Annotated in this window: 37 protein-coding genes and 1 pseudogene (1 of these 38 cut by a window edge); 11 read left to right on the forward strand and 27 right to left on the reverse strand. The window is 70.6% G+C overall.

Translation table 11 applies throughout. The annotated features are described in order from the left end of the window. Positions 1-673: the 3' portion of a nucleotide disphospho-sugar-binding domain-containing protein gene (locus L942_RS09965; RefSeq protein ID WP_200862765.1), read on the forward strand. Its footprint begins 524 nt before the window's first position; 673 of the gene's 1,197 nt are visible here — the last part of the coding sequence; its start codon lies beyond the left edge, outside the window; the stop codon is at positions 671-673. Positions 674-691: 18 nt separating this feature from the next. On the opposite strand, the gene glgC is transcribed toward L942_RS09965, so the two are convergent. The 4 genes from glgC to L942_RS09985 all read right to left on the reverse strand — a co-directional run bounded on the left by glgC (position 692) and on the right by L942_RS09985 (position 4,376). Next, complete coding sequence (gene glgC / locus L942_RS09970; RefSeq protein ID WP_037357880.1) at positions 692-1,909, reverse strand: glucose-1-phosphate adenylyltransferase; 1,218 nt, start codon at positions 1,907-1,909, stop codon at positions 692-694. Further along, positions 1,906-3,063, reverse strand: coding sequence for a glycogen synthase (glgA, locus tag L942_RS09975; protein ID WP_037357883.1), 1,158 nt, complete (start codon positions 3,061-3,063; stop codon positions 1,906-1,908). The genes glgC and glgA overlap by 4 nt, the downstream gene beginning before the upstream one ends. A gap of 66 nt (positions 3,064-3,129) precedes the next feature. Further along, on the reverse strand, positions 3,130-3,894 hold the full coding sequence (locus L942_RS09980) for a putative protein N(5)-glutamine methyltransferase (protein ID WP_037357885.1): 765 nt from the start codon (positions 3,892-3,894) through the stop codon (positions 3,130-3,132). Beyond that, positions 3,891-4,376, reverse strand: a complete 486-nt coding sequence (locus L942_RS09985; RefSeq protein ID WP_200862766.1) for a universal stress protein — start codon at positions 4,374-4,376, stop codon at positions 3,891-3,893. The genes L942_RS09980 and L942_RS09985 overlap by 4 nt, the downstream gene beginning before the upstream one ends. Positions 4,377-4,583: 207 nt before the next feature. Here L942_RS09985 and L942_RS09990 point away from each other — a divergent pair, with 207 nt between their 5' ends. Beyond that, on the forward strand, positions 4,584-6,656 hold the full coding sequence (locus L942_RS09990; protein ID WP_037357891.1) for an AMP-binding protein: 2,073 nt from the start codon (positions 4,584-4,586) through the stop codon (positions 6,654-6,656). 5 nt (positions 6,657-6,661) lie between these two features. On the opposite strand, the gene L942_RS09995 is transcribed toward L942_RS09990, so the two are convergent. Beyond that, positions 6,662-7,546 carry a LysR family transcriptional regulator ArgP gene (locus tag L942_RS09995; protein WP_200862767.1) on the reverse strand — a complete coding sequence of 295 codons (885 nt, stop codon included), beginning with the start codon at positions 7,544-7,546 and terminating at the stop codon, positions 6,662-6,664. Positions 7,547-7,586: 40 nt separating this feature from the next. On the opposite strand from L942_RS09995, the gene L942_RS10000 reads away from it, so the two are divergent. The 7 genes from L942_RS10000 to L942_RS10030 all read left to right on the forward strand — a co-directional run bounded on the left by L942_RS10000 (position 7,587) and on the right by L942_RS10030 (position 15,279). Beyond that, a complete protein-coding gene (locus L942_RS10000; protein WP_051165850.1) occupies positions 7,587-8,222 on the forward strand; it encodes a LysE/ArgO family amino acid transporter in 636 nt (211 codons plus the stop codon). A 70-nt stretch (positions 8,223-8,292) separates the two neighbouring features. After that, positions 8,293-8,745, forward strand: coding sequence for a MarR family winged helix-turn-helix transcriptional regulator (locus L942_RS10005; protein ID WP_037357897.1), 453 nt, complete (start codon positions 8,293-8,295; stop codon positions 8,743-8,745). After that, positions 8,742-9,539 carry an ABC transporter ATP-binding protein gene (locus tag L942_RS10010; RefSeq protein WP_037357900.1) on the forward strand — a complete coding sequence of 266 codons (798 nt, stop codon included), beginning with the start codon at positions 8,742-8,744 and terminating at the stop codon, positions 9,537-9,539. The genes L942_RS10005 and L942_RS10010 overlap by 4 nt, the downstream gene beginning before the upstream one ends. A 424-nt stretch (positions 9,540-9,963) precedes the next feature. Then, positions 9,964-10,785 carry an ABC transporter permease gene (locus L942_RS10015; RefSeq protein ID WP_037357902.1) on the forward strand — a complete coding sequence of 274 codons (822 nt, stop codon included), beginning with the start codon at positions 9,964-9,966 and terminating at the stop codon, positions 10,783-10,785. Between the two features lie 45 nt (positions 10,786-10,830). Beyond that, positions 10,831-12,960, forward strand: coding sequence for a transglycosylase domain-containing protein (locus tag L942_RS10020; RefSeq protein WP_200862768.1), 2,130 nt, complete (start codon positions 10,831-10,833; stop codon positions 12,958-12,960). Between the two features lie 53 nt (positions 12,961-13,013). Continuing rightward, positions 13,014-13,433 (forward strand): contact-dependent growth inhibition system immunity protein, encoded by a 420-nt coding sequence (locus L942_RS10025; RefSeq protein ID WP_037357906.1) that lies wholly within the window; start codon positions 13,014-13,016, stop codon positions 13,431-13,433. Positions 13,434-13,665: 232 nt separating this feature from the next. Beyond that, positions 13,666-15,279: an AMP-binding protein gene (locus L942_RS10030; RefSeq protein WP_037357987.1), complete on the forward strand. Its 1,614-nt coding sequence runs from the start codon at positions 13,666-13,668 to the stop codon at positions 15,277-15,279. Between the two features lie 328 nt (positions 15,280-15,607). Here the strand turns inward: L942_RS10030 and L942_RS10035 are convergent, their stop codons facing one another. From L942_RS10035 to L942_RS10110, 16 genes and pseudogenes are all read right to left on the reverse strand, one after another. Further along, positions 15,608-16,015, reverse strand: coding sequence for an ATP-binding protein (locus L942_RS10035; RefSeq protein ID WP_037357909.1), 408 nt, complete (start codon positions 16,013-16,015; stop codon positions 15,608-15,610). Between the two features lie 2 nt (positions 16,016-16,017). Further along, on the reverse strand, positions 16,018-16,392 hold the full coding sequence (locus L942_RS10040) for an STAS domain-containing protein (RefSeq protein WP_051165854.1): 375 nt from the start codon (positions 16,390-16,392) through the stop codon (positions 16,018-16,020). Positions 16,393-16,799: 407 nt separating this feature from the next. Beyond that, positions 16,800-18,395 (reverse strand): FMN-binding glutamate synthase family protein, encoded by a 1,596-nt coding sequence (locus L942_RS10045; protein ID WP_326929324.1) that lies wholly within the window; start codon positions 18,393-18,395, stop codon positions 16,800-16,802. 260 nt (positions 18,396-18,655) lie between these two features. Beyond that, complete coding sequence (gene metH, locus L942_RS10050; RefSeq protein WP_037357912.1) at positions 18,656-22,261, reverse strand: methionine synthase; 3,606 nt, start codon at positions 22,259-22,261, stop codon at positions 18,656-18,658. 141 nt (positions 22,262-22,402) lie between these two features. Beyond that, entirely contained in the window at positions 22,403-23,005 is a 603-nt protein-coding gene (locus tag L942_RS10055) for a maleylpyruvate isomerase N-terminal domain-containing protein (RefSeq protein WP_037357915.1), read from the reverse strand. Positions 23,006-23,009: 4 nt separating this feature from the next. Further along, complete coding sequence (locus tag L942_RS10060) at positions 23,010-24,380, reverse strand: carboxylesterase/lipase family protein (protein WP_235079018.1); 1,371 nt, start codon at positions 24,378-24,380, stop codon at positions 23,010-23,012. A 203-nt stretch (positions 24,381-24,583) separates the two neighbouring features. Further along, positions 24,584-25,393: pseudogene (locus L942_RS42790) on the reverse strand (lysylphosphatidylglycerol synthase domain-containing protein); the annotation flags it as partial. A 522-nt stretch (positions 25,394-25,915) separates the two neighbouring features. Further along, a complete protein-coding gene (locus tag L942_RS10070; RefSeq protein ID WP_037357920.1) occupies positions 25,916-26,932 on the reverse strand; it encodes a glycosyltransferase family 4 protein in 1,017 nt (338 codons plus the stop codon). Positions 26,933-26,979: 47 nt separating this feature from the next. Next, a complete protein-coding gene (locus L942_RS10075; RefSeq protein ID WP_037357923.1) occupies positions 26,980-27,819 on the reverse strand; it encodes an aldo/keto reductase in 840 nt (279 codons plus the stop codon). Between the two features lie 43 nt (positions 27,820-27,862). Beyond that, positions 27,863-28,198, reverse strand: a complete 336-nt coding sequence (locus L942_RS10080; RefSeq protein ID WP_051165851.1) for an STAS domain-containing protein — start codon at positions 28,196-28,198, stop codon at positions 27,863-27,865. 408 nt (positions 28,199-28,606) lie between these two features. After that, a complete protein-coding gene (locus L942_RS10085) occupies positions 28,607-29,020 on the reverse strand; it encodes an SsgA family sporulation/cell division regulator (RefSeq protein WP_051165852.1) in 414 nt (137 codons plus the stop codon). 376 nt (positions 29,021-29,396) lie between these two features. Beyond that, positions 29,397-29,699 (reverse strand): hypothetical protein, encoded by a 303-nt coding sequence (locus tag L942_RS10090; protein WP_037357926.1) that lies wholly within the window; start codon positions 29,697-29,699, stop codon positions 29,397-29,399. 39 nt (positions 29,700-29,738) lie between these two features. Then, a complete protein-coding gene (locus tag L942_RS10095; protein WP_037357929.1) occupies positions 29,739-31,145 on the reverse strand; it encodes an L-fucose/L-arabinose isomerase family protein in 1,407 nt (468 codons plus the stop codon). 3 nt (positions 31,146-31,148) lie between these two features. Beyond that, positions 31,149-32,159, reverse strand: coding sequence for a substrate-binding domain-containing protein (locus L942_RS10100; protein WP_037357931.1), 1,011 nt, complete (start codon positions 32,157-32,159; stop codon positions 31,149-31,151). Between the two features lie 22 nt (positions 32,160-32,181). Further along, positions 32,182-33,171 carry an ABC transporter permease gene (locus tag L942_RS10105; protein WP_037357933.1) on the reverse strand — a complete coding sequence of 330 codons (990 nt, stop codon included), beginning with the start codon at positions 33,169-33,171 and terminating at the stop codon, positions 32,182-32,184. Beyond that, complete coding sequence (locus L942_RS10110) at positions 33,168-34,706, reverse strand: sugar ABC transporter ATP-binding protein (protein WP_037357936.1); 1,539 nt, start codon at positions 34,704-34,706, stop codon at positions 33,168-33,170. Before L942_RS10110 ends, L942_RS10105 begins: the two co-directional genes overlap by 4 nt. A gap of 423 nt (positions 34,707-35,129) precedes the next feature. Between L942_RS10110 and L942_RS10115 the strand changes: the two genes are divergently transcribed. After that, positions 35,130-40,592, forward strand: a complete 5,463-nt coding sequence (locus L942_RS10115) for an ATP-binding protein (RefSeq protein WP_037357939.1) — start codon at positions 35,130-35,132, stop codon at positions 40,590-40,592. A gap of 34 nt (positions 40,593-40,626) precedes the next feature. Here the strand turns inward: L942_RS10115 and dnaE are convergent, their stop codons facing one another. From dnaE to L942_RS10145, 6 genes are all read right to left on the reverse strand, one after another. After that, positions 40,627-44,151, reverse strand: a complete 3,525-nt coding sequence (dnaE, locus tag L942_RS10120; RefSeq protein ID WP_037357942.1) for a DNA polymerase III subunit alpha — start codon at positions 44,149-44,151, stop codon at positions 40,627-40,629. Between the two features lie 127 nt (positions 44,152-44,278). Continuing rightward, entirely contained in the window at positions 44,279-44,713 is a 435-nt protein-coding gene (locus tag L942_RS43685; protein ID WP_235079020.1) for a PadR family transcriptional regulator, read from the reverse strand. 1,002 nt (positions 44,714-45,715) lie between these two features. Beyond that, positions 45,716-46,921 carry an MFS transporter gene (locus tag L942_RS10130; protein WP_326929325.1) on the reverse strand — a complete coding sequence of 402 codons (1,206 nt, stop codon included), beginning with the start codon at positions 46,919-46,921 and terminating at the stop codon, positions 45,716-45,718. 203 nt (positions 46,922-47,124) lie between these two features. Next, a complete protein-coding gene (locus tag L942_RS10135; RefSeq protein ID WP_037357950.1) occupies positions 47,125-47,631 on the reverse strand; it encodes a flavodoxin domain-containing protein in 507 nt (168 codons plus the stop codon). Between the two features lie 54 nt (positions 47,632-47,685). Beyond that, a complete protein-coding gene (locus L942_RS10140; RefSeq protein ID WP_037357953.1) occupies positions 47,686-48,873 on the reverse strand; it encodes a CynX/NimT family MFS transporter in 1,188 nt (395 codons plus the stop codon). Between the two features lie 688 nt (positions 48,874-49,561). Continuing rightward, on the reverse strand, positions 49,562-50,533 hold the full coding sequence (locus L942_RS10145; protein ID WP_037357956.1) for a nucleoside-diphosphate kinase: 972 nt from the start codon (positions 50,531-50,533) through the stop codon (positions 49,562-49,564). Positions 50,534-50,655: 122 nt separating this feature from the next. Between L942_RS10145 and L942_RS10150 the strand changes: the two genes are divergently transcribed. Then, complete coding sequence (locus L942_RS10150) at positions 50,656-51,696, forward strand: CobW family GTP-binding protein (protein ID WP_037358000.1); 1,041 nt, start codon at positions 50,656-50,658, stop codon at positions 51,694-51,696. Positions 51,697-52,179: the final 483 nt, after the last annotated feature.

Raw genomic sequence — 52,179 nt, forward strand, 5'->3', positions numbered from 1 at the left:
GCCGAACGTCCTCGCCCGGATCGACCCGCGGGCGCCGAGCATGGGCGGGCTGCGCGCGGACGAGGCGCCGCTCGACGAACGCGACGGCGCGCCGTGGTGGCCGATGCGGTTCGTGCCGTACAACGGCGGAGCCGTGCTGCCGGAGTGGGTGCTGCGGAAGCCGGACCGGCCTCGGGTGGCGGTCACGCTGGGCACGGTGGTGCCGGCGATGTCCGGGGTCAGCAGCCTGAAGGTGGTGCTGGACGCGCTCGGCGGGATGGACGTCGAAGTCATTCTCGCGGCGGGCACTGCTGATCTGAGCGAACTGGGCGAGCTGCCGGGGAATGTCCGGTCGGTGGGGTATCTGCCGCTGTCGGTTTTCCTGCCGGGGTGTGCGGCGATCGTGCACCACGGGGGTTCCGGAACGACTGCCGCGCCGTTGTTCTACGGCGTGCCGCAGCTGGTTCTGCCCAGTTTCGCGGACAATCCGATGTCGGCCGAGCGGGTGGTCGAGCGGGGCGTCGGGCTGAGCCATGATCCGGCCACTGCGGACGTTCCCGCGGTGCGGAAGCTGGTCTCGCAGCTGCTCGAGGACGAGACGTTCCGCAAGGCGGCTGCGGAGGTGCGGACGGAGATGAGCGAGCAGCCCACTCCGGCCGACGTCCTCGCGCGCGCGGTCGCGGCTCTCCGCTGAACCGCGGGACCGCGGCGGCTAGATCGCCGTTTCCCCCTTGCCCAGCACGACAATCCCGAAGTCGCTCACGTGGTAGTGGCCACGATCCCTCGCCAGATCGACCCCGATGTGCGCGCCGGGCGGGACGACGACGTTCTTGTCCAGGATCGCCCGCCGCACCACCGCGCCGCGCCCGACGCGGGCCCCGTCCAGCAGCACGGAGCCTTGCACGACCGCGCCGTTCTCCACGAAAACGTCCGGCGACAGCACCGAATCGACCACCTGCGCCCCGGAAATGATGCAGCCGTTGCTGACGATCGACTGGGTCGCCGTGCCGCCTTCCACGAATTTCGCCGCCGCGCGCTGGCCGGGATGGGCCAGGATCGGCCATTTCCGGTTGTACAGGTTGAAAATCGGCTGCGTCGAAATCAGGTCCGTGTGCGCGTCGTAATAGCTGTCGATCGTTCCGACGTCGCGCCAGTAGCCGTGGTCCCGGTCGGTTTCGCCGGGAACCACGTTGCCGTTGAAGTCGTAGACCGCCGCCTCGGATTTTTCCACCAGAGCCGGGATGATGTCGCGGCCCATGTCGTGTTTGGACGCCGGGTTCTTGGCGTCCGCGTGCAGCGCGTCGAGCATCACCTGCGTCGTGAAGACGTAGTTGCCCATCGAAACGTACGACTCGTCCGGCGAATCCGGCAGGCCCGGCGGGTCCTCGGGCTTCTCCAGGAACGCGTCGATCTTGGTGCCGTCCTCGGTGCTGATCACGCCGAACGAGCGGGCTTCCGAACGCGGCACGCGGATGCCGGCGACCGTCACGCCCGCGCCGGACGCGATGTGCGCGTCGATCATCTGGCGCGGGTCCATCCGGTAGATGTTGTCCGCGCCGAACACCGCGATGTACGCGGGCGATTCGTCGTGCACGAGGTTGAGGCTCTGGTGGATCGCGTCCGCGCTGCCCTGGAACCAGCGCGGGCCCAGCCGCTGCTGCGCGGGCACCGGCGTGACGTACTCGCCGGTCAGCGACGACAGCCGCCACGTCGTCGAGATGTGCCGGTCCAGCGAATGCGATTTGTACTGCGTCAGCACGCAGATCCGGCGGATCCCGCCGTGCACGAGGTTGGAGAGCACGAAGTCGACCAGCCGGTGCACGCCCCCGAACGGGACCGCGGGTTTCGCGCGGTCGGTGGTCAGCGGCATCAGCCGTTTGCCCTCGCCGCCGGCGAGGACGATTCCCAGCACATCGGATCCGTCGATCACGAAACCCTCCCGCACGCCTCGTACACCCCGACCGTCGCGGCGGCGATCGCCGGCCAGCCGAACTCTCCCACCGCGCGGTCCCGTCCGGCGAGGCCCAGCCGGGTGGCCCGGGCGCGGTCGGCGGCCAGGTCGTTGATCCCGCGCGCGAGCCCGGCCTCGAAAGCGCCGGGCTCGTTCTCGTCGTAATGCACCAGCACCCCGGTCTCGCCGTCGGCGACCACCTCCGGGATTCCGCCGACGTCGCTGGCCACCACCGCGGTGCCGCAGGCCATCGCTTCCAGGTTCACGATGCCGAGCGGTTCGTACACCGACGGGCAGACGAACACCAGCGCGTGCGTCAGCAGCTGGACGACTTCGCGGCGCGGCAGCATTTCCGGGATCCAGTGCACGCCGGACCGCTTTTCCTGCAGTTCCGCGACCAGTCCGCGGAACTCCGCGTCCAGCTCCGGCGTGTCCGCGCCGCCCGCGCACAGGACGAGCTGCACGTCTTCCTCGAGTGCGGCCCCGGCGCGCACGAGGTGCGGCACGCCTTTCTGCCGCGTGATCCGGCCGACGAACAGCGCGTACGGCCGGTTCGGATCGATGCCGTGCTTCTCCAGTACGTCGGTGCCTGGATCGGGTTGGTACAGCTCGGTGTCGATGCCGTTGCGCACCACGTGCACCCGCGCCGGGTCGACGTTCGGGTACGCGGCGAGCACGTCGCGCCGCATGCCGGAACTGACCGCGATGATCGCGTCCGCCGCCTCGTAGGCGTCGCGCTCGATCCACGACGACACCCGGTAGCCGCCGCCGAGCTGCTCGGCCTTCCACGGCCGCAGCGGTTCGAGCGAGTGCGCGGTGACGACGTGCGGGATGCCGTGCGCGAGCTTCGCGAGATGGCCGCCGAGGTTCGCGTACCAGGTATGACTGTGCGCGAGATCGTGTCCGGCGAGCGCGTCCGCCATCGAAACCGCGATGTCCATGGTGGCGAACGCGGGCTGGGCGTACCCGTGCGCGTCGCGGTGCCCGTGTGCGCCGTCCGGGCGGTCGGGACCCCAGCAGTGCACGTCCAGGTCGACCAGCGACCGCAGTTCCCGCGCGAGGAACTCGACATGCACCCCCGCTCCCCCGTACACGTCCGGCGGGTACTCCCGGGTGAGCAGGCCGACCTTCATGCGTTGACCCTAGACGTCCCCACCGGAGCAACGCAGTACGGAATGCGGGCGAATCCGGTTCGCCGCTCAGTGTTCGCGCTGTCCTACCACGACTGTTGCGCCGAGTTCTTCGTCTTCCTCGACGGACGCGGCCAGTCCTGCCCGGCGCACCTCGGCCGTCGCGGCCGCCGCTTGGCGTTCGCTGGCTTCGAAAAGCACGTGGCCGCCGGGCGCGAGCCACTCCGGAGCCTCCGCGACGACGCGCCGGAGCACGTCGAGACCGTCAGCTCCTCCGTCGAGCGCGACGCGGGGTTCGTGATCGCGCGCTTCGGGCGGCATCAACGCGACGTCGTCGGTGGGGACGTACGGAACATTCGCGATCAGCACGTCGACGCGGCCGCGCAACCGCCGCGGAAGCGGAGCGTAGAGGTCGCCTTGGTAGACCTCGCCCGGCACGTTCTGCCGCGCGCACTCGACGGCGGCCGGTTCGACGTCCGCCGCGTGGAGCTCTGTCCCGGGCACCTCCGCCGCGACCGTCGCGCCCAGCGCACCGGAACCGCAGCACAGATCGACCACCACCGACTGCGCGTGCGCGAACCCGGCGGCCAGCCGCACCAGCAGCTCAGTGCGGCGCCGGGGCACGAAAACACCCGGTGCGACGGCGAACCGGCGGCCGGCGAACTCCGCCCAGCCGAGGACGTGCTCCAGCGGTTCCCCGGCGACCCGGCGCTCGACCATCGCGGCCAGGTCGCCCGATTGGCCCAGCAGGAGCCGGGCCTCGTCCTCGGCGAACACGCATCCGGCGGCGCGCAGCCGAGCGACGGTGTCCTCGAAGCCGGCGAACTCGCTCACGGAACCACGACGACCGGCCAGGTCGCGGCGCGCACCAGCCGGTTGCCGACCGAGCCGACGAGCCGGTGCCCGCCCTGCTCGGACGCGCCGACCACGACCATGTCGGCGTTGACCTCCTGCGCGGCCTGGCGCAGTTCGGGGAAGGTCTCGCCGCGGCGGACCACGAACGTGACCGGCACCTGCAGGTCGGCCGCCCGGTCGCGCAGTTCCGCCCGCAGCTGCTCGATTTCCTCTTCGAAGGTCTGCTGCTGCACGTCGACGACGGCGGCCGCGGCGAGCCCGGTCCACACCGTCGGCGCGGCCACGTAGACCACGACCAGCCGCGCCCGCTGCCGCCGGGCGAGTCCGCCGGCGTAGGCCGTCGCGCGCAGCCCGGTCGGCGAGGTGTCCGCGCCGACGAGGATCACGCGAGGCCCGTCGGTGCCCCGTTCGTACGGGCCCGGGTCCCAGCTGGGCCCGTATTCCTCGACCAGTTGCTCCACCCGGCCCATTATGTCCGGGACGCCGGACCCCGCCGGGTCGCGTCCGTCACCCCGGAGCACGCCCGGGAAGAAAATTCCCACCCAGGTGGATTTGCCCTCCGTTCGGAGTACCCCAGGCGCGCTTCGGCTGGTAGCGTCCCCGCAACCTGAACACGCGTCCGGGAAGGACCGGGGAGCCCAACGCGTGCGGCGGCGAGGCGGATCGCGATGCGAGACGATGTGGTCGAGGCGAGTGCGGTGGTCGGGCACCCGCCCGAACAGGTGTGGCAGATCGTCGGCAGCCCCGAGCTGTACCCGAGGTTCGTCCCGGCGATCAGCTGGTGCGAGGTCACCGTGCCGGCCGAACGCGGCCGCGGGCCGCACTGCCTGATCCGGCTGGCCCCGGACCGGCGCCCGGTCGCCGAGGGCGTCATCCACGCGGCGGTCTACCGGCCGGGCGAGCACGTCGTCTGGTGCGGGCTGCCGGACGAGCGGACCTGGGTGTCGGTCGAACTGCGGCCGGTCCCGCGCGGCGGCACCGAGATCGTGCTGCGGATGATGCTGCCGGCGCTGCCCCCGGAACACTCCGACCTGCTCGCCCGCGGCACGGTGAAAGGCCTGCTCAGGCAGCTGGCCAGGCGGATCGGGCAGCAGCTGTCCGGGCTGCCCGGCGATCCGCCGGAGCAGGAGCCGGCCACTGCCCTGCGCACGGCGAACACGCTGGTCCGCGCGGGCGTGCTGGCCGCGGGACGGCCGGACCGGATGGTCAAGCAGCTCAATTCCCTCGCCCGCTGGGGCGCGACGCTGGCCGGCGGCTACCTCGCCGCGACCGCTCGCGGGGCCGACGACATCGCGGTGCACGACGAGCGCAACACCCGCACGTTCGGCGAGATCGACGAACGCAGCAACCAGCTGGCCAACGCGCTCGCCGCGCTCGACGTGGCGGCCGGGTCCCGGGTCGCGCTGATGTGCCGCAACCACGCGGCGATGGTCGAGGCGTTCGTCGGGTGCAGCAAGCTCGGCGCCGACGTCGTCCTGCTCAACACCGGCCTCTCCCCCGCCGCCGTCGAGGAGGTGCTCACCCAGCATCCGCCCGCGGCGGTACTGGCCGACGACGAGTTCGCGCCGATCATCGCGTCGGTGCCCGGCGAGTTCCCGCGCGTGAGCACGTGGGACGACGCCGAACAGGGCTACCGCACGCTCGACGAGCTGCTCCAGGACGCGCCGGCGACCCGGCCGAAGCCGAGCGAACGCGAGGGCCGGATCGTCGTGCTGACCTCAGGCACCACCGGCGCGCCGAAGGGCGCCCGCCGTCCGACGCCGAAGGGCGTGAGCACGTCGGCGACCGTTTTGTCGCGAATCCCCTTGCGCGCCCGGGACAAGATCGCGGTGGCCGCCCCGCTGTTCCACAGCTGGGGGCTGGCGGCGATGCAGCTCGGGATGGCGCTGCGGGCGGAGCTGTCGCTGATCCGCCGGTTCGACGCGGAGCAGACGCTGCGCACGATCGCCGAACACCGCTGCGACGCGCTGTTCGCGGTCCCGATCATGCTGCAGCGGATCCTCGACCTGCCCGAACGCGTGCGCAACCGGTACGACCTGTCGTCGCTGCGGATCGTGGCGAGCAGCGGATCGGCGATGCCGGGCGCGTTCGTGACGTCGTTCATGGACACCTTCGGCGACATCCTCTACAACTTCTACGGCTCCACCGAGGTCTCCTGGGCGAGCATCGCCGACCCGGCGGACCTGCGCGCCGCCCCGACGTCCGCGGGCCGCTGCCCGCCGGGCACCCGGGTCGCGATCCTGGACGACGACCGCCGCCCGGTCCCGCCCGGCGACGAGGGCCAGATCTTCGTCGGCAACGACATGCTGTTCGACGGCTACACCAACGGTTCGAGCGTCCCGCGCGCACACGACCTGATGGCGACCGGCGACGTCGGCTACCAGGACGCGTCCGGGCGGCTGTTCGTCACCGGCCGCGCCGACGAGATGATCGTGTCCGGCGGCGAGAACGTGTTCCCGCGCCCGGTCGAGGAAGCCCTGGCCGCGCTGCCGGGCGTCTCGGACGCGGCCGTGGTCGGCGTCCCGGACGACGAGTTCGGCCAGCGCCTCGCCGCCTACGTCGTGCTCCGCCGAGGCGCCCGCATGCACGCCGACGACGTCCGGCACTACATCCACCAGAGACTCGCCCGGTTCGCGGTGCCGCGCGACGTGTACTTCGTGCCGGAGCTTCCGCGGAACGCGACCGGAAAGATCGTGAAACGGCTCCTGAACGACGATCTCTGGCCGATCGCGCAAGGCTGATCCGGCTACGGCCCCAGCGCGCGCCCAGCCGCCCGCCCCACCGCCTCCGCCACCACAGCCAGCGAAGGCGAGTCGAGCTTCCACTGCTGCCAATACAGCGCCACATCCACCGCCCGCTCCGGCGCCAGATCGACCAGCTCCCTACCGGACAGCTGCAGTTCCGGCACCATCCCCCAGCCCAGCCCGGCGGCCACCGCGTCCACAAAGGACACCGACGCCGGGACGTAGTGCCGGACGCGGCTCGGCAGCTTGCGCCGGGTCAGCCGGCGCAGGAAACGGTCCTGCAGGTCGTCTTTCCGGTCGAACAGCACCGCGGGCGCGGCGGGCAGCCGCTCCGCCAGTGAGCCGCCGTCCAGCCAGCGCCGCGCGAACTCCGCCGACGCCACCGCCCGGTAGCGCATCGTGCCGAGGCGGCTGACCGTGCAGCCCTGCACCGGCTGCGGCGTCGCCGTGATCGCGGCCATCACCAGTCCCTCGCGCAGCAGCGCGGCCGTGTGGTCCTGGTCGTCGCTGCGCAGGTCGAACGAGACCGGCGGCTCGGCGGGGACCTCTTCGAGCGCGGACAGGAACCAGGTGGCCAGCGAGTCCGCGTTGACCGCGATCGGCAGCGTCGCCGGGCGGCCGGGACCGCCGAGGCCCAGTTCCGCGCGCGTGTCCGCTTCGAGCCGGGTCAGCTGCCGCGCGAACCGCACCAGCACCTCGCCGGATTCGGTGAGCCGCACGGGTTTCGACCGCAGCACCAGCACCCGGCCGATCCGCTGCTCCAGCGCCTTCACCCGCTGGCTCACCGCGGGCGGCGTCACGTGCAGCACCGCCGCGGCCCGGTCGAACGACTGCTCGTCCACGACCGCGAGCAAGGTCCGGACTTGGTCGAGCGGAAGATCGGACATCACGATCGCTTATCTTAGTTCAGAATCTTTACCTGGATTAATGCTGCCGAACGCTTCTAGCGTCGGCGGGGTGATCGCTGCGCTCAGCGCCGGTTTCGGCACCGGCATGTCCCTCATCGTCGCCATCGGCGCACAGAACGCTTTCGTGCTCCGCCAAGGACTGCGCGGCGGTCTCGTCGTGCCGGTGATCCTCGTCTGCACGCTGTCCGACGCGGTCCTCATCGCCGCCGGGGTGAGCGGGATCGGGGCGGTGCTGCGCCGGTGGCCGTCGGCGCTCACGGCGATCGCGATCGTCGGCGGGCTCTTCCTCATCGGATACGGGCTCCTCGCCGCCCGCCGCGCCTTCCGGCCGGGCACGCTGACCGTCTCGCCCGCCGACCTGACGTCGCCGAAGCGCACCCTGCTCACCTGCCTCGCGCTCACCTGGCTCAACCCCCACGTCTATCTCGACACGGTTCTCCTCGTCGGTTCCGTCGCGGCCGGACACGGCGACGGCCGCTGGCTCTTCGGCCTCGGCGCGGTGGCCGCGAGCGCGGTCTGGTTCAGCGCGCTCGGTCTGGGCGCGCGGAAGCTGTCCGACGTGTTCGCGCGTCCGGCGGCCTGGCGGATCCTGGACGGCGTGATCGCCACGACCATGATCGCGCTGGGCGTCGCACTGCTGCTCCAACGGGGATGAATCGGCCGCCTTCCGGCGAACAAGACATTTAGTGTTGCTAATAACTCTGAGTCAGAGCTAACTTGGCGGCATGCCCGCGCCCCGGATCGACCTCGCCGAACGCATTCTCACCGCCGTACTGGGCGTACGCCGGGTCGTGCGCCGCCGGGCGCGGGCCGAACTGCCGGGGCCGCATCTCCCGGGTTCCCAGGTGGAACTGCTGCGCGTGGTGCACCGGAACCCGGGCATCGGGGTCGCCGCGGCGGCCCGGGAGCTGAGCCTGGCCGGGAATTCGGTGAGCACGCTCGTGAACACGCTCACCGAAGCCGGCCTGCTCCGGCGCGAAGTCGATCCGGCCGACCGGCGGGCCGCGCGGCTGCAGCTCACCGACGCGGCCCGGGACCGGATGGCGACCTGGCGGCGCACCCGCATCGGGCTGGTGTCCGCCGCCCTCGCCCGACTGTCCGAAGAGGACACTTCGGCGATCGTCGCCGCGCTGCCCGCCCTCGAACGGCTCACCGAACTGCTCAAGGAGGACACATGAGCGAACCCGCGGTCCGCTGCACCGGCTTGCGGCACTCCTTCGGAGCCACGGTCGCGGTCGACGGCGTGGACCTCGCCATCGAACCCGGCGAGGTCTTCGGCCTCCTCGGCCCGAACGGAGCCGGGAAAACCACCACGATCCGGATGATCACCACGCTGCTGCCGGTCGCGGCGGACCGCATCGCCGTGTTCGGGCTCGACGTCGCCCGCCGACGGATGGCCGTGCGCCGGCTGATCGGCTATGTCCCGCAACAGCTTTCCGCCGACGGCGCGCTCACCGGGCGCGAGAACGTCTCCCTGTTCGCCCGGCTCTTCGACGTTCCCCGCGCGCAACGCGCCGCACAGGTGCGCGAGGCGCTGGAACTCGTCGGCCTGGAGAACGACGCGGACCGCCCGGCCGGACGCTACTCCGGCGGCATGATCCGCCGGCTGGAACTGGCGCAGGCACTGGTCAGCTCGCCCCGGCTGCTGATCCTCGACGAACCGACCATCGGCCTCGACCCGGTAGCGCGCTCGGCGGTCTGGGAACGGATCTCGGAGATCCGCGCCAAAACCGGCATGACCGTGCTCGTCACGACTCATTACATGGACGAGGCCGAGCAGTACTGCGACCGCGTCGCGCTGATGCACGCCGGCAAGATCCGCGCACTCGGCACCCCCGCCGACCTCGAAGCCGGACTCGGCCCGGAGTCCACTTTGGACGACGTGTTCCGGACCGTCACCGGGAACGCGCTCGACGCCGGAGGGATCCGCGATGTCCGGGCCGCCCGCCGCACCGCCCGCCGGCTCGGCTGACCTCCGCCCTGCTCGCCACCGAAACGCGCCGCGGACAGAGACAGCCGCGACACCCGCACCACTCGCCGCGTCGGCTAACCGCTGCAGCGCGGCCCACGTCATCCACCGGTGATGCGCCCCAGGCAGAAGGGAACCGCGATGTCCCCACCACACACCGCCTCGGCCGACCACAGCCCGCACCACGACTCAACCCACAGCCCCCACCGGTGACGGGCCCCGCGCCGAGGCACACCGCGACACCCGCACCACACACCGCCTCCGCCAACTGCAGCCCGCATCACAGCGCGGCCCACGTCTCCCACCGACGACGCGCGGAGGAAACCGCGATGCCCGCACCACACATCGCCTCGGCCGACCCCAGCCCGCACCACGACTCAACCCACAACCCCCACCGGTGACCCGCCCCGCGCAGAAGGGAACCGCGATGTCCGCACCACTCGCCGCCTCGCCCGCCGTGTCGGCCGACCCCGGCCCGCTCGGCCAGTTGCGCGTGCTGTTCTCCCGGATCGGCGCGATGTGCCTGGTGGAACTGCAAAAACTCCGCCGGGACCAGACCGAGCTGCTCACCCGGGCCATCCAGCCCGCGCTGTGGCTGCTCATCTTCGGCGAAACGTTCACCCGGCTGCGCGCGATCCCGACCGGGTCGGTCCCGTACCTCGACTATCTCGCGCCCGGCATCCTCGCCCAGTCCGCGCTGTTCATCTCCATCTTCTACGGCATCCAGATCATCTGGGAGCGCGACGCGGGCGTCCTCGCGAAGCTGCTTGTCACGCCCACCCCGCGCGCCGCGCTGGTGACCGGCAAGGCTTTCGCCGCCGGAGTGCGCGCTTTCGTGCAGGCGTGCATCGTGGTGCTCCTCGCCGCAGTGCTCGGCGTCGGGCTGACCGCGAATCCGTTGCGGCTGCTGGGAGCGGCGGCGGCCGTGGTGCTGGGTTCGGCCTTTTTCTGCTGTCTTTCGATCGTTATCGCCGGTTTGGTGCTTTCCCGCGAACGGCTGATGGGCATTGGCCAGGCGATCACGATGCCGCTGTTTTTCGGGTCCAACGCGCTCTATCCGGTGAACCTGATGCCGTCCTGGCTCAAGGTGCTGAGCCACGCGAACCCGCTCAGTTACCAAGTCGATGCCTTGCGGGGACTCTTGATCGGCACCCCCGCGAACCTCGGGGCCGACTTCGGCGTCTTAGTGGGTGCGACCGCGCTGGCGATCGCGGTCGCTTCGGCTCTGCTGGGAAGGCTGGCTCGATGAAACACCCCCGTCCGCACACAGTTTTCTCACCGGGACAGGCATAACGTGGGAACCGTGTCTCGTCGCAGGGGGATAGCCCCGTTCCTCGGATTGTGCGTGCTGGCCGGGATTCTCGTCGCGGGCACGCTGGCCCCGGTCGCGATCGGGGCCGGAGTGCTGTCCAACCAGGTCAGCGATTCGGTCGATGCCATTTCCGCCGATCTGGTGCACGCGGAGCCGCCGCTCGTCACCACGGTCACCGATCGCAACGGCGGGACGATCGCGACGTTGTACTCGCAGTACCGCATTCCGGTCACCGCGGCACAGATCTCCCCGGCGATGAAAGCCGCGATCGTCGACATCGAGGACCGCCGGTTCTACAGCGAGGGCGGCGTCGACCCGCAGGGCATGCTGCGCGCCGCGGTGCACAACAGTTCCGGCGGGAACCTGCAGGGCGCGTCCACGCTCACGCAGCAATACGTGAAGAACTACCTCGTGAACGTCGTGGATCGCAACGACAAGGCAGCGCAGCAACGGGATCAGGAGGATTCGCTGGCGCGCAAGCTGCGCGAGGCGAAGATGGCCGTGCAGCTGAGCCAGACCGTGTCCAAAGACGACATCCTGGCCGACTACCTGAACGTGGTCGAATACACCGGCACGGTCTACGGCGTCGGAGCCGCCGCGCAGGCGTATTTCGGGACGACCGCGGACAAGCTGACCGTGCCGCAGGCCGCGCTGCTCGCCGGGATGGTGAACAACCCCAACGTCTACAACCCGTACACGCATCCGGACAAGGCGCTCCAACGGCGCAATCTGGTGATCGATTCGATGGTGTCCGCGCGGTCGATCCCGGCGTCCTACGGCGAAGCCGCGAAGGCGACCCCGTTGGGCCTCACCGGTTCGCGGCCGCAAGCCCCGTCGAGCACGTGCCTCGGCGCGGCTCCGGACGCCGGGTTCTTCTGCGCGTACGCGGTGCACTATCTGGTGCAGTCCGGGCTCACCGCCGACCAGATCGACACCGGCGGATACACCGTGAAGACCACCATGGACCCGCACGTGAGCCAGGTGACCAAGGACGCGGTGGACGCGAACGTGCCGACCACGCAGGACGGCGTCGCCAACACGTTCGCGGTCGTGCAGCCGGGCAGCGACGGGCACCAGGTGCTCGCGATGGTCGCGAACCGCAATTACGGCACCGATCCGGACCAGGGCGAGACGTCCACGAACATCGTGGCCGACGCGAGCAACAAGTTCGGCGCGGGCTCGTCGTTCAAGATCTTCACCTCGGCCGCGGCGATGGTCGCCGGGAAGGCGGGCCTGAACACGCCGCTGCCGAACCCGTACAGCGACTGCTTCAACCCGCCCAACATGAACCGGTACACGCACTGCTATCCGGTCAGCAACGACGGCACGAACTACCCGAACCCGATCTCGCTGGCCACGGGTTTGGCGACCTCGCCGAACGTCGCGTTCGTCGGCCTGGAGGCGCAGGTGGGCATGCCCGCGGTGCTGGACATGGCGCGGAAACTGGGCCTGCGCAACACCATGGCGACCAACGACGCGGGCAGCAAGCCGATCACCGACCCGTCCGATCCCCGGTCGAAGAACCCGCAATACAACGAACCGCAGTCGCAGTACTTCCAGAACCTGCTGTCCTTCACCCTGGGCAACAGCCCGGTCAGCCCGCTGGAAATGGCGAACGTCTCGGCCACCTTGATGAGCGGCGGCATGTGGTGCCCGCCGAACCCGATCCTGTCCGTCACCGACCGCCACGGCCAGCCCGTCCCGCTGCACCAGCAGGCCTGCGAACAGGTGATCCCGCCCGGCGTCGCGAACACGCTGGAAGCGGGCCTGAGCCAGGACACCACCATCGGCACGTCCGCCGCCGCGGCCCGGTCGGCCGGCTGGACCCACCCGGACATCGGCAAGACCGGAACCACGCAGCAGAGCGAATCCGTCGCGTTCGTCGGCGGGGTCGACCACTACGCCGTGTCCTCCATGGTCTTCGCCGACGGCCCCCGTCCGCAGGAAATCTGCCCCGGCAACCCGGTCCACCTGGGCGACTGCGGCCACGGCGCCTTCGGCGGCACGGTCGCCGCGCCGCCGTACTTCGCCGCGATGAACCAGCTGCTGGCCGGAGAGCCGGATGTCCCGATCCCGCCCCCGGATCCGGCTTACCTGGACGCACACGCCTGAGCCGCCCGGACCGGTTCGGCGGAGACCTTCGCCCCGAAACGAGGTGACCACCGATGTCCCGCCGGACCGACCGGTCCGCCCCATCGCTGCAGCAGATCGAGAACTCCGACTGGGGCGACCCGCCCGCCGACACGACGCGCCTGATCAGGACCGTGCATCGGTTGCGGCGCAAGCCCCTCGGCCTGCTCACCGCCGAGGACGTCCGCCTGCTGCTGGGCCAGCACGTCGGCGTGCCGTTCCTCGTGCCGCGGGCGCTGGCGATGCTGGAAGAAGACCCGCTGTGCGAAGGCGACTTCTACCCCGGCGACCTCCTCGCGTCGACGCTGCGCGTCCCGCTCTCGCACTGGCGCACCAACCCGGACCACCTCGACCGGCTCGAACGCGTCCTCGCCTCGATCGACCCGGACGCCGAGGATTTCGACACCCTGCTCCGCGGGCCGATCGCCGCCTTCCGCGCCCAGTTCGACGGCTGACCCTCACCGCAGCCCGCCAAGGACTCCACCCCGCCGACGCGACTCTTTCCCTGTCGCCCCCGGAAGCGCGCCGACCGCGCCCCACAGCGTCCCGCGTCCCCTCCCCAGGCCGGTCCCGACTGCGCTCCGTGCCCCCGCGACCGCCGTCCGATGTTGCGTCTTCCTGACGGTCGTAAAACGTATTACAGTAGCTGGACGCGTGAATGGCCGTCGTCTGAATTGGGGGCACGTGGTGCAGCTCCAGCCGAGTGCGCATGTCGACACGTTCTGCCGGGACCACCTCCCGCCGTTCGAGCAGTGGCCTCAGTTGTGGTTCGACCTGCCCGAACTGCAGTACCCCGACCGGCTCAACGCGGCCACCCGGCTGCTCGACGACACGATCGCGCGCTGGGGAGCCGACCGTCCCGCGCTGCTCTCGCCCGCCGAATCCTGGTCCTACCGCGACCTGCTGACCCGCGCCAACCAGATCGCGCACGAACTCACCGCCCAAGGCGTCGTGCCCGGGAACCGCGTGCTGCTGCGCGGGCCGAACACCCCGTGGCTCGCCGCGTGCTGGCTCGGCGTGCTGAAGGCGGGCGCGGTCGCCGTCGCCACCATGCCGATGCTGCGCGCGCACGAGCTGTCGAAAATCATCGAAGCGAGCACGCCGGTCCTCGCGCTCTGCGACCACCGCTACCCCGAGGAACTGCAGCCCTTCGACCTCCCCCTGATTCCGTACGGCGGCGACAGCCCCGACGATCTCGCCGCCCGCTGCGCCACCCGTCCCGAAACCTTCCAGGACGTCGACACCGCCGCGGACGACGTTGCGCTCCTCGCCTTCACCTCCGGCACCACCGGCCGCCCCAAGGCGACCATGCATTTCCACCGCGACCTGCTCGCCATCGCCGACACGTTCTCCCGGCATCTGGTCAAACCCCGGGAAACCGACCTGTTCTGCGGCACTCCTCCGCTGGCGTTCACCTTCGGCCTCGGCGGCCTGCTGGTGTTCCCGCTGCACGCCGGCGCCGCGTCGCTGCTCGTCGAACGCGCCACGCCGACCGAACTCGCCGACCTCGTCGCCGAACATCACGTGACCGTCCTGTTCACCGCACCCACCGCGTACCGCGCGATCCTGGCGTCCGACCGCCGCCCGCTGCTGGCCGGCTTGCGCCGCGCGGTGTCCGCAGGCGAAGCGCTGCCCGCATCGGTCGCGACCGACTTCCACGAGGCGACCGGCCACTGGCTCATCGACGGCATCGGCAGCACCGAAATGCTGCACGTCTTCATCTCCGCCGCCGACGAAGACGCCCGCCCCGGCGCGACCGGCCGCGTCGTGCCGGGCTACCGCGCGCGAATCGTCGACGACAACGGGCACCCCGTCCCCGACGGCACCCCCGGCCGCCTGGCCGTCCAAGGCCCGACGGGCTGCCGCTACCTCGCCGACGACCGCCAGACCGTCTTCGTCGAGGACGGCTGGAACCTCACCGGCGACACCTACGTCCGCGACTCCGACGGCTACTTCCACTACCGCGCCCGCAGCGACGACATGATCGTCTCCTCCGGCTACAACATCGCCGGCCCCGAGGTGGAAGAGGTGCTGCTGCGCCACCCGGACGTCCTGGAATGCGCCGTGGTCGCCGCCCCGGACGACGCGCGCGGTTCGATCGTCGCCGCCTACGTGGTCCTCAACGAAGGCGTCCCGGGCGACGACGCGAAGGCCAAGGAACTGCAGGACTTCGCGAAATCCCTTGCCGCGCCGTACAAATACCCGCGGCGAGTGGAGTTCATCCCGAGCCTGCCGCGCAACCCGAGCGGCAAGGTCCAGCGCTACCTGCTGCGCCGTCGCGCCGCGGAACCGGTGAGCTGAGCGCCGCCGCCCCGCCCGCGCGCTGACCCAACGGACGGCCGCATCCGATCGCGCCGCACAAAGATCAGGCCTTCCCTCGCCCCGGACCGGCGAGTCGGCGATCGGCCGACGCTCCATCCCACGCGACTACCCGCCGCCGATCCGTTTGGTCGACCCTCGTGCGCCCTCTCGACGAAATCCGTTCTGGACTTGTCTCGGAGCTGCCGATCCCACGTGACTACCGCCCGTCCGATCCGCCAGCCTCCCGTCCGCCGAAGGCCGGCTCCGCACAGCCGCCATCTCAGCGGGACCACAGCACCCGGCGGTCCGCCGAAAGCCGAACCAGTCCTCAGAGCTGCCAGCCGAGCGTGACCACCGTGCCGTCCGCACTGGTTCGCACCTCTGCGCGATCCGCCGTCGCCTGCACCAGTAGCAGGCCGCGGCCGCGGACCGAAACCGGGTCGTTCTCGGGTTCGTCCGGGGGACGCCACTCGCCGTGGTCCGCGATCACGACCTCGACGCTGTCCGGCCGGCACACCGCGTCGAGGTCCACCAGTCCGGGCTCGCCGGGATACGCGTGGTCGGCGACGTTCGCCAGCGCCTCGTAGCCGGCCAGCACGATGTCGTGCGCGCGGTCGTCCGGAATGCCGGACTCCAGCGCCCAAGCCAGCAACCGGTGCCGCAGCGCGCGCAGCGCTCCCGGTTCGGCCAGGATGCCGTGGCAGCTCAGTGCGCGGGTGTCCTCCTGCACGTCCATTGTCAGCCGCCCGCTCCGGCGACCCCGGCCAGCGCCTGGTCGACCGACGGGAACAGCGCGATCCACTCGTCGAGCCCGGTGCTCGTGAACGGCCGCGACGTGATCGTGGACGTGCTCACCACCCGCAGCGCCCCCGCGTCGAGCTTGCGGTGCGCGCCGGCCAGCACCTGGAGCCCGGACGAGCTGAGGAAGTCGACCGCGCGCAGGTCGACCACCAGCACCCCGGGCTCGCGTTCGAGCACCCCGCCCACGACCTCGCCCAGTTCCGGCGCGGTGACCAAGTCGATTTCTCCGCCCACGGTCACGACCGCGGCCGGTCCCCGCCAGCGGACCGACACCTCGAGGTCGCCCGCGTCCTGCCCGTCTCCCGAAGCCACGATCACCGATCGTGCCCGATCGGCGGACGGATCGCCAGTGCACTCCCCGGTCGGCGGCCGCGCGTGCCCTCCGCCCGGCCCCTTGCTCGCTCCCCGTCAGCCGGTCCGGGAGAGGCCAATCGCGGAGAACGGCACGTCAAGCCGAGAGCCGGACGCGCCCCGGGTTCTCCACCCGACCGGCGCGACTCGGGAACACTGCCCACCGGGCCGCTGCTTCGAGGGTTCGGGTCGCCTCATCGCGAGGCGGGCGTCGCGGCGGCGTCGAGCGCCCGACAGACCTGGCGCGGCGCGGACGATCCCGCACGCCGTCCCGGTCGTTTCCCCGCCTCCCTCCCAGAACGAGGCGGAGCACCCGCGCACGGGATCGAGCGCAACCATCCACTATGGACGACCCAAAGCCGCTGCGCTCAAGCGAACCGGTCCGGATCCGCCGCCGCCCATTCGTCCGCCCAGCCGGGTGGCGGCTCCGCCCGCAGCTGCCCGGGTTCCAGCCAGTCGTACCACTCCGCGTAGGACAGCACCGTCCGAGCGTCCACCCGTCTCCGCAGCTGCTTCGGCGACAGCTCCGCCGGATCCGAAACCCCCATCGCCGCCATGATCCGCATCGCCGAAGCGACCGTCGCCTCCTGATACCGCCGCACCCGCTCGGTCTTGTCCCCCACGTCGAGCGCCCGGCCCCGGCGCGGATCCTGCGTCGCCACCCCCACCGGGCATTTGTTCGTATGGCACCGCTGCGACTGGATGCAGCCCACCGCGAACATCATCGCCCGCGCGGCGTTCGTGTAGTCCGCGCCCTGGATCAGCCGCTTCACCACATCCGCTCCGGTAGCGACCTTTCCGCTCGCCCCGAGACGGATCCGGTCCCGCAGCCCGGTGCCGACGAGTGCGTTGTGGACGATGTGCAGCCCCTCGGTCAGCGGAGTGCCCAGGTGATCCGCGAACTCCAGCGGGGCCGCGCCGGTGCCCCCTTCCGCACCGTCCACCACGATGAAGTCCGGCGTGACCCCCTCGGCCAGCATCGCCTTGCACACCGCCAGCACCTGCACCCGCGAACCGACGCACAGCTTGAATCCGGTCGGCTTCCCGCCGGCCAGCTCGCGCATCCGGGCCAGGAACACAACCAGTTCGCGCGGCGTCGAGAACACCCGGTGATACGGCGGCGAAACCACCGTTTCCCCCTGGGGAACTTCGCGCACCCGGGCGATTTCCGCGTTCACCTTGCTGCCCGGAAGCACTCCGCCCATTCCCGGCTTCGCCCCTTGCGACAGTTTCAGGGAAACGCATTTAACCGCGTCGTGCGCGGCTTTTTCGGCGAACGTCGAAGGGTCGAAATCGCCGTCCGGAGTGCGGCAGCCGAAGTAACCGGTGCCGATTTCCCAGATCAGGTCGCCCCCGCCGCGGAGGTGGTACTCGGACAGGCCGCCCTCGCCGGTGTCGTGCGCGAAACGGCCGCGGGCAGCGCCCTGGTTCAGCGCCAGGATCGCGTTGCTGGACAAGGAACCGAAGCTCATCGCGGACACGTTGAGCAAGGCCATGTCATACGGCCGGGTGCAGTCCGGTCCGCCGACCCGGACCCGCGGCACGGTATCCGGAACCGGCACCGGCGCGAGCGACGGGACGAGGAATTCGTATCCCTCGGCGTACACGTCCCGCTCGGTGCCGAATGGCTCTTCCGCCGCCGTGCCCTTGGCGCGCTGGTAGACAATGGACCGGACGTCGCGGTCGTACGGGCGGCCGTCGAAGTTGCGTTCCACAAAGTACTGCTGCAATTCCGGCCGGATGCTTTCGAGCAGGAACCGCAGATGCCCGAGAACCGGGTAGTTCCGCAGCACCGAATGCCGCCGCTGGGTCACGTCGTACCCGCCGGTCGCCGCGAGCACCAGCACCGGAGCCGCCAGGAACCACCACCAGGCCGATACCGCGACGCTGACCGCTACCGCCGCGGCCGCGAGCAGGACGAGCATCGCGACCAGTCCGAATCGGACCACACTGACTCTTGCCACAGCGTCGAAACTAACCCCAGCGGCCAGTACGCGCAGGTCGGCGCGGCGACCGCCGCACGCGGGAAGCAGCCGGGTTCGTCCAGGCGCGCCAAGACCCCGACCACGCGCGACGGCGGGCTGGTCAAGCTCACCGACGCGGGCCGGACCGCCTTCCCTGGGCACCGCGAAACCGCTGCGGGACGAGCTGCGCGACACCGAGCGGCTCGCCGACTGGTGTCCTGACGGGGACGACCCAGCCGAGGGTCGCTCCCCCGGTCGGCTCAGTAAGCCAGGTTGGGCCGCAGCCAGCGCTCCACTTCGGACAGTTCCTCGCCCCGCCGGCGGGCGTAGTCCTCCGTCTGGTCGCGGCCCAGGCGGCCGACGGTGAAGTACCGCGATTCCGGATGAGCGAAGATCAGCCCGCTCACCGCGGCGGCCGGGGTCATCGCGTACGACTCGGTCAGCCCGATCCCGAGGTCTTTCGCGCCCAGCAGCTCGAACAGGTCCTTCTTTTCGCTGTGGTCCGGGCTCGCCGGGTAGCCGAGCGCCGGACGGATGCCGCGGAAGCGTTCCGCGTGCAGGTCCGCGAGATCCGGCTGCACGTCCGGCTCGAACCAGCGCCGCCGGGCCTCCAGGTGCAGGTACTCGGCGAACGCCTCGGCCAGCCGGTCGGCCAGCGCCTTCACCATGATCGCCCGGTAGTCGTCGTGCTCGGCCTCGTAGCGCGCGGCCAGCTCCTCCGCGCCGTGGATGGCGACGGCGAACCCGCCCAAGTGGTCGCCGAAACCGGCCGGCGCGATGTAGTCGGCGAGGCACCGGTTCGCGCGGCCGTCCGGCTTCTGCGTCTGCTGGCGCAGCATCGGGAATTTCCAGTCCGAGTACTCGCCGTCGAGCAGGATGTCGTCGCCCTCGGAATGCGCGGGCCAGAACGCGTACGCGCCGCGCGCGGTGAACGAGCCGTTCTCGATGATCTCGTCCAGCAGCTGGTTCGCGTCGTCGAACAGCTCGCGCGCGACCGGCTGGTCGAGGATCGCCGGGTACTTGCCCTTGAGTTCCCAGGCCAGGAACAGGAACTGCCAGTCGACCATCTCGCGCAGCTCCGGAATCGACGGTTCGACCACGCGCACCCCGGTGAACTCCGGCGTCGGGATGTCGTCGAACGACACCTTCTCGGCGTTCGCCCGGGCCTGTTCGAGCGTGAGCATCGGCGTCGCGTGCCGGTTTTCGTGCTGGGTGCGCAGCCGCTGCTGCTCGGCGCGGTTGGCGGTGTCCAGCGCGTCCGCGCGATCGGTGTCGAGCAGGTCGGACACCACGCCGACCACCCGCGACGCGTCGAGCACGTGCACCGTCGTGTGGTCGTACGCCGGGGCGATCTTGACCGCGGTGTGCTGCTTCGACGTGGTCGCGCCGCCGATCAGCAGCGGCAGCTTCAGCCCGCGCCGCTGCATTTCCTGCGCGACCGACACCATCTCGTCCAGCGACGGCGTGATCAGCCCGGACAGCCCGACGACGTCCGCGTTCTCGGCCACCGCGGTGTCGAGGATCTGCGCCGCGGGCACCATCACGCCGAGGTCGATCACCTCGTAGTTGTTGCAGCCCAGCACGACGCCGACGATGTTCTTGCCGATGTCGTGCACGTCGCCCTTCACCGTGGCGAGCACGACCTTGCCGTTGCCGCGCGAGGTGTCGAAACGGCCCTCGGCCTGCATTTTGGCCTTCTCCGCCTCCATGTACGGCTCGAGATAGGCCACCGAGCGCTTCATCACCCGCGCGCTCTTCACGACCTGCGGCAGGAACATCTTCCCGGAGCCGAAAAGGTCGCCGACGATCTTCATGCCGTCCATCAGCGGGCCCTCGATCACCTCGAGCGGCCGGGCGAACTGCTGGCGGGCCTCCTCGGTGTCCTCCTCGATGAAGTCCACGATGCCGTGCACCAGCGCGTGCGAAAGCCGTTCCGCCACCGGGGTCTCCCGCCAGGACAGGTCGACGACGCGCTTGGTGCCGCTGCCCTTGACCGTCTCGGCGAACTCGACGAGCCGGTCGGTGGCGTCCGGGCGGCGGTCGAACAGCACGTCCTCGACCAGTTCCAGCAGGTCCTTCGGGATGTCCTCGTACACCGCGAGCTGGCCGGCGTTGACGATGCCCATGTCGAGCCCGGCGCGCACGGCGTGGAACAGGAAGGCCGAGTGCATCGCCTCGCGCACGACGTTGTTGCCGCGGAAGGAGAACGACAGGTTCGAGATGCCGCCGGACGTGTGCGCGCCCGGACAGCGCTGCTTGATCAGCGGCAGCGCCTCGATGAACGCCTTCGCGTACCCGTTGTGCTCGCTGATGCCGGTGGCGACGGCGAGCACGTTCGGGTCGAAAATGATGTCCTCGCCGGCGAATCCGGCCTCGCGGGTGAGCAGATCGTAGGCGCGGGCGCAGATTTCGACCTTGCGCTCGACCGTGTCGGCCTGGCCCTTCTCGTCGAAGGCCATCACCACGACGCCGGCGCCGTAGTCGTGGATGCGCCGCGCCTGCTCCAGGAACGGGCCCTCGCCCTCCTTGAGGCTGATCGAGTTGACCACGCCCTTGCCCTGCACGCAGCGGAGCCCGGCCTCCAGCACGCTCCAGCGCGAGCTGTCGATCATCACCGGGATGCGCGCGACCTCGGGCTCGGTGGCGATCAGGTTGAGGAACGTCGTCATCTCCCGCTCGGATTCGAGCAGGTCGGCGTCGAAGTTGACGTCGAGCAGGTTCGCGCCGCCGCGGACCTGCTCCAGCGCGACGTCCACCGCCGCCTGGTGGTCGCCGGCCTCGATCAGCCTGCGGAACTTCGCCGAACCGGTGACGTTGGTGCGCTCGCCGATCATCACGAACCCGGTGTCCGCGCCGATCTTGAACGGCTCGAGCCCGGAAAACCGCGCGCTCGGCTCGTGCGCGGGCACCGGCCGCGGCGGAAGACCCTTGACCGCCTCGGCGATCTTGGCGATGTGCGCGGGCGTCGTGCCGCAGCAGCCGCCGACGATGTTGACCATGCCGGCCCCGGCGAACTCGCCGAGCATCCCGCCGGTCTCCTCGGGCGTCTGGTCGTAGCCGCCGAACGCGTTGGGCAGGCCCGCGTTCGGGTGGCACGCGGTGTAGGTGTCCGCGAGCTTGGCCAGTTCCTCGACGTGCGGGCGCATCTCGGCGGCGCCGAGCGAGCAGTTGACGCCGACGACCAGCGGGCGCGCGTGCGCGATCGAGGTCCAGAACGCCTCGACGGTCTGGCCGGACAGGGTGCGCCCGGACAGGTCGACGATGGTCACCGAAATCCACAGCGGGAGATGCGGCGCGACCTCGCGGGCGGCGGTGATCGCGGCCTTGCAGTTGAGGGTGTCGAAGATCGTCTCGATCAGCAGCAGGTCGACGCCGCCGTCGGCGAGCGCCTTGATCTGCTCGGCGTAGGCGGCTTTGACCTCCTCGTAGGTGACCGCGCGGAACGCCGGGTCCTCGACGCGCGGCGACAGCGACAGCGTGACGTTCAGCGGGCCGATCGACCCGGCCACGAACCGGTCGCCGAACTCGTCCGCGGCCTGGCGCGCGAGTTCCGCGGCGCGCAGGTTCATCTCGCGCACGCGGTCCTGGAGCCCGTAGTCGGCCTGGCCGATGCTGGTCGCGGTGAACGTGTTGGTGGTGGTGACGTCCGCGCCCGCGGCGAGGTACTGGCGGTGCACGTCGAGCACGACGTCCGGCCGCGTGAGGTTCAGCAGGTCCGGGTCGCCGGTGACGTCCTTCTCGTGGCCCTCCAGCCAGTCCGCCCGGTAGTCCTCGGGAGCGAGACCGGCGCCCTGCAGCATCGTGCCCCAGGCCCCGTCGAGCACGACGACGCGCTGGTCGAGCAGGTTCCGCAGGTTCTGGGTCATCGCCACCTCCGCATGAAGTCCACGGAGGCGCCCTTGGGAATGGTGGTGCCGGCCGAGCGTGGCGGACCACCGGTCCGTTGCAGCGCCTCTCGACCTGGTGGTCAAGACTACCGGATGTGCCCAGTCCCCGGGCAGGTGTGTTCACTCCTCGGGAATCGGGAGGTCCTCGAGCGGACTGCCCCTCCACTTCCAGCCGGTCCGGCGCGGTCGTCCGGGCAACGCGATCCGGCCGGCGCACCAGCGCAGCGCGTCCCACGCGTCGGGAATCGGCTCCTGCTCAGGGAAAAGCCGCGCGACGACGCGGGCGCAGGGGTCGCGCGGCGGGTCGATGGCCGTGCCGAGGCCCCGTGCGATGTCGTCGCCGTGCAGCAGCAGTTCCACGCAGCCCATCGCGGCGAAACCGGCCGGATCGGAGCGGCCGGTCGGGTGGTAGGCGCGTTCCTGCGGCTCGGCGTTCCGCACCGCCGCGGCGAGGAGCCGCCCGCCGGTGAGGGCGAATTCGAGCAGTTCGGCCGGGGACGCGTCGGGCTCGGCTTTGGCGAGGAAGCGCACGTAACGATCGGCCGGACGGCTCACGACCTGCGCGGCGTAGGACAGGAGCGTGTCGCCGAGGTGTTCGGCGGTGTAGCGGCAATCCCACTCGAGGCCGCCTGCCGGGCGGGTCCAGTCGCCGCCGGCGACGGGTTCGAGAGCGGCGGATACGCAGGCGAGGGCTTCGTCGAGGTCTTCGGCGCGCACGGTCATCCGGTCAGCGTAGAGAAGCCCAGAAGCCGCAGTGGTGGTCTTCCGCGAATCCGGTCAGCGGCTCCGCGCCGCCCGGCCGGTACGAGACTGCCTGCCCGGTCGGGCCGCCGCGGACGAAGGCCGTCCAATCGTCCACCATCCGGTCCGCGAGCCGTTGCTGCGCGGGCGTGAATGTCGTTGGCTGCTCGGCGAAATCGAACAAGTAGGGCAGTTCCGCGGTGTGCGTGGCGCCGAGCGGGAACGGCGCTCGCAGCGCGGCTGCCGCCGGTGAGGTCGGGTCGTTGAACTCGTACCGCGACACTGAAGGGAGCGAGCTGCCCAGCTTCGCCGCCGGGCAGGCGAACGCCCAGTCGGTGACAGCCGCCGCGTACGCCAGGGATGCGTTGCCGCTGAACGCGTCCACCGGGTATTCGCGAGCGACAGCGTCGGCGTGCGGGAAGACGTCGGCGAGCGCTCGCGGGTAGCCGTGCCGCGTGACTTCGCGGCCGGCCGCTGCCTGCTCGGCGAGGAAATACGTGAACTCGTCGTGCGTCGTGCCCAGCATGACCGGCACCGGAGTCGCGGGAACCTTGCCGGGCAGCACCGAACCGCCGGTGACCGGGCCGGGCATCTCGATCCCCGCGATCGAGCTGTACGCCGGAGCGGCCAGGAGTTTCCGGACCGGCAGTGCCCGCAGGCATTCCGCGGCGGTGCGGCGGTCGGTGCACCCGCGCGCGGCGGCGTACTGGACGCTCTTGCTTTCGGCCGCGGACAGCGTCGCCTGCGCCTGGCACGGTCCGCTTTGGACGATCGCGGCCCGGAACAGCCCGCGCGACCCGGGGGCGACGAGGTGGTCGCACACCGACATCCCGCCCGCGGACTCCCCCGCGATCGTCACCTGGTTCGGGTCGCCGCCGAAGGATTCGATGTTGTCGCGCACCCACCGCAGCGCCTGCTGCTGGTCGAGGAAACCGTAGTTCCCCGGCTCCGGGCCCAGCGCCGGGTCGGCGAGGAAGCCGAGCGCGCCGAGCCGGTAGTTGAGCGTGACGACCACCGCGTCGCCTCGCTCGACGAGCCGTGCGGCGCCGTAGCGGTCGCCGCCGCCGGTGAGGAACGCGCCGCCGTGCAGCCACACCAGAACCGGGCGTCCGGTCTCGCCGAGCGGCGGGGTCCAGACGTTCAGGTAGAGGCAGTCCTCGCTGGTCAGGGCTCCCTCGGCGGCCTGCGGACAGCGGGGCCCGGGCTTCGTGGCGTCCCGCTCTCCCGCCCAGTGCTCGACCGGGGCGGGCGGCTGCCAGCGCCGCTCGCCGACCGGAGCGGCCGCGTACGGGATTCCCTGGAAGAGCCGGTGCCCGGGAGCGACAGTGCCGCGGACGGCGCCGGCTGCGGTGTGCACGACGTCGCCTGCCCGGCTGATCGCCGCGTCCGAAGCCGCGCAGGCCGACGCGACCAGAACGGGGACGACGGCCAGCGCCGCGAACCACCGTCGCCGAATCCCCCGAAAAGCCGCCGCCACCGGCCGGACGATACCGGCCGGGCGTCCGGGTCCGGCCGCCGGATCATCCGGCGGAGCGCGAGAACCACCCCGCCGGGCAGCGTCGAGACCAGACCGAGCACGCCGTAGCCGACCGCGACCGACACGCCCTGCTCCGCGCCCAGCCCGGCGGCGGCGAACGAAACGGCCGCCGCGCCCTCGCGCGGGCCGAATCCGCCGACGTTCAGCGGCATCCCCATCGCCAGCAACGCGAGCACCAGCAGCGGCAGCAGAACGCCCAGCGGCGCGCTGGCTCCCGCCGCGCGGGCAGCGACCACGAACAGCGTCAAATGGCCGGCCACCGCCACCAGAGACCAGCCGGCGACGCCGGGCCACGCTTCGAGCACGCCGCTTCGGAGGTCGGCCGCCCACACGTGCCGCAAGCGTTGCCGCATCGCCACCGCGACGACGACCAGCGCCACGACCACGATCCCCAGGCAGACCAGCACCTGCCGCGGCAGCAGCTCCGGCCGGAAAGCCGCGACCGCCAGCCCGGCCACCACCACCACGGTCTGCCCGGCGGCGCGTTCGAGCACGACCGCCCGAACCCCGCGCCCGACATCGCCCGACCGCCGTCCGTGCTGAACCGCGCGGTCGACGTCGCCGAGCACGCCAGCGGGGAGGACGCCGTTGAGGAATTGCGCACCGTAGTAGTCCCCGACAGCTTCCCAAAACGGCAGCGGCAGGCCGAGCCGAGCCGCGACCAGCCGCCAGCGCGCGGCACTAGCGAGCGTGGTCACGACGCCGATGACCAGGGCGATCACGATCGGCCCCGGGCCGAGGGCACGCAGCCCGCCGGCGAAGGCCCCAGTGCCAAGCCGCCACCACAACGCGGCGATCAGCGCGGCTCCGGCCAGCAGTCGCAGCCAGCGCATCAGGCCACCGCCTGGGGTACGGTCGACCTCGCCGCCTTCGGCGTGCACAGCTGTGCTTTTGGACGGGGTTGTTTGCACAGGTCAGGGCCACTACGACCGGTTCGCAACGCGGCTCCCGGCAGTGGCCGCCGCATCAACTCGCCGCCGCAACTCCGGCCCGCCGCGACAGTGCGGAGCCATTTGCGCAGCTCCGCGATCTCACGCGAGCAGCGCCGCACTGTGACGAGCGCGGCCCCGTTGGGCAAACGCAACCACCACGCCAAGGCATGCGCACCCTCCACGGGCGCAGCGCGAAGCGGTTTCCGCAGGTCAGGATCGCCACACCGGCGTTGTGACACGACTCCCGTCAGCAACCACGCCCGCCGCATCACGTCACCGCCAAGATCACGCTCAACCGAGCCCCCGCAACAGCCCAATCCTCGAGCGTCCGCTCCCAAGCCGCGACACGGAGCCGTTCCCGCAGGCCAGCAGCGCCACACCGGTCTCGCAACCCGACTCCCGCCAGCAACCACACCCACCGCATCACCCCACCCCCAAGATCCCGCTCAACCGAGCCCCCGCAACAGCCCAATCCTCCAGCGTCCTCGCCCGCGCCCAAGCCGCCGCGCGGAGCCGTTCCCGCAGGTCAGCATCGTCCCGCCAGCCGCGCAGCGCCGCGGCGAGGGCTGCTTCGTCGCCGGGCGGGACGAGGAGGCCGGGGCGCGAGCCGTCCGGGGCGTGGCCGAGGGCGTCGGGCACGCCGCCGACGTCCGAGGCCAGCACCGGTATTCCGCGGGCGAGCGCCTCCGTGACGACCATGCCGTACGTCTCCGCGTGCGAAGGGAGGACCAGCAGATCGGCCCGGTCGTAGGCGGCTTCCAGTGCCTCTCCGGAGAGCGGTCCGGTGAAGCGGGCGCGGGGGTGGCGCAAACCGTTGGCATAGGCCGGGTTCCGGGTGCGCGAGCCGACGAGGTCCACGCGCAGTCCGTCCACTTCGGACAGTGCAGCAAGCAGAACGTCCTGCCCCTTGCGCGGGGTCACCGCGGCGACGCAAATCAGCTGGGACACCCCGTCGGTCCCCGCCGCCCGCGGGGCCGGATCGGTGCCGGGCGGGGCGATGTGGACGGTCGCGAGCCCGTGCCGCTGTTCGACAGCGCGGGCGGCGGCTGGGCTCGTGACGATGACCTGCCTCGCCAGGTGGAGCGTCTTCCGTTCGCGGATGTCGAGGTCCGCCGCGCGCCGCGGATCCAGGCCGGTCTCGTCGGCGAGCGGCAGATGCACCAGGACGGCCAGGCCGAGCCGGTCCGCGTGCGGGGCGAGGACGTCCGGGACCCCGCAGGCGACCAGGCCGTCGAGCAGCACCTTCGTGCCGTCGGGGGCCTCGGCGAGCAGGCGGTCCAGTCGGTCCTTCGCGGCCTCGTCCGGGTCGGGCCAGGCACCGTCGACCGGCCGCAGCCGTACCCGCAGGTGCTCGGCCACGCGGCGGTCGTAGGTGTTGCCGCCGCTGGGCACGCTGCGGTCGTCGACGTCGCCGGGCACTGCGAAACAGGACAGTCGCACGCTGCCTCCCTCCTCATGGGAGACAACGGGCGACGGGGCGATCCGGTTCAGCCTTCGAAGGTGTCCGGGTCGAAGCCGGTGCGACGGCCCTCGTCGAGCCCGCTGAGCACGTCCAGGTCGCCGTCGCTGAGCGAGAAGTCGAAGATGTCGATGTTCTCCCGCATCCGCTTCGGCGACGACGACTTCGGGAACACGACATTGCCGATCTGCACGTGCCAGCGCAGCACGATCTGCGCGGGCGTCTTGCCGTGCTTCTCGGCCAGTTCGGCCAGCAGCGGGTCTTGCAGGACCTCGCCCTGGGCCAGCGGGCTCCACGCCTCGGTCACGATCCCGTGCGCCTCGTGGTAAGAGCGCAGTTCCGGTTGCTGCAGCGCGGGATGCAGCTCGATCTGGTTGACCGCGGGCACCGTCGCCGACTCCGCGGCCAGCCGTTCCAGGTGCGGGATCTGGAAGTTGGACACCCCGATCGCGCGGGCCTTGCCGGCGCGCTGCAGTTCCTCGAAACCGTGCCAGGTGCCGACGTACTTGTCCTGTTTCGGCAGCGGCCAGTGGATCAGGTACAGATCGACGTAGTCCAGGCCGAGCCGCTGCAGGCTGCCTTCCAGCGCGTTGATCGCGTTGTCGTGGCCCTGCGCGTCGTTCGCCAGCTTTGTGGTGACGAAGATTTCTTCGCGAGGTACGCCGGAATCGCGGATGCCCGCTCCGACGCCCTCCTCGTTGCGGTACATCTGCGCGGTGTCGAGATGCCGGTACCCGGCTTCCAGCGCTTCCCGCACTGCGGCGGCCGTTTCCTCCGGCGGAATCTGGAAGACGCCCAAGCCGAACTGCGGAATCCGGACGCCGTTGTTGAGTTCGAGCTGCGGAACGCGGTTGGTCTCGATCGTCATGTCGGCGGCCTACCCGTGCGCGGCGGCGGCGAAACTCGCTCGATCAGGCAGCGACCGCCTCGCGGACCCGCAGGATTTCGTCCGCACGGGTCACCGAGAGGCACCGCCGGACCGCGTGCGCCGCTCCGGGCACGACGGTGAACTCCGGAATCCGCTCGTGCGCTTCGAGCAGAGCGCGAACGCCCGCGCAGCTCAGGAACGCGACACCGGAGAGGTCGACGACCACCGGCCCGGTCAGCGGAGCGACGGACGCCGCGAAAACGGGCGCCGTCGCCGCGTCGAGATCCCCGGCCAGGGCAACGTGGATCGTGTCCGCCTGCCTCGTCGCGCGGACGGTCAATTCCACCGGCGCGGTGACGCCGGGAAGATGAAGAGTCATGGGTTTGCGCTCCTTTCGCAGAGACCTGCTTGGGGCGCTGACCGCAGTATGGTTCTGGACAACAGCCAACACTGGAAACCGTACGCGTTCTGCCAGTGCGGTCAACCCGGGTGACCACGAGGTTCACTCGCGCGGCAGCGAGATCCGCCGGTTCGGGGGGCTTGCCGCGGCGGTGCGGTTGCCGCCCAGCGCTGCTTCCGAGTCTTGTTGGCGGGCTGCCGGTTTACGCGGCGCGGGCGGCGGCTCGTTCATCGGCCGTTCATGCGCGGTCACCTGGAAGGGGGACTCGCGCTACGGCTGTCTCCGCTGGCGCGGAAAGGGAACTCTTCCACGGCCTGGGGTCCGAGCTTCCGGTCAGGTCAGTCCGCCCGCCGGGGAGCCGCCGCGCGGAGAGTCCACTGTGGACTCTCAGTCGCGCAGCGCGAGCTTCGCGAGCTCCTCGTCGAAGTCGAAGCAACGGTCCTCGGAGCCGACCGGGACCTCGTCGTAGGTGCGGTCGAGGAAGTCGGCGATTTCGTTCGCCGCCGCCTCCAGCACCGCGGACCCGTCCGGCGCGTTCAGCTCCACGAGCACGCGGCTGTCGTCGGCCGCGGGACGCACCTGGACGTCGCCGTCGCCCGCGGGGGCGAGCAGGCCGTCGGCCAGGAGGTCGCGTCCGAACAGCCAGCGCACGACGCCGCCGCCGGCGTGGTAGCCGACCGACACCGCGAACGGATCCGCCGGGTCGTATTCCAGATCGGCGCGCACCGGCAGCGGGACGGACCCGAACGTGCGCAGCCCGAAGATGATCGTCGCGCGGACGACCTGCGGTTCGGTTTCCACGACGGCGCCTCCTTCGTTACCCGGTCGCGAACCTGTCCGGACCGAAGTGAATGTTTCTCCATAAGTAACGCGCCGTAAGAGCGTAAGCTGCCCGACTGAGCGTATTTCACTCCAACGGTGGAGATCTACGTCTCAGTTGGCTACGGAAGGGCAACATCGACCGCGGGAACGGGCAGCGCACGTGCCTCCGTCGTGGCCGACCGGAGCGACCTCGACCTGCGGAAACGGACTGCCCCGAGGGTGACCGCGGACGGGCTCGGAACCGGCGGAAGAAGCCGTTCTCGCGTCGGTAACGATGAAGAAACTCCGCCCGGCCGAATCGGTTCAACGCACTGCGACGACTCGATTGGCGACAACCGGCTTTTTCCACGCGGGTTCAGCCGGCAGCCGCCAGGGCGACGATCCGGGCGGCCTCGAGAGCGAGCGCCAGGTACCCGAGCACCAAGGCCGTGGCCGCCCGGCCGCGGCCCCCGATGCCGGTCCGGCGCAGTCCGAGGTGGCCGAAAACGATCGCGAGCAGCGACAGAACCGGCGGCCCCAGAACCGTGAACGGCTCGTAGTAGACGGCGTCGCCGAGGGTGCGGCTGCGCGCGGAGTAGGACCCGAGGAACGCGAGCCAGCTGAGGACGCTGAGCACCAGCGCGGCAGTGGCGGTTTTGGTCGACGACGGTTCACCCATGCGGCGAAGCTAGCCAGCCGCGGCGGGACCGGTCCCCGGTCAGCGGCTCCACTCCTCCACCCGCACGCCCAGCAGCCCGGCCGCCGCCCGCAGTTCCCTCCGGCGGTCCCCCGGCACCGCGTGCACGTGGTTCGCCCCGAAACGGGAGAGGAACGTCTCCGCCGCCACGTCCAGGCGCGCGAACGCGTGCGGCCACTCCGGCGTCGACCGCGACACCAGTTCCTCGGTCGTCCGCTCGTCGTAGTTCGCGAACTCGCCCAGCACCAGCTGCATCCGATACTCGCCGTTCAACCGGCTCAGCCGCGCCAGCGTCATCCGGCCGGGGGCGGCGATGTGCTGCACCGAAGCCCCGCCCGCGGGGAAGAAGAACACCTCCGGGTACAGGTGCACCCGGGCCAGGTTCTCCGCCGGGTCCTCGCTCCGCGCGGCGAACCAGGTCGCGTGCTGGCCGGAATTGCACAGGTCCCAGACGTCCCGGTCCGGGTGGTAGTGCCGGACGTCGGCGAACAGCACCGGCGTCCCGGTGATCCGGTGCATCAGCTGCATGGTCAGCGCGCCGTCCATGTCCGCCTCGGTCGCGGTGACGTGCACCGCCTTCGGGCCGTTCCAGTCGTACGGATCGTTGAGCAGCGCCTCGGCGACATCGGCGGTCGCGAAGTGTTCGGTCAGTTCCGGCTGTGCCTTGATGCCGGAGAAATCCAGGTGCCGTTCGGCCGCGACGTCGCGCACCGCGAGATAAAGGCGCAGCTGGCGTTCCAGCAGTTCCGGCGTGAGCCGGTCTCCGTCGTAGTGCACGGTGGCGTGCTGTTCCAGCCATTCGCGGCCCCGCACGGCTTCGGCCGACGGACCCGACTCCGCGCGGCGGACCAGTTCGTACTGGTCGATTTCCTCGACGTCCACGCCGAACTGCCGCATCCACTGGTCAGTATTGGCGACCGCGGTGTTCATCCCCATCGGCCGCCCGCCGAAGCGGCCGAACGTCGAACCGCGCAGCGAACCGACGGCAGCGGCGGCGCTCGCGTGCGCCCCGACTTCGGCGATCAGCTGCGGGTCGGAAGGCGCGCCCCACAGGCGGGTGTGCGCACGGCCGATCTGGTCGAGCGCGCCCCCGGCAGCGAGCATGCCGACCAAGCCGGGTTCGGTCGGGTCGGTGCTCGCGACGAGCAGCAGCGGACCCGGGGTCGCGTCCGCGGCCAGCATGGTGAAGTGCGGAAACGCCCACACCGCGTAATACAGCACCGTCACGTCCACGGAACTCGCCGCGACCGAACGCGCGGCGGCGCTCGCCGTGGTGTTCGTGGCGACCAGTCCTCCGGTGACGACGTCGTGGCCCGCCGCGGTCAGCGCGGCGGTGAACTCGTCCGCTTTCGACCGGATGAAGCCGGTGTTCCGCCGGTGCACGTGGTCGCGCCCGTCGGAGACGGCGAGGACACCGATTCGCGCCATAGGTCAGCTCCGGTTCAGTTCGGCGTAGACCTGGGCCGCGTTCTCGCGGGTCACCAGGCGGGTGGGCAGCGTCTGCGTCTTGGGCACGGTCTGGCAGTCGACGAGCAGTTTCTTCGCCGCGGCAACGGCTTCCTTGCCGCCGGTGGGATAGATGAACGTCGCGGACAGCCGGCCGGCCTCCACCGCCTTGATGCCGCCTTCGGGCACCGGCAGGCCGTCGATGCCGACGATCGGCAGGTCCGCGCGGCCGGCGTTCTGCGCGGCGATGCGCGCGCCCTCGGCCATCGGGTCGTTTTCGGAGAACATCGCCTGCGCGTCCGGATGCGCCTTCAGCAACGCGTCTGCTTGCTGTTGTCCCTTGTCCCGCAGCCAATCCGCGTCCGCGCTGCCCACCACGGTGATATTGCGGTCCGTGATTCCCTGGTTGAATCCGTCGCTGCGTTCCTTCGCGGGCGTCGACCCGGCGAGGCCTTTCAGCTCGACGACTTTCCCGCCGTGCGGCAGCAGTTTCTCGGCGAAGAACTTGCCCGCCTGCCGTCCGATGTCCACGTTGTCCGCGCCGATGAACGACGTGTACGCGTCGCCGTCGACCTTCCGGTCCAGCACGAGCACCGGAATCCCCTGGTCGTAGGCCTTCTTCACGACACCGGTCAGCGGGGTCGCCTCGTTCGGGCTGATGATCAGCAGGTCGATGCCCTGGGTGAGGAAGGTGTTGACCTGCTCGACCTGTTTCGCGTTGTCCTGCGCGGCATCCGCGTAGCTGACGCTGAATTGCGGCACGCCGGCCGCGGCCTTGCGGATGTCGTCGTCCATCCGGACGCGATACGGTTCGGCGAGATTCGCCTGGCTCATCCCGATTTTGTATTTCCCGCTCGGGCCGTGGCATTGTTTCGCGGCCGGGGCGGCGCCGGACGACGCGCCCGGCGCGTTCTCGTGCGTGGTGCCGCAGGCGGTGACGGCCGAGACGAGGGCCAGCCCCGCCAGGACCGCTCCGCCGCGGAGGATGCCGGACATCTGCTCCCCTTTTCCCGAACGCCTAGACCGTGGCCGGGCGCAGCCGCTGCAGGCCCGCGGCCAGCACGATCACCACGCCGACCACGATCAGCTGGACGTTCGCATCGATGTCGTTGAGCTGGAGGATGTTGTCGAGCACGCCGACCAGCAATGCGCCCGCGACGGTGCCGGACACCGACCCGCGCCCGCCGGACAGGCTGGTCCCGCCGATCACGACGGCCGCGATGGCGTTCAGCTCGTAGCCGGTGCCGTCGTTGGGGCCGCCGAAGTTGTACTGTCCCGCGTGGACGATCCCGGCCAGCGCGGCCAGCAGCCCGCACAGGCCGAAGACCAGGATTTTCACCCGGGTCACCGGGACCCCGGACAGCACCGCGGCCTTCTCGTTGCCGCCGATCGCGTACACGTGCCGCGAGAACGCGCTCGCCCGCAGCACGAGCACCGCCAGTGCCGCGACGACCACGAAGAACAGCGCCGGGATCGGCACCACGCCGCCGAACGTCCGCTCGCCCAGCAGCGAGAACGGCACCGGAGCCTGGCCCGGCCCGTCGCCGTAGGCGATCGAAACGCCCTCGCCGCCGGACCACATCCGCGCGATCCCGCGGGCGATCTGCATCCCGGCGAGCGTCACGATGAACGACTGGATCCGGAACCGCGCGCTGGCGATCCCTTGCAGCAGGCCGAAACCGAACCCGAGCGCGAGGATCAGCAGCACGCCCGGCACGAGGCCCCAGCCGCCGCTGGTGAGCAGCAGCGCGACGCCGACGCTGGCCAGCCCCATCACCGAGCCCACCGACAAGTCGATGCCGCCGACCAGGATCACCAGCGTCATGCCGACCGCGATGATGCCGATCTCGGAAATCGCGCGGACGACGTTGAACAGGTTGCCGCTGCCGAGAAACACCAGCTCCCCGTCGCGGTGCGGGGAAAACACGATCGCGGCGGCGAAGACCAGCACCAGCCCGAACACGCTCTGGAACCGGAACACCGCGGCCAGCACGGCGCGCCCGTTCATCGGACGTCTCCCATCGACGCGGCGAGCAGTTCCGCCTCGCCGGCCTGAGCGGTGTCCAGTTCGTGCACGCTGCGCCCGCCGCGCAGCACCACCACGCGGTCGCAGACGCCGACCAGCTCCGCCGGTTCGGACGACGCCAGCAGCACCCCGACGCCGCTGCGCGCGGCCTCGCCGAGCAGCCGGTAGATCTCCGCCTTCGCCCCGACGTCCACACCGCGCGTCGGCTCGTCGAGCAGCAGCAGCGCCGGTTCGGTCAGCAACGCCCGGCCCAGCACCACTTTCTGCTGATTCCCGCCGGACAGCGACCCCACCGGATCGGCGAGCGAGCCGAGTTTCACCCCGAGCCGGGCCGCTTCCTCCCCGGCGGCCGCCCGCTCGCGCCTGCCGGGCACGATCCCGAACCGGGCCAGCCGCTCCACAATGGACAAGACGGTGTTCGCCACGACCGAATGCTCCAGCGCCAGTCCCGCGATCCGCCGGTCCTCCGGCACGAAGGCGATCCCCGCCCGCAACGACCGGCGCGGCGACCGCGGGCGGAAATCCTTGCCCTGCAGGGAAATCCGCCCGCGGACAAGCTTGCTCCCGGACGCGCCGTACAGCGTCTCCAGCAGTTCGGTCCGGCCCGCGCCGAGCAATCCGGCGACCCCGACGATCTCGCCCGCCCGCACCGTGAGGCTGATCCCGTCCGGTTCCCGCCGCCCGGCGCGCGGCCGGACCACGAGATCCTCGACGCGGAGCACTTCCTTCCGCTCCTGCTTCGGCTTCGGCGAAGACACCGTGTCCGCGCGGAACATCAGGTGCACCGGCCGGCCGACCATCGCCTCGGCGGCCCGTTCCGCGGTCAGCTCCGCCGCGCTGAACTCCGCGACGACCTCGCCGTTGCGCAGCACCGTCGCGCGATCCGCGACCCGGCCGATCTCGTCCATCCGGTGCGACACGTAGACGATCGCGGCCCCGTCGGCGCGCAGCTGGTCGATGACGGTGAACAGCCGCTCCACCTCGCGCGGCGACAACGCCGACGTCGGTTCGTCCATCAGCAGGATCCGCGCGTCGAGCGACAAGGCTTTCGCGATGGTGACGAGCTGCTGCTCGCCGGTGCGCAGCCGCTCGACCGGCGTGCGCGGGTCGAGGTCGACGCCGGAGCGCCGCAGCACCTCGCGGGTGGCCGCGACCATCCGCCGCCGGTCGACCGTGCCCGCGCGGGTGTGCGGTTCGCGGCCGAGAAAGACGTTCTCCGCCACCGAAAGCGCGGGCACGAGGTCCAGTTCCTGGTGGATCATCGCGACCCCGGCGCGGCGCGCGTCGGCCGGGCGGGCGAACCGGACCGCCTCCCCCGCGATCCGGATCGCCCCCTCCCCGGCGGCGATCTGTCCGGACAAGATCTTCAGCAGCGTAGACTTGCCTGCCCCGTTCTCGCCGAGCAGCGCGTGCACCTCCCCCTTCGCCGCGGTGAAGTCCACCGCGCCCAGGGCACGCACCCCGCCGTAGGCCTTGCTGACGCCGGCCAGCTCGACCAGCGCGACGCCGTCGCCCATGCCCCGCCCTCTCGGCCCGCCCCACGTCGAGAAATCGATTACCCGCGACGGTAGGGGCACCCCGCCGGAGTGTCAAGGGTCACACTTGGGGTCTCGGCGGAGCCTCGGGCCCGGCGCCGTCCGCGCCGCCGGCTGAACGGCGGGTGACCCCTGTCCGACCCCCTGGGAACGGCGGGCCGTCCAGTTCCCGTCCGCCGGGCGTGATTTGTGGCATACCTCGCGTTAATCGAGGCCCGGACGACGTGGCACGAGCCGTTTTTGGCGGGTTCCTACAAACCGGCAGGCGCGGCATGCGTCATCCGCGACATTGGTGTACCCGACGGTAAGGGAGCAATGTGTACGACGAAGACAGGCGACGCTCCGGCACGTCCGGCGTCGCCTGCTGTGCGTGGGTGCTGTCCGGTTCACTGGGAGGCTTTGTCCGTGTTCAATCGCGTCGCCATCGTCAACCGCGGAGAGGCCGCGATGCGGTTGATCCACGCCGTCCGGGACCTGTCCGCCGAGACCGGGCAACGGATCGAGACGGTCGCGCTCTACACGGACGCGGACGCCACCGCGACTTTCGTCCGCGAAGCCGACGTCGCCTTTTCCCTCGGCCCCGCCTCCGCGCGGCCCTACCTCGACCTCGCCAAACTGGAAAAGGCGCTCGTCGAGACCAAGGCCGACGCGGCGTGGGTCGGCTGGGGCTTCGTCGCCGAAGACCCGGCGTTCGCCGAACTCTGCGAGAAGATCGGGGTCGCCTTCGTCGGCCCGAGCGCGGACGCGATGCGCAAGCTCGGCGACAAGATCGGCGCGAAGCTGATCGCCGAGGAGGTCGGCGTCCCGGTCGCTCCGTGGAGCGGCGGCGAGGTCGCGACGCTCGAGGATGCGCTGGCCGCGGGCGACAAGATCGGCTACCCGCTGATGCTCAAGGCCACCGCGGGCGGCGGCGGGCGCGGCATCCGCAAGGTCGAATCGGCGGACGACCTCGCCGACGCCTACGAGCGCACCAGCCAGGAAGCGCTGCGCGCGTTCGGCAGCGGCGTCGTGTTCCTGGAGCGGCTGGTCACCGGAGCGCGGCACGTCGAGGTCCAGGTGATCTCCGACGGCGGGACCGCGTGGGCGCTCGGCGTCCGCGACTGCTCGGTGCAGCGGCGCAACCAGAAGATCATCGAGGAGTCCGCGTCGCCGGTGCTCGGGGCGGACCAGACCGCCGAGCTGAAGGCGTCGGCCGAGCGGCTCGCGGTCGCGGTCGGCTACCGCGGCGCGTGCACCGTCGAATTCCTCTACCACCCCGGCGACCGGATGTTCGCCTTCCTCGAGGTCAACACCCGGCTCCAGGTGGAGCACCCGATCACCGAGATCACCACCGGCACCGACCTGGTGCGGCTGCAATTGCACGTCGCGTCCGGCGGCAAGCTCGAGGGCGCGCAGCCGGCGGAGTCCGGGCACGCCGTCGAAGCCCGGCTCAACGCCGAGGACCCGGACCGCGACTTCGCGCCGTCGCCGGGCCGCATCGCGCGGCTGCTGCTGCCCGCCGGCCCGGGCATCCGGGTCGACACCGGCGTCAGCGAGGGCGACACGATCCCCGCCGACTTCGACTCGATGATCGCCAAGATCATCGCCTACGGCCGCGACCGCGACCAGGCGCTCGCGCGGCTGCGCCGGGCGATGGCCGAGACGTCCGTGCTCATCGAGGGCGGCGCCACCAACAAGAGCTTCGTGCTCGACCTGCTCGACCAGCCCGAGGTGATCGACGCCAGCGCGGACACCGGCTGGATCGACCGCGTCCGCGCCGAGGGCCGGCTCGTCGCCACGCGGCATTCCGCGGTCGCGCTCGCCGCGGCGGCGATCGAGGCCTACGAGGACGACGAGGAGGTCGCCCGGCAGCGCCTGTTGTCCACCGCGTTCGGCGGCCGTCCGCAGGTGCGCCACGAAATCCGTCCGCTGGACCTGAAACTGCGCGGCGCGTCCTACCGGGTCACGGTCGCGCGCACCGGGCCGAAGCGGTTCCGGGTCGGCGTCAGCGGCGGCGGCGACGTGCACCCGGCCGACGTCGAACTCGAGCGGTTCGACGAGCACAGTGGCCAGATCACCGTCAACGGCACGCGGTTCCGGCTCGTCACCGGCACGCACGGGCCGATCCACCTGGTCGAGGTCGACGGCGTCACGCACCGGATCAGCCGCGACGAGGGCGGCGTCGTCCGCTCCCCCGCGCCCGCGCTGGTGGTCGCCACGCCGGTCGCGGTGGACGACGAGGTCGAGTCCGGCGCGCCGGTGCTCGTGCTGGAGAGCATGAAGATGGAAACGGTGCTGCGCGCGCCGTTCCGGGCCCGGGTCAAGGAACTCCCGGTGTCGATCGGCAGCCAGGTGGAGACCGGGGCGCCGCTGCTGCGGCTCGAGCCGCTGGCCGACGGCTCCGAGGACGCGGCCGCCGCGCGGACCGAGAGCGTCGAGATCGACCTGCCCGGCGAGCCGGACGGCACGACCGCGGCCGACCGGGTCGAGCGCGGCAGGCAGGACCTGCGCAGCCTGCTGCTCGGGTTCGACGTCGACCCGCACGACCAGGGCCGCGTGCTCAGCGGCTACCTCGCGGCGCGCGCGGAGCTGCCGGCGCGTCCGCTGGAGGGCGAACTCGAGCTGCTGGACGTGTTCGCCGACCTGTCCGAGCTGAGCCGCAACAAGCCCGCCGACGACGACCTCAGCGCGTCGAGCCCGGTGCACAGCGCCCGCGAGTACTTCCACACGTACCTGCAGAGCCTCGACGTCGAGCGCGCCGGGCTGCCGGAGAAATTCCAGGGCCGGCTGCGCCGCGTGCTCGGCCACTACGGCGTCGGCGACCTGGAGCGCACGCCGGAGCTGGAAGAAGCGGTCTTCCGGATTTTCCTTGCCCAGCAACGGGCTTCGAGCGACAGCGCGATCGTTTCCGCGCTGCTGCGGCAATGGCTCGCCGAGGCCCCGCCGTCGGCCGAACTGCGCGAGACGGCCGGGCTCGCGCTGGAGCACCTGATCGCCGCCACGCAGCTGCGGTTCCCGGCGGTCAGCGACCTCGCCCGCGGCGTGGTGTTCCGCTGGTTCGCGCAGCCGATGCTGCGCCGGGCGCGCGCCGAGGTGTACACCGAGATCCGCGGCCACCTGCGCTACCTCGACCGCAACCCGGACGCGCCCGACCGCGCCGAGCGGATCTCCGGCATGGTGTCGAGCAACGAGCCGCTGGTGCGGCTGCTCGGCCAGCGGATCGGCCGGCCGGGCGCGGACCCGGCCCCGATGCTCGAGGTGCTGACCCGCCGCTATTACGGCAACAAGGCGCTCGCCGACGTGCGGGTCCGCGACGTCGCGGGCTGCACGTTCGTCACCGCCGAGCACCCCGAACCGGCGCGCGTGGTCACCACCGCGGTCGACTTCCCGCAGCTGCCGGACGCGATGCGCGCATTGGCCGAGCTGTCCGCCGACGCCGGGGCGCCGGTCGCCGCGGACATCTACCTGAAGTGGGCCGACCAGCCCGACACCGACGCGATGGCGACGAAACTGGGCGAAATCGTCGCGGCACAACCGCTTCCGGCCGACGTGGACCGGGTCGTCACCACCGTCGCCGGGGGCGGCGGCGCGGTGATGCACCACCACTTCACCTTCCGCCGCACCGAATCCGGCTTCGCCGAGGACCGCGTCATCCGCGGTCTGCACCCGCGCGTGGCCGAGCGGCTGCAACTGGAGCGGCTGCAGGAGTTCGACCTCACCCGGCTGCCGTCGGCGGACGAAGAGGTGTACCTGTTCACCGGCACCGCGAAGACGAACCCGGCCGACGAGCGGCTGATCGCGATGGCGCAGGTCCGCGACCTCACGCCGCTGCGCGAGGCGGACGGCAGGCTCGTGTCGCTGCCCTCGGCCGAGGACACGCTCGCCGCGTGCCTCGACGCGGTCCGCAACGCGCAGGCGAAGCGTCCGGCGAAGAACCGGTTCGACACCAACCGGATCGTCATCTACGTGTGGCCGCCGAGCGACCTGACGATGGACGAGCTGAACCTGCTCGCCCGCCGCGTGCTGCCGACCACCGCCGGCGCGGGCCTGGAGGAGATCCAGTTCCTCGCCCGGCAGCGGAACGCCGAAACCGGCGAGCTGACCGACATCGCGGTGACGATCCGCAACGAGGTCGGCGCGGGCGTGCGGCTGACGGTCGAGGCCCCGAGCATCGAACCGGTGCAGCCGCTGGACGATTACCGGCAGAAGGTGCTGCGCGCGGCGCGCCGCGACACGGTGTACCCGTACGAGCTCACCGACCTGCTGGCCGGCGGCGGGTCCTTCGTGGAGCACGACCTCGACGACACCGGCGCGCTGGCGCCGGTCGAGAGGCCGCGCGGGCAGAACAAGGCCGGGCTCGTGGCCGGCGTGGTCAGCACGCCGACCGACCTGGTGCCCGAGGGCGTCAAGCGCGTGGTGCTGCTGGGCGACCCGACGAAGTCGCTCGGCGCGCTGGCCGAACCGGAGTGCACGCGGGTGATCGCGGCGCTGAACCTGGCGCAGGAACTGAAGGTTCCGGTCGAATGGTTCGCGCTGTCGTCCGGCGCGCGGATCTCGATGGAGTCCGGCACCGAGAACATGGACTGGGTCGCGGCCGCGCTGAAGCGGATCGTGGAGTTCACCCAGGACGGCGGCGAGATCAACATCGTGGTCGCCGGGATCACCGTGGGCGCGCAGCCGTACTGGAACGCCGAGGCCACGATGCTCATGCACACCAAGGGCATCCTGGTGATGACGCCGGATTCGGCGATGGTGCTCACCGGCAAGCAGTCGCTGGACTTCTCCGGCGGCGTGTCGGCCGAGGACAACTTCGGCATCGGCGGCTACGACCGCGTGATGGGCCCGAACGGGCAGGCGCAGTACTGGGCGCCGAACCTGGCCGGGGCGCGCGACGTGCTGATGGCGCACTACGCGCACACCTACGTCGTGCCGGGCGAAGCGGGACCGCGCCAGGCGGCGACCGCCGACCCGGCGGACCGCGACGTGTCGGACTACCCGCACGCCGTCGTCGGCAGCGATTTCACCACGGTGGGCCAGATCTTCTCGGCCGAGCACAACCCGGACCGCAAGAAGCCGTTCGACATCCGCACGGTGATGCGCGCGCTGTCCGACCAGGACCACCCGGTGCTGGAACGCTGGGCGGGCATGGCGGACGCGGACACCGCCGCGGTGCAGGACGTGCACATCGGCGGCCACCCGGTGTGCCTGCTGGGCATCGAATCGCGGTCGGTGCCGCGCCGCGGCTTCCCGCCCACCGACGGCCCGGACACGTTCACCGCGGGCACGCTGTTCCCGAAGTCGTCGAAGAAGGCGGCCCGCGCGATCAACGCGGCGAGCGGCAACCGTCCGCTGGTGGTGCTGGCGAACCTGTCCGGCTTCGACGGCTCCCCGGAGTCGATGAAGAAGCTCCAGCTGGAGTACGGCGCCGAAATCGGCCGCGCGATCGTGAACTTCGAGGGCCCGATCGTGTTCACGGTGATCTCGCGCTACCACGGCGGGGCGTTCGTGGTGTTCTCGAAGGCACTGAACCCGAACATGACCGTGCTGGCGCTGGAAGGTTCGTTCGCCTCGGTGCTGGGCGGTGCTCCGGCGGCCGCGGTGGTGTTCGCCGGCGAGGTGAAGACCCGGACGGCGAACGATCTCCGAGTGGCTGAGCTGCAGAAGCGGCTGGGCGAGCTGAGCGGGGCCGAGCGGGCGGCGTGCGCGGCCGAACTGGCTGAGGTCACCGCTTCGGTGCGAGCCGAGAAGCTGGGCGAGGTCGCGTCCGAATTCGACCGGGTGCACAGCATCCAGCGCGCGGTCGAGGTCGGATCGGTGGACGCGATCGTCAGCACGGCACAGCTGCGGCCGCGGATCATCGAGGCGATCGAGCAGGGGTTGAAGCGCTGAGCGGTTCTCGTGAGTGCCGGTCCTCCGCCGGCACTCACGAGGCCACCGTGATCCCCCGGATGGTTTTCACCTCGCCGAGCAGCGCCGGGGTCACCTTGACCGAGTACCCGTCCAGCGCGTAACGCTGTCCGCCGACGTGCAGGTGCACCGGCGTGTTTCCCTGGTGCGCCAGCAAAGTCTGCTTGAGCTCCAGTACGAACGGCAGCGTCACCTTCTCCGCCCGGGTGTGCAGCACCAGCGGCGTTTCCCCCAGTTCCGTCAGGTCCAGCGGAGCCAGATCCGCCCCGAAGACCGACATCTTGTCCTCGCGCCAGTTGACCCGGCCCTTCACCAGCACCGCGTTGTCCTCGACCAGATCCGTCGCGTACAACGCGTACGACTTGGCGAAAAACAACACCTCCAGCGACGCGTCCAAATCCTCGATCGTGCAAATCGCCCACGGTTCGCCCTTTTTGTTGACCCGGCGCTCCAGCGAAGTGATCAACCCGGCGACGACGAGTTCGCCTTCCTTCGGCGGGTGGTCGATGATCGCCGCGATCGGGCGCGGTGCGTGTTGGCGAAGGACGCCCTCGGCGCCGTCCAGCGGATGGGCGGACACGTAGAGGCCGAGCATGTCCCGTTCGTATGCCAGCAACTGCTTGCGCGGCCATTCTTCCGCGGCGAATTTCACGTGTGCCAGCGGAGAGGACGCCGGTTCGTCGTTTTCGCCGCCGAAGAGGTCGAACTGGCCCATCGCTTCCTGGCGCTTGAGCGGGACGACGGCTTCCACCGCGTCCTCGTGCACCTGGATCATCGACAGCCGGGTGTGGCCCATCGAATCGAACGCGCCCGCCTTGATCAGCGACTCGATCACCCGCTTGTTGCAGGCCACCAGCTCCGACTTGTCCAGGAAATCGGTGAACGAGGAGTACTTGCCCTTCTCCTCGCGCGTCTTGATGATCGACTCCACCACGTTCGCGCCCACGTTGCGCACCGCGCCCATACCGAACCGGATGTCGTTCCCGACGGCCGCGAACCGCAGCGCCGACTCGTTCACGTCCGGCGGCAGCACCTTGATCCCCAGCCGGCGGCACTCCGACAGGTAGATCGCCGACTTGTCCTTGTTGTCGCCCACCGACGTCAACAGCGCGGCCATGTACTCCGCGGTGTAGTTCGCCTTGAGATACGCCGTCCAATAGCCGACCAACGCGTATCCGGCGGCGTGCGACTTGTTGAACGCGTAGCCCGCGAACGGCAGGATCGTGTCCCACAACGCTTGCACGGCCTCGCCGGAGAAGCCGTTGCCGAGCATCCCGTCCCGGAAGCCGGCGAATTCCTTTTCCAGGACTTCCTTTTTCTTCTTGCCCATCGCGCGGCGCAGCACGTCCGCGCGGCCCATCGAGTATCCGGCGACCTTTTGCGCGATCTGCATGATCTGTTCCTGGTACACGACCAGACCGTGCGTTTCGGAGAGGATCTCGCGCAGCGGTCCCGCCAGTTCGGGATGGATCGGTTCGATGGCCTGCCGGTTGTTCTTGCGGTCGGCGTAGTTGTTGTGCGTGTTCATCGCCATCGGACCCGGCCGGTAGAGCGCGTTGACGGCCACGATGTCCTCGAAACCGGTGGGACGCATGCGGCGCAACAGATCCCGCATCGCGCCACCGTCCAATTGGAACACGCCGAGACTGTCGCCGCGAGCGAGCAGGGCGAAGGTTTCCGGATCGTCGGTGGCCAGCCGGTCGAGGTCGATGTCTTCGCCGCGGTTGGCCTTGATGTTGTCGATGGCGTCGCCGATGACGGTCAGGTTGCGCAGGCCGAGGAAGTCCATCTTCAGCAAGCCGATGGCCTCGCAGGAGGGATAGTCCCAGCCGGTGATGATCGAGCCGTCCTCCCTGCGCCACAACGGAATCGCGTTCACCAACGGTTCGCTGGACATGATGACCGCGCAGGCGTGCACGCCCGCGTTGCGGATCAGGCCTTCGAGGCCGCGGGCGGTCTCGAAGATCGTCTTGCACTCCTCGTCGGTCTCGACGAGCGTGCGGACCTCGGCCGCTTCCGCGTAACGCTCGTGTTTGGCGTCCACGATTCCCGACAGCGGAATGTCTTTGGCGGCGACCGGCGGCGGCAAAGCTTTGGATATCCGGTCCGCGATCGCGTATCCCGGTTGCCCGAAGTGGACTCGCGCGGAGTCCTTGATCGCCGCCTTTGTCTTGATGGTGCCGAAGGTGATCACCTGGGCGATCCGGTCGGCACCGTACTTCTCGGTGGCGTACCGGATCATCTCGCCGCGGCGGCGGTCGTCGAAGTCCATGTCGATGTCCGGCATGGACACTCGCTCCGGGTTGAGAAACCGTTCGAACAGCAGACCGTGCCGGATCGGATCGAGATTGGTGATGCGAAGCGCGTACGCGACCAGCGACCCCGCCGCCGACCCGCGCCCCGGGCCCACGCGAATTCCGGCCTCGCGAGCGTGCGTCATCAGATCAGCCGTGATGAGGAAGTACCCGGGAAACCCTTTCTCCACAATGACTTCAAGCTCGTACTCGGCGCGGTTCCGATACTCGGCGGGCACTCCGTCCGGCAGCCGGTGCTCAAGCCCGGTCATCACTTCATGGCGCAGCCAAGTGGCTTCGGTGTGGCCCTCGGGGACGTCGAAGACCGGCATCCGGTCCTTGTGCGCGTACACGTCCTCATACGACTCCACCCGCTCCGCGATCAGCAGCGTGTTGTCCGCCGCCCCCGGAACCTCCTTGTCCCAGTACTCCCGCATCTCCTGCGCGGACTTCAGGAAATAACCGTCCCCGTCGAACTTGAACCGCGTCGGATCGTTCAGCGTCTTGCCCGCCTGCACGCACAGCAACGCCGAATGCGTGTCCGCCTGGTCCTTGGTCACATAATGCGAATCATTCGTCGCCAACGGCGGCAGATCCAGCACCTTCCCGATCTCCAGCAGCCCCTCCCGCACCGACCGCTCGATCGGCAGCCCGTGATCCATCAGCTCCAGATAGAAATTCCCCGCCCCGAAAATGTCCTTGTAATCCGAAGCAGCCTGGATCGCCGCCTCCCGCTGCCCCAGCCGCAACCGCGTCTGCACCTCGCCCGACGGACACCCCGTCGTCGCGATGATCCCCTCCGCGTTCTCCGCGATCAGCTCCCGGTCCATCCGCGGCTTGCGGTAATACCCCTGGATCGACGCCAGCGACGACAGCTTGAACAGATTCCGCAACCCCGTCGCGTTCCCCGCCACCATCGTCATGTGCGTGTACGCACCGCCGCCCGACACGTCGCCGCCCTCGCCGAACTCGTCCGACCCCCGCTGCGACGCCTGCCCCCAGAACACCGGCTTCTTGTGAAACCGCGACTCCGGCGCGACGTACGCCTCGATCCCGATGATCGGCTTGATCCCGTGCTTCTTCGACGTCTGGTAAAACTCGTCCCCGCCGTACATGTTCCCGTGATCAGTCATCCCCACCGCGGGCATCCCCAGCCGGGCCGCCTCCTCGAACAAGGGACCGATCTTCGCCGCACCGTCCAGCATCGAATACTCAGTGTGGACGTGCAGGTGGACAAACGATGGCATGGCCGCATTGGACCCGCCGCACCGCGCCGCCGTCCAACAACCGACACGCGCGCTCGGACCACCTCCGGTTGTGTCCCGAGGCAGCCGCCGGTTGGCGAGTCCACAATGGACTCGCCAACCGGGGTTTTCAGTCTTCGGAGTCGTCGTCCGCGAGCAGCGCGTACAACCGGCGGCGAGCTTCACGGAGCACCTTGCGCGCCTCCGCGCACTGCGCCTCGCTGCCGGTGTGCGCGACCTGCGCCGCGGCCCCGGCCAGCTCGCCGATCTGCTGGTACAGCGCGGCGAACCGGTCCGCGCCCGGCTCCTCGTCGCGAGCCGGAGACTCCCAAAGCGCGGCGAACTCCTCTTCGCGCCCCGCGACGTGCTCCCGCCCCGCCTCGGTGAGATGCGCGACGCGCCGGCCGCCCTCCTCCGCGGTGCGGACGAGGCCTTCGTCCTCGAGCTGCTGCAGGATCGGGTAAATGGACCCCGGGCTGGGCCGCCACTCGTCGTTCGTGCGGCGGCGGATTTCCTGCATCAGCTGATAGCCGTAGCGAGGCTCCTCGGCCAGCAGGGCGAGCACGGCAGGCCGCACCGGACGGGCCGGGCCACGGCCGCCTCGCCCGCCGTGCGGGGGGCCGCCGAAGAATCCGCCTGGACCGCCGGGCCCGCCGGGAAACCCGGGGAAGCCGGGGAAGCCGGGAAACCCGGGACGATGCGGCGGACCCGGAGGCCCCGGAGGAAAGCCGCCGCGAGCTTCGAAGACGGTGCCCTCCCACGCTTCCCCGGCACCGGGGTGGCCGGGATGCGCGCGACGCTCTGCCTGGTCACCCGAATGACCAGGATGCGCGTGAGGTTCCCCCCACTCGCCCCGATCACCGAGGGGCGCGGGACGCTCCCCCCGTTCGCCCCGATGACCAGGGTGCGCGTGAGGTTCCCCCCACTCGCCCGGATGACCTGGCCAGCCGAAGGCAACCCCCGGCCCTCCGAACAGCCCGGTCTGCCCGAACCTGGCACCGGGTCCGCCGAACACCGCGTGCTGGCCGAACCCCGAGCCCCGCTCGCCGAGCACCCTCGCCCAGCCGCGCCCGCCCAGCCGCCCGAACCAGGCATCCCGGTCGCCGAAGCCGTCGGGAAGCCCACGCTCGTCACCCGGCTCGTCCGCCTCGCCGAGTCCGCCTGCGCCGGCGGCTCGGCCACGTCCGCCCTCGGACTCGCCGAACCCGGCCCCCAGCCCGCCGAACGGCCCAGGCCAGCCCCGCTCGCCGGCCGGTCCGCCCCGGGGCCACCCGTGCCCTTCCCCCGGTCCGCCCGGATGTCGCCCTCTCCCCTCGCCCGGCCTGCCGTGCGCGTCTGGTCCTCCTCGGCCCTCGTCACCAGGGCGAGCCGGCCCGGGACGGCCGAAACCGAACGGCACCCCGGGTCCCTCGAAACGTTCCGGGCCGCCGAAGCCCCGGAACAGATGTCCTCCGCCTGCTGTCCTCGTCATGTGCTCCTCCTTCATCGTCGAACCATCGCCGATATGACCACGATATATCGGCGATGGTTCGACGGCAAGGACACCCGAACAGGCGGGCGGTGAAGATCAGCCGGACGTCCCGGCAGGCGCGGTGGTAGCTCCTTCGCCGCCGAAGCGGATGGATTTCGCTTCCTTGCCCAGCGAGGTCAGCACGGCGACCGCGATGAGCACCGGGATCACCGTCCACAGCAGCGCGGCCGTGTATCCCTGCGACTGGGCGATGCTCTGCTGGATCGGCAGGTTGAGCGCGGCCAGCAGGTTGCCGAGCTGGTAAGTGACGCCGGGGAAGAACCCGCGGATCGCGTCCGGGGACATTTCCGTGAGGTGCGCGGGGATGACGCCCCAGGCGCCCTGCACCATGACCTGCATCAGGAACGAGCCGAGCGCGAGCATCCCGGCCCCGTGGTCGACGGCGAAGATCGGGATGATCGGCAGGCCGAGGACCGCGGCGCCGACGATCGTCATCCGGCGGCCGAAGCGTTCCGACAGCGAGCCGAAGAGCAGGCCGCCGATGATCGCGCCCACGTTGTACAGCACCGCGATCCACGTGCTGGTCGCCGCGCTCAGGCCGGCGCCGCCGTGGTCGGTCGCCTTCAGGAAGGTCGGGTACACGTCCTGCGTGCCGTGGGACATCCAGTTGAACGCGGTCATCAGCAGCACGAGGTACCCGAACCGGCGCAGCACCTTCGGGTTGAACAGGACGTCCTTGACCGACGTGCGGGTGACGCGCATCTTCTCCTGCGCCGCCTCCCAGACCTCGGACTCCTTGACCCGCGCCCGGATCAGCAGGCTGATCAGCGCGGGGAAGATGCTCAGCACGAAGATCCACCGCCACTCCAGGCCGAGCGCGGTGTGGAACAGCAGGTACGCCAGCGCCGCGAGCAGGTATCCGGCGGAGTAGCCGGCCTGCAACAGCCCGGAGAAGAACCCGCGCCGCTCCACCGGGATCTTCTCCATCGCGAGCGCCGCGCCCAGCCCCCATTCGCCGCCCATGCCGACGCCGTAGACGAACCGCAGGATCAGCAGCACGGTGAAGTTCGGCGCGACCGCGCACAGCACGCCCGCCACCGAGTACAGCAGGACGTCGACCATCAGCGGGATCCGCCGTCCGGACCGGTCCGCCCACAGCCCGAACAGCAGCGCGCCGACCGGGCGCATGACGAGCGTCGCGGTGGTGATGAAGGCGAGCTGGGTGGCGGTGGCCCCGAACGATTTGTCCTTGGCGATGTCCGCGATCACGAACACGACCAGGAAATAGTCGAACGCGTCCATGCTCCAGCCGAGCCACGCGGCGAGGAACGAGTTCCGCTGATCGGCGCTGAGCTTGCGTTTTTCCTTGCCCCCGGCAGCGTTTTCGGTCACTGGCCTGGTCTACACCCGGTGCGGCGGAGAGGCAAGAGTCGCATGTGGACACAGGGCATCGCCGACATATCCAGCAAACACGGAGGAACCGGACGTTCGCGACAGGGGTCCGCTCAGATCGCGACGCGCGACTGGACCCGGCGGCCGATGTCCCTCGCCCACGCCCGGATCCGGTCCCAGTCGCGGAAATCCCCGGCCCGGCTGCCGCGCGCCATCAGCTTTTCCAGCACCCCGTTCGCGAGCGCCGGGTCGAGCCGCCCGCCGAACGTCTCCGTGCGTCCGGCGTCGATCGCGGCGGCCAGCAAGGTGACCCGCGCGGGAAGACTCACCCGGGTCAGATTCGCGCCCGGGCCACAAGGTCCACTGTGGAACAACCAGACCGGACGCTCCCGCAGCGCTTCGGTATTGCGCTCCAGCAGCCGCACCGCCTCGGGCCGCCACCGCGCGTAGTAGAGCGCGCTGCCGACCACCACCGCGGCGTACTCCGTGACGCTGTCGACCTCCCCCGCGGCACGCACGTCGACCGCGAACTCGGCGGCGCGCAACTCCTCGCCGACGACTTCGGCGATCTCACGGGTGCCGCCATGCTTGCCCGCGTACGCGACGAGGACGTTGATCATGTCCTTATTGTCCACCCCATCGCCGAACCGCGCCTGCCCGAACGCCGCGAGGCGTCAAATCGTCTTCGACCGGGAAGCCAACGCCCCGAACACCGTCTGCACCACCGCGAGTCCGATCAGCACTCCGAGCGCGGGCGTCCACGACGACGCAGCGTCGTGAACCGCCCCGATCGCGATCGGCCCGAGCGCCGCGAGCGTGTACCCCGCGGACTGCGCCATCCCGGACAGCGCCCCCGCGTCGGAATAGTTCTTGGTGCGCAACCCGAACAACGACAAGGCCAGCGCCAACGTGATCCCGCCGGCCAGCCCCGCGAGCACGGCCCACGCCACCGCGACCTGCGGTGCGACCAGAAGCCCGGTCAACGCGCTGGTCAACAGCACCGACCCGGCAATCTCGACCGCACGCTGGTCCGGCAGCCGATGGAGGAGCGCCGAGCAGGCGAGGCTCCCCACCAGTCCGGAGAGGTTGAACAGCAGCTGGTGGAACCCGGCGGTCACCGAACTGATCCCCGCGGCGTGCTCGATCGACGACAGCCACGTCACCAGCACATAGAAGGCGAGCGACTGCAGGCCCATGAAGACCGTGACCTGCCACGCGAGCGCATTCCTCCAGGGCCGCGCGGCAGCGGTCGTCGGCGAGAGGACCGGCGCGGCAGCGGAACGACGCAGCTGCGGCAGGAAAACCCCGAGCGCGACCAGCGCGAGGCCGGCCCAGACGCCCAGCGACACCCGCCACCCGCCCGCTTGCTGCCCGGCCAACGGGACCGCGACCCCGGCGGCGATCGCGGCGACCCCGGACTGGACCGCGGTGTACGTGCCGGTGATCGGCCCGATGCGGGCAGGAAAATCGCGTTTGACGAGTGCCGGGAGCAGGACGTTCAGAATCGCGATAGCCACCCCGAGCAGGACGGTCCCGGTCCACAGCAACACCTGCGGCGGCGTGGAGCGCAGCAGGATCCCGACCGCGAGCAGCAGCACCGCCGCGCCGAGCGCCCGCTCGAGCCCAAGCTTCGCGGCGACCTTGGGCGCGATCGGCGAGCAGCAGGCGAACGCGATGAGCGGCACGCTGACCAGCACGGAGGCGGCGACCGACGAAAGCCCCTGATCGGTTTGGACCAGGCTCAGCAGCGGGCCGAGGGTGGTGATCGCGGCCCGCAGGTTCGTGGCGATGAGCAGAATGCCGACGAGAACGAGCGCCGGACGCAGCGGTGCCGAACGTTCGGCCGCGGGTCGAGTGCTCATGCGACGGCCTCCGCGCCGGGAAGCACCGGCAGACCGGAAAGTCGTTGCCCGGCCGGGTCGCTGCGGCGGATCGGGGAGGCCCGCAGCGGCGGGAGGGCAGGACGGGCGATCGTCCGGCGGCCGGTCGGGTGCCGGAGGTTCCGCGAAGCTGGCTCGCCCGCGAGGCCAGGCCGCACTCGCCGAGGCTGAGCGCCCAGGCTGCCGACAGCAGCAAGCAACCCCGTACCACCGCCACGCCCGCGTGGCACGGTCATGACCTCCCCCATGCACCGGAAGCCGTCACAACCGGGTCGTCGATCATCGGGTCCTCCCCCGGCCCGCCACCGGAATATTCCTGCCCGACCGCCTGCCCCGCACCGAAACCACCGATGCCGAGCAGGCGGAATCGCCAGTCCCGATCTTGCCCCGTCCGGATCCAGGTCGGCAACAGCCTTACCGGTAAACGGATTCGCAGGCCGCTCAGTTCGCGGTGCGACGAGCACGGGGGTGCGGTATCGCCTGCGGCAACTAGTCCGGACCGCAGAAATCGCCTGCCGGTAAAGGCGAATTCCCTTGGTCCATAGTGGACCGTCGGCACGCGCGTGTTCCAGCTCGACTCCGGACACGTCCGGCACCCCGGCCGCGGCGAGCCTGATCGAATGCGACCATCCCGGCGAGAGAAGCCGATCTCCAACCCGCGCCCGGGATTCTACCGCCCCGCCGCCTGCTCGATCCACGCCTCCACCGAAACGGGCGGCAGCAACGCGTGCGGGACCGGACGCTCGTCGCGCACCACGAATGACGCCGTCACGATCACGTCCCAGCGGTCGGCTTCGCCGAAGGGCACCAGCTCGGCCAGGTCGTCCCAGCCGATCCGGTCGCCGCCGTCGAGCACAGCCCGCAGCCGGTCGACCGCGGCCTCGCCCGCAAGCGGGACCAGCCGGGACAACGTCGCGCGGAGGTCCAGGTCGTGCGCGGGGCACTCCGCTTCGAGAGCGGCGATCTCGGCCCGCGCCAGTGCCGTGCGATCCTCGCCAAGATGCGCCCGCAGGTCCTCGAGAAACCGGAGCCGCTCCGAGCGGTCCAGGAAAATCGTCAGCTCGCGCACGATGTCCGCCGGTTCGTCGCCGACGTGCACGAAGTTCAGGATCCGGTTGGGCGGGTTCAGCTTCGTGCGCAAATGGTGCGGCCGGCGCCCGGCCGGATCGCCGACGCCCTTCAGGTCGCCGAGCCGGACCGTCGCGGGCAGCCCCGCTACTGGTCGGACGTCGCGCGCCAGGAACAGCAGCACGTCGTTGGTGAGATACCAGAAGGTGCACAGCTGCAGCCGGTCGACGGGGTAGATGTGCCAGTCGTAGCGCCACACCTCGCGCATCGAATGCCGGGTGTAGCCGAACCGCGTCGTGGCGACCGGCAGGAAACCGTTGTCCGCCAAGTACTCCAGGATCGCGCCGAGCCTGCGGCCGGCCACCGCGTCCGGTTTGACCACCAGCATCGCCAGCCCGCCGAGCACTTCGGCCGCGGCGCTGCCGAACACCGCGAGCATGTCCGCCCAGCCCTCGCGGAAATACAGGTCGCAGCCGAAGACCTCCCGTTTCTCCGGCACGACCGACAACTGCCGCCATTCCTCGGTCGTCGGCATGCCGTCGACCCGGTCCTCCCTGCCCGGCGTCCAGATCATCGGCTCATCCTGCCACCCCGGCACACCCGCTTGTGCGCCCCGGACGCGCCGCCCTGGTCCTGGGCGGCCGCCGCGTCCCGTGCGGGTATCGTCGGCGCCCGGACGACAGGAGGGGTGTGCGCGTGTCCAGGCAGCGGGTTCCGGTAGTGCTCGTCGCGGGTTTTCTCGGCGCCGGGAAGACCACGATGCTCAACCATCTGCTCGCCAACCGCCAAGGCGTCCGGGTCGGGGTCGTGGTGAACGACTTCGGCCAGGTGAACATCGACGCGCTCGCGGTGGCCGGGCAGGTCGACACGATGGTGTCGCTGGGCAACGGCTGCCTGTGCTGCGCGGTCGACGCGAGCGGGCTCGACGCGATGCTCGGCAAACTGTCGCGGCCGGAGGCCGGCATCGACGTGATCGTGGTGGAGGCCAGCGGGATCGCCGAACCCCGCGACCTGCTGCGGCTGATGATCGCCAGCGAGAACCCGGACATCCGGTACGGCGGGCTGGTCGAGGTGGTCGACGCCGTCGAGTTCGAGGCCACGCGGGCCCGGCATCCGGAGCTGACCGAGCATCTGCGGGTCGCCGACCTGGTGGTGCTCAACAAGGCCGACCGCGCCGAGCCGGACGCCCTGGCCAAGGTGCGGGCGATCGTCGAGGAGCACGCGCCGGGGGTGCCGGTGCTGGCGACCGAGCGCGGACGGGTCGATCCGGGATTGTTTTTCGATCCCCGGCCCCGGGAAACGTACGGGCAGTTGTCCTTTGACGATCTGCGCGAGCATGATCATTCCGAGCATTTGCACGCGCAGTACGAGAGCGTGACGTTCACCGCGGACCGGCCGCTTTCGCCCCGGCGGTTTCTCGCGTTTCTGGAGAGCCGGCCGGCCGGGTTGTACCGGGTCAAAGGGCAGGTGGATCTCGGGTCGCCGGAGTCCCGGTCCCGGTTCGGCCTGCACACTGTGGGGGCGTTTGTGCAGGTCGAGCGTTCGGCTTGGCCGGCTGGGCCGCGGCGGACCGAGCTGGTGCTGATTGGCGCCGGGATTGATTCCGCGGCTATTGAGCGGGAGCTCGCTGCTTGTGTGGCTGACGGCGGAGAGCCTGACGAGCGGGGGCTTTTGCGGTTTCTCCGGTATCTCGAGGAGCCGGATGAGGACGAGGCGCGCCACGCCGAGGAAACGTAAACGCGCGGATTGGCGGGCGTGCGGTCGCAGTATGGCTTCGTAGCTCGGACCAGCCTCTTTGGAGGACTAGTTCCATGGCGAAGACGATTGCGGCTCGGTGGTACCTCGTGGGTGCGCTGCCGGAGGACGATCCGGTCGCGCATGTGATGACCCGGGCGGACGACCTGCGGTATCGGCGGTCTGCCTGCGGGGAGAGGGAGTCTCGGACCTGGACGCCGATCGATTTGACGGAGCCCGGGACCGGGCATGTCACGCCTTGTCCTGGGTGTGCGGCCAGTTTGGCTGGGGTTCCGGTGGGGGTCGGGGCTGAGGAGCAGCTGGCGTTTGATTTGCCGTTGGGGTGAGGGGGCTGCTCGTCGCCTGGCGGCGACATTGCAGTTCGGTGAGTTGGCGTGGGGCACCCCGAAGCTTGATTGTGCTGACGGTCTGAGGGTGGTTGTCAAGGCGGGAAAGCGTGCCTTGACAACCACCCTCAGACCGCAG

Origin of the sequence: Amycolatopsis orientalis DSM 43388 (assembly GCF_000411975.1) — a bacterium.
GTDB lineage: Bacteria > Actinomycetota > Actinomycetes > Mycobacteriales > Pseudonocardiaceae > Amycolatopsis > Amycolatopsis orientalis_D.

What these genes read in the sequence shown, in the direction of transcription:
- glgA (WP_037357883.1), bottom strand. Translation starts at nt 3,063, where the DNA reads ATGAAGGTCGGCCTGCTCACCCGGGAGTACCCGCCGGACGTGTACGGG.
- L942_RS09990 (WP_037357891.1), top strand. Translation starts at nt 4,584, where the DNA reads ATGCGAGACGATGTGGTCGAGGCGAGTGCGGTGGTCGGGCACCCGCCC.
- L942_RS09995 (WP_200862767.1), bottom strand. Translation starts at nt 7,546, where the DNA reads ATGTCCGATCTTCCGCTCGACCAAGTCCGGACCTTGCTCGCGGTCGTG.
- L942_RS10000 (WP_051165850.1), top strand. Translation starts at nt 7,587, where the DNA reads ATGCTGCCGAACGCTTCTAGCGTCGGCGGGGTGATCGCTGCGCTCAGC.
- L942_RS10005 (WP_037357897.1), top strand. Translation starts at nt 8,293, where the DNA reads ATGCCCGCGCCCCGGATCGACCTCGCCGAACGCATTCTCACCGCCGTA.
- L942_RS10010 (WP_037357900.1), top strand. Translation starts at nt 8,742, where the DNA reads ATGAGCGAACCCGCGGTCCGCTGCACCGGCTTGCGGCACTCCTTCGGA.
- L942_RS10015 (WP_037357902.1), top strand. Translation starts at nt 9,964, where the DNA reads ATGTCCGCACCACTCGCCGCCTCGCCCGCCGTGTCGGCCGACCCCGGC.
- L942_RS10025 (WP_037357906.1), top strand. Translation starts at nt 13,014, where the DNA reads ATGTCCCGCCGGACCGACCGGTCCGCCCCATCGCTGCAGCAGATCGAG.
- L942_RS10035 (WP_037357909.1), bottom strand. Translation starts at nt 16,015, where the DNA reads ATGGACGTGCAGGAGGACACCCGCGCACTGAGCTGCCACGGCATCCTG.
- metH (WP_037357912.1), bottom strand. Translation starts at nt 22,261, where the DNA reads ATGACCCAGAACCTGCGGAACCTGCTCGACCAGCGCGTCGTCGTGCTC.
- L942_RS10055 (WP_037357915.1), bottom strand. Translation starts at nt 23,005, where the DNA reads ATGACCGTGCGCGCCGAAGACCTCGACGAAGCCCTCGCCTGCGTATCC.
- L942_RS10075 (WP_037357923.1), bottom strand. Translation starts at nt 27,819, where the DNA reads ATGACGATCGAGACCAACCGCGTTCCGCAGCTCGAACTCAACAACGGC.
- L942_RS10080 (WP_051165851.1), bottom strand. Translation starts at nt 28,198, where the DNA reads ATGACTCTTCATCTTCCCGGCGTCACCGCGCCGGTGGAATTGACCGTC.
- L942_RS10090 (WP_037357926.1), bottom strand. Translation starts at nt 29,699, where the DNA reads ATGGGTGAACCGTCGTCGACCAAAACCGCCACTGCCGCGCTGGTGCTC.
- L942_RS10095 (WP_037357929.1), bottom strand. Translation starts at nt 31,145, where the DNA reads ATGGCGCGAATCGGTGTCCTCGCCGTCTCCGACGGGCGCGACCACGTG.
- L942_RS10100 (WP_037357931.1), bottom strand. Translation starts at nt 32,159, where the DNA reads ATGTCCGGCATCCTCCGCGGCGGAGCGGTCCTGGCGGGGCTGGCCCTC.
- L942_RS10105 (WP_037357933.1), bottom strand. Translation starts at nt 33,171, where the DNA reads ATGAACGGGCGCGCCGTGCTGGCCGCGGTGTTCCGGTTCCAGAGCGTG.
- L942_RS10110 (WP_037357936.1), bottom strand. Translation starts at nt 34,706, where the DNA reads ATGGGCGACGGCGTCGCGCTGGTCGAGCTGGCCGGCGTCAGCAAGGCC.
- dnaE (WP_037357942.1), bottom strand. Translation starts at nt 44,151, where the DNA reads ATGCCATCGTTTGTCCACCTGCACGTCCACACTGAGTATTCGATGCTG.
- L942_RS10130 (WP_326929325.1), bottom strand. Translation starts at nt 46,921, where the DNA reads ATGGACGCGTTCGACTATTTCCTGGTCGTGTTCGTGATCGCGGACATC.
- L942_RS10135 (WP_037357950.1), bottom strand. Translation starts at nt 47,631, where the DNA reads ATGATCAACGTCCTCGTCGCGTACGCGGGCAAGCATGGCGGCACCCGT.
- L942_RS10140 (WP_037357953.1), bottom strand. Translation starts at nt 48,873, where the DNA reads ATGAGCACTCGACCCGCGGCCGAACGTTCGGCACCGCTGCGTCCGGCG.
- L942_RS10145 (WP_037357956.1), bottom strand. Translation starts at nt 50,533, where the DNA reads ATGATCTGGACGCCGGGCAGGGAGGACCGGGTCGACGGCATGCCGACG.